At 56.0% G+C, this 57671-nt stretch carries 47 protein-coding genes (2 of these 47 only partly in view); 21 read left to right on the forward strand and 26 right to left on the reverse strand.

The features are described from left to right. From ABD890_RS19025 to ABD890_RS19045, 5 genes are all read left to right on the forward strand, one after another. Positions 1–1510, forward strand: partial view of a hypothetical protein gene (locus tag ABD890_RS19025; RefSeq protein WP_345093499.1) — the 3' portion only. The gene continues 254 nt to the left of window position 1, outside the view; only the last 1510 of its 1764 coding nucleotides appear in the window; its start codon lies off the left edge, out of view; it ends in the stop codon at positions 1508–1510. 89 nt (positions 1511–1599) lie between these two features. Then, the gene (locus tag ABD890_RS19030; protein ID WP_345093502.1) at positions 1600–2214 is read left to right on the forward strand and encodes a class I SAM-dependent methyltransferase; all 615 of its coding nucleotides are present in this window, start codon (positions 1600–1602) and stop codon (positions 2212–2214) included. A 233-nt stretch (positions 2215–2447) separates the two neighbouring features. Beyond that, complete coding sequence (locus ABD890_RS19035; RefSeq protein ID WP_345093505.1) at positions 2448–3692, forward strand: hypothetical protein; 1245 nt, start codon at positions 2448–2450, stop codon at positions 3690–3692. Between the two features lie 172 nt (positions 3693–3864). Further along, entirely contained in the window at positions 3865–4839 is a 975-nt protein-coding gene (locus ABD890_RS19040) for a DUF1559 family PulG-like putative transporter (RefSeq protein ID WP_345093507.1), read from the forward strand. Positions 4840–4847: 8 nt separating this feature from the next. Beyond that, positions 4848–5294 carry a transthyretin-like family protein gene (locus ABD890_RS19045; protein ID WP_345093511.1) on the forward strand — a complete coding sequence of 149 codons (447 nt, stop codon included), beginning with the start codon at positions 4848–4850 and terminating at the stop codon, positions 5292–5294. Between the two features lie 180 nt (positions 5295–5474). On the opposite strand, the gene ABD890_RS19050 is transcribed toward ABD890_RS19045, so the two are convergent. Beyond that, positions 5475–6485: a hypothetical protein gene (locus ABD890_RS19050; protein ID WP_345093514.1), complete on the reverse strand. Its 1011-nt coding sequence runs from the start codon at positions 6483–6485 to the stop codon at positions 5475–5477. A gap of 231 nt (positions 6486–6716) precedes the next feature. Then, positions 6717–9200: a heavy metal translocating P-type ATPase gene (locus ABD890_RS19055; RefSeq protein WP_345093517.1), complete on the reverse strand. Its 2484-nt coding sequence runs from the start codon at positions 9198–9200 to the stop codon at positions 6717–6719. Positions 9201–9695: 495 nt separating this feature from the next. Here ABD890_RS19055 and ABD890_RS19060 point away from each other — a divergent pair, with 495 nt between their 5' ends. Beyond that, the gene (locus ABD890_RS19060) at positions 9696–10064 is read left to right on the forward strand and encodes a hypothetical protein (RefSeq protein WP_345093520.1); all 369 of its coding nucleotides are present in this window, start codon (positions 9696–9698) and stop codon (positions 10062–10064) included. Between the two features lie 97 nt (positions 10065–10161). Here the strand turns inward: ABD890_RS19060 and ABD890_RS19065 are convergent, their stop codons facing one another. Beyond that, positions 10162–11259, reverse strand: coding sequence for an alpha/beta hydrolase family protein (locus tag ABD890_RS19065; RefSeq protein ID WP_345093523.1), 1098 nt, complete (start codon positions 11257–11259; stop codon positions 10162–10164). A 643-nt stretch (positions 11260–11902) separates the two neighbouring features. On the opposite strand from ABD890_RS19065, the gene ABD890_RS19070 reads away from it, so the two are divergent. Both ABD890_RS19070 and ABD890_RS19075 read left to right on the forward strand, forming a co-directional pair. Beyond that, positions 11903–13285, forward strand: coding sequence for a circularly permuted type 2 ATP-grasp protein (locus ABD890_RS19070; RefSeq protein ID WP_345095046.1), 1383 nt, complete (start codon positions 11903–11905; stop codon positions 13283–13285). Between the two features lie 16 nt (positions 13286–13301). Further along, positions 13302–14252 (forward strand): alpha-E domain-containing protein, encoded by a 951-nt coding sequence (locus ABD890_RS19075; RefSeq protein WP_345093526.1) that lies wholly within the window; start codon positions 13302–13304, stop codon positions 14250–14252. A 145-nt stretch (positions 14253–14397) separates the two neighbouring features. Here the strand turns inward: ABD890_RS19075 and ABD890_RS19080 are convergent, their stop codons facing one another. The 6 genes from ABD890_RS19080 to ABD890_RS19105 form a co-directional block, all read right to left on the reverse strand. Further along, the gene (locus tag ABD890_RS19080) at positions 14398–15357 is read right to left on the reverse strand and encodes a transglutaminase family protein (RefSeq protein ID WP_345093529.1); all 960 of its coding nucleotides are present in this window, start codon (positions 15355–15357) and stop codon (positions 14398–14400) included. Positions 15358–15374: 17 nt separating this feature from the next. Then, positions 15375–17924 (reverse strand): circularly permuted type 2 ATP-grasp protein, encoded by a 2550-nt coding sequence (locus ABD890_RS19085; protein ID WP_345093531.1) that lies wholly within the window; start codon positions 17922–17924, stop codon positions 15375–15377. Positions 17925–17975: 51 nt separating this feature from the next. Further along, positions 17976–21389 (reverse strand): transglutaminase family protein, encoded by a 3414-nt coding sequence (locus ABD890_RS19090; protein WP_345093534.1) that lies wholly within the window; start codon positions 21387–21389, stop codon positions 17976–17978. Between the two features lie 273 nt (positions 21390–21662). Further along, positions 21663–23648 carry an alpha-amylase family glycosyl hydrolase gene (locus ABD890_RS19095; protein ID WP_345093536.1) on the reverse strand — a complete coding sequence of 662 codons (1986 nt, stop codon included), beginning with the start codon at positions 23646–23648 and terminating at the stop codon, positions 21663–21665. Then, positions 23632–25764, reverse strand: coding sequence for an HAD-IIB family hydrolase (locus tag ABD890_RS19100; RefSeq protein ID WP_345093540.1), 2133 nt, complete (start codon positions 25762–25764; stop codon positions 23632–23634). The genes ABD890_RS19095 and ABD890_RS19100 overlap by 17 nt, the downstream gene beginning before the upstream one ends. A 60-nt stretch (positions 25765–25824) precedes the next feature. Beyond that, positions 25825–26721 carry a PfkB family carbohydrate kinase gene (locus ABD890_RS19105; protein ID WP_345093543.1) on the reverse strand — a complete coding sequence of 299 codons (897 nt, stop codon included), beginning with the start codon at positions 26719–26721 and terminating at the stop codon, positions 25825–25827. 98 nt (positions 26722–26819) lie between these two features. Between ABD890_RS19105 and ABD890_RS19110 the strand changes: the two genes are divergently transcribed. From ABD890_RS19110 to ABD890_RS19120, 3 genes are all read left to right on the forward strand, one after another. Next, positions 26820–27608 (forward strand): HAD-IIB family hydrolase, encoded by a 789-nt coding sequence (locus tag ABD890_RS19110; protein WP_345093546.1) that lies wholly within the window; start codon positions 26820–26822, stop codon positions 27606–27608. A 119-nt stretch (positions 27609–27727) separates the two neighbouring features. Beyond that, positions 27728–28582 (forward strand): Lnb N-terminal periplasmic domain-containing protein, encoded by an 855-nt coding sequence (locus ABD890_RS19115; RefSeq protein WP_345093549.1) that lies wholly within the window; start codon positions 27728–27730, stop codon positions 28580–28582. 193 nt (positions 28583–28775) lie between these two features. Further along, positions 28776–29195 (forward strand): hypothetical protein, encoded by a 420-nt coding sequence (locus ABD890_RS19120; RefSeq protein WP_345093552.1) that lies wholly within the window; start codon positions 28776–28778, stop codon positions 29193–29195. On the opposite strand, the gene ABD890_RS19125 is transcribed toward ABD890_RS19120, so the two are convergent. Beyond that, positions 29192–29668 (reverse strand): DUF309 domain-containing protein, encoded by a 477-nt coding sequence (locus tag ABD890_RS19125; RefSeq protein WP_345093554.1) that lies wholly within the window; start codon positions 29666–29668, stop codon positions 29192–29194. The two genes, ABD890_RS19120 and ABD890_RS19125, sit on opposite strands and share 4 nt — an antisense overlap. Positions 29669–29744: 76 nt before the next feature. Here ABD890_RS19125 and ABD890_RS19130 point away from each other — a divergent pair, with 76 nt between their 5' ends. The 3 genes from ABD890_RS19130 to ABD890_RS19140 all read left to right on the forward strand — a co-directional run bounded on the left by ABD890_RS19130 (position 29745) and on the right by ABD890_RS19140 (position 33824). Next, positions 29745–30431, forward strand: a complete 687-nt coding sequence (locus ABD890_RS19130) for an SDR family oxidoreductase (protein WP_345093557.1) — start codon at positions 29745–29747, stop codon at positions 30429–30431. A gap of 7 nt (positions 30432–30438) precedes the next feature. Continuing rightward, positions 30439–30954 (forward strand): peptide chain release factor family protein, encoded by a 516-nt coding sequence (locus tag ABD890_RS19135; RefSeq protein ID WP_345093560.1) that lies wholly within the window; start codon positions 30439–30441, stop codon positions 30952–30954. An 80-nt stretch (positions 30955–31034) separates the two neighbouring features. Continuing rightward, positions 31035–33824, forward strand: a complete 2790-nt coding sequence (locus ABD890_RS19140; RefSeq protein ID WP_345093563.1) for a hypothetical protein — start codon at positions 31035–31037, stop codon at positions 33822–33824. A 9-nt stretch (positions 33825–33833) separates the two neighbouring features. Here the strand turns inward: ABD890_RS19140 and nadE are convergent, their stop codons facing one another. Continuing rightward, entirely contained in the window at positions 33834–35834 is a 2001-nt protein-coding gene (gene nadE, locus ABD890_RS19145; RefSeq protein WP_345093566.1) for an NAD(+) synthase, read from the reverse strand. 111 nt (positions 35835–35945) lie between these two features. After that, positions 35946–36341, reverse strand: coding sequence for a metallopeptidase family protein (locus ABD890_RS19150; RefSeq protein WP_345093568.1), 396 nt, complete (start codon positions 36339–36341; stop codon positions 35946–35948). Positions 36342–36524: 183 nt separating this feature from the next. Between ABD890_RS19150 and ABD890_RS19155 the strand changes: the two genes are divergently transcribed. The 5 genes from ABD890_RS19155 to ABD890_RS19175 all read left to right on the forward strand — a co-directional run bounded on the left by ABD890_RS19155 (position 36525) and on the right by ABD890_RS19175 (position 42275). Next, complete coding sequence (locus ABD890_RS19155; protein WP_345093571.1) at positions 36525–36812, forward strand: hypothetical protein; 288 nt, start codon at positions 36525–36527, stop codon at positions 36810–36812. 3 nt (positions 36813–36815) lie between these two features. Continuing rightward, a complete protein-coding gene (locus ABD890_RS19160) occupies positions 36816–39086 on the forward strand; it encodes a hypothetical protein (RefSeq protein WP_345093574.1) in 2271 nt (756 codons plus the stop codon). Positions 39087–39089: 3 nt separating this feature from the next. Beyond that, positions 39090–40037, forward strand: a complete 948-nt coding sequence (locus tag ABD890_RS19165) for an ABC transporter ATP-binding protein (protein ID WP_345093578.1) — start codon at positions 39090–39092, stop codon at positions 40035–40037. A 53-nt stretch (positions 40038–40090) separates the two neighbouring features. Beyond that, complete coding sequence (locus tag ABD890_RS19170; protein ID WP_345093581.1) at positions 40091–41653, forward strand: ABC transporter permease; 1563 nt, start codon at positions 40091–40093, stop codon at positions 41651–41653. A gap of 142 nt (positions 41654–41795) precedes the next feature. Next, positions 41796–42275, forward strand: coding sequence for a hypothetical protein (locus ABD890_RS19175; protein WP_345093583.1), 480 nt, complete (start codon positions 41796–41798; stop codon positions 42273–42275). Here the strand turns inward: ABD890_RS19175 and ABD890_RS19180 are convergent. The 12 genes from ABD890_RS19180 to ABD890_RS19235 all read right to left on the reverse strand — a co-directional run bounded on the left by ABD890_RS19180 (position 42272) and on the right by ABD890_RS19235 (position 53976). Further along, complete coding sequence (locus ABD890_RS19180) at positions 42272–44089, reverse strand: secretin N-terminal domain-containing protein (RefSeq protein WP_345093585.1); 1818 nt, start codon at positions 44087–44089, stop codon at positions 42272–42274. The two genes, ABD890_RS19175 and ABD890_RS19180, sit on opposite strands and share 4 nt — an antisense overlap. A 93-nt stretch (positions 44090–44182) precedes the next feature. Continuing rightward, positions 44183–44827, reverse strand: a complete 645-nt coding sequence (locus tag ABD890_RS19185) for a hypothetical protein (protein WP_345093587.1) — start codon at positions 44825–44827, stop codon at positions 44183–44185. Next, positions 44814–46328 (reverse strand): PilN domain-containing protein, encoded by a 1515-nt coding sequence (locus tag ABD890_RS19190; RefSeq protein WP_345093589.1) that lies wholly within the window; start codon positions 46326–46328, stop codon positions 44814–44816. Before ABD890_RS19190 ends, ABD890_RS19185 begins: the two co-directional genes overlap by 14 nt. A gap of 7 nt (positions 46329–46335) precedes the next feature. Further along, the gene (locus ABD890_RS19195; RefSeq protein WP_345093591.1) at positions 46336–46731 is read right to left on the reverse strand and encodes a hypothetical protein; all 396 of its coding nucleotides are present in this window, start codon (positions 46729–46731) and stop codon (positions 46336–46338) included. A gap of 17 nt (positions 46732–46748) precedes the next feature. Further along, a complete protein-coding gene (locus ABD890_RS19200; protein ID WP_345093593.1) occupies positions 46749–47264 on the reverse strand; it encodes a PilW family protein in 516 nt (171 codons plus the stop codon). Beyond that, positions 47254–47682: a type IV pilus modification PilV family protein gene (locus ABD890_RS19205; protein WP_345093595.1), complete on the reverse strand. Its 429-nt coding sequence runs from the start codon at positions 47680–47682 to the stop codon at positions 47254–47256. The genes ABD890_RS19200 and ABD890_RS19205 overlap by 11 nt, the downstream gene beginning before the upstream one ends. Positions 47683–47830: 148 nt before the next feature. Continuing rightward, complete coding sequence (locus tag ABD890_RS19210; RefSeq protein ID WP_345093597.1) at positions 47831–48337, reverse strand: pilus assembly FimT family protein; 507 nt, start codon at positions 48335–48337, stop codon at positions 47831–47833. Positions 48338–48347: 10 nt separating this feature from the next. Next, the gene (locus ABD890_RS19215; protein WP_345093599.1) at positions 48348–48674 is read right to left on the reverse strand and encodes a competence type IV pilus major pilin ComGC; all 327 of its coding nucleotides are present in this window, start codon (positions 48672–48674) and stop codon (positions 48348–48350) included. Positions 48675–48803: 129 nt separating this feature from the next. Continuing rightward, positions 48804–49946 carry a type II secretion system F family protein gene (locus tag ABD890_RS19220; protein ID WP_345093601.1) on the reverse strand — a complete coding sequence of 381 codons (1143 nt, stop codon included), beginning with the start codon at positions 49944–49946 and terminating at the stop codon, positions 48804–48806. Between the two features lie 9 nt (positions 49947–49955). Continuing rightward, positions 49956–51647, reverse strand: a complete 1692-nt coding sequence (locus tag ABD890_RS19225) for a GspE/PulE family protein (protein WP_345093602.1) — start codon at positions 51645–51647, stop codon at positions 49956–49958. A 27-nt stretch (positions 51648–51674) separates the two neighbouring features. After that, the gene (locus ABD890_RS19230) at positions 51675–52064 is read right to left on the reverse strand and encodes a response regulator (RefSeq protein ID WP_345093604.1); all 390 of its coding nucleotides are present in this window, start codon (positions 52062–52064) and stop codon (positions 51675–51677) included. Between the two features lie 157 nt (positions 52065–52221). Continuing rightward, positions 52222–53976, reverse strand: coding sequence for an ArnT family glycosyltransferase (locus ABD890_RS19235; RefSeq protein WP_345093605.1), 1755 nt, complete (start codon positions 53974–53976; stop codon positions 52222–52224). A 165-nt stretch (positions 53977–54141) separates the two neighbouring features. Here ABD890_RS19235 and ABD890_RS19240 point away from each other — a divergent pair, with 165 nt between their 5' ends. Then, positions 54142–54948 (forward strand): phosphatase PAP2 family protein, encoded by an 807-nt coding sequence (locus ABD890_RS19240; RefSeq protein ID WP_345093607.1) that lies wholly within the window; start codon positions 54142–54144, stop codon positions 54946–54948. A 90-nt stretch (positions 54949–55038) separates the two neighbouring features. Then, positions 55039–55629: a hypothetical protein gene (locus ABD890_RS19245; protein ID WP_345093609.1), complete on the forward strand. Its 591-nt coding sequence runs from the start codon at positions 55039–55041 to the stop codon at positions 55627–55629. A gap of 61 nt (positions 55630–55690) precedes the next feature. Here ABD890_RS19245 and bamJ read toward each other — a convergent pair whose 3' ends face one another. Then, a complete protein-coding gene (bamJ, locus tag ABD890_RS19250; protein WP_373356358.1) occupies positions 55691–56362 on the reverse strand; it encodes a BamJ family beta-barrel-assembly machinery protein in 672 nt (223 codons plus the stop codon). A gap of 123 nt (positions 56363–56485) precedes the next feature. Further along, on the reverse strand, positions 56486–57671 hold the 3' portion of the coding sequence (locus ABD890_RS19255; RefSeq protein WP_345093611.1) for a DUF1570 domain-containing protein. The gene runs 224 nt beyond the window's last position; only the last 1186 of its 1410 coding nucleotides appear in the window; its start codon lies off the right edge, out of view; it ends in the stop codon at positions 56486–56488.

Below are 57671 nucleotides of genomic sequence, written 5' to 3' on the forward strand. Positions count from 1 at the left end.
GCGACTTCGCTGGATCGGCGAGACTCAGGGGATTGCTTTACTGGCGGTCGAGCGAGAACTCGAAGATTGGTCGGGTAAATACATCCGACACAAGTATGCCCGGCTAAATCTTGCGAACATGACTTGGCTGGATCCAATGACACTTCCGGAGCCGAAAGGCAACGACAACTTTTTCGGGCCGGCCGCTGAACAGCCTCTCGAGATTCGCCCCCAAGCCGCGCTGGTTCTTCCCCAGGTTATGGTGGTCTTTTCCAAGGAAGTCATCTCCCGTGAGTCCTCCTTCGGGGAAGCCATTCGCTATTGGCTTTGCGCGTACCGCCCCGATCAATCTGAACCTGCTTGGATAAAAGCGTTCCCAGTGAGCGAATACGCAGAACGTTATCAAACGGTCGACTGGCGCCAGCACGAGGATCGAGTTGTGCATCTCACAAATTTCGGTTCGACGTTAATTGTATGTCCAAGCCCTTTGTCACCGCTGATCCTGATGGATATCGAGACAGGCGAATCGTATGACCAGATACCTGCAATTTGGGAATACAATCGAGCGTTCACGGGACCAACCGCTTCACTCTTTTACTTATCGCGGTTCGGGCTAGATTATGAGGTGGACGAAGTCGTCGACAATCCTATCGTGTGGGAAGACGAAGGCCCCCTTTCCCAGGAAGTCCTCCAAAGACGCATCGATGACCGGCTCGCTGGCGAACGTCGATTGCATCAAGGTCGCGAGCTATTTTATGGCAAGTACGAGGCCTATATTTCGGCCGGGCCGTTTCTCGTAACTTGGCCCGAGTCTGACGAATCCCGGCTGTTGGTTGCCGTTTCGCGTTCCGCTAAATGTGACCCGGGAGGCTATAGCCAGCCTGAGGAATGCCTTCTTTACGAGGTCGATTTAGGCAGCGACCTCTCTCTTTCAAGCATGACACGCTTACCACGCATGGCGAACGGATTGCCCTGCTTCCCAGTTAAAGAGAGTGCCCTCCTCGGCTGTGAGGTAGGTGCTCTGGCCCGAGTTCGACGCTACGAGGACGTCGTTTATGGGGAAGGCTTTGGTACGGCATTAGAAGACCTGGCATTGCCAGTCGAATGGTTTCGAGAATATATCCCCCGTGCGCCCAAGGCGTGGCACCATGCATTGCCGAAACAAGATGTCTTTGCGAAGGATCACAAATTCCTCTTTCGCCCTACGATTGCCTATATGATCGAACGCAACGATCCGCTGTTGCACCTACAGATCAACATCGTGGACCTGCAATCAGGACTCGACCAAGTCCTGACACTCGACTTGCCGCTAACCTTCCCCCTGCCTGAACCAACGCTTGGCAAGAAATATACTGCTGCAGATGGAACTGCCACTTATGTGCGGACGCCGGGGCCTTTTGGTATTTGGATCGATCAACTCGAGGTCACCGACAACATGCTCACGGTGATCCTTGGCAGCGATCGCGAGCGGAATGCGGTATCGTTTGATATTTCCAGCCTCTACCCTCAGGAAAGCCCCCAGGAGGAATGAACTTGCTCGTAACACTTAGTGCTAACGAGCATCGAAGGCTGTGGCGACTTGTCGCTTGGTTACCTTTCGATTGAAACCGCCAGGAATGCATGATGGATACGCAATCTTTTTGGAACGAACGATTCGGCCAGTCGGAATACATCTATGGCAAAGAGCCCAACGCGTTCCTGAAGGCTTCGGCGTTCTATTTTCCGCCAAGCGGGAAGGTGCTTTGCCTTGCGGAAGGGGAAGGTCGCAACGGCTTGTTTCTGGCACAAGAGGGGCATCAGGTCAGCGCTGTCGATCTTTCCACCGAAGGTAAACGCAAGGCGGAGCAACTTGCGGCGGAGAATAACGTGACGATTGATTACACGATCAGCGATCTGAACGACTTTGATTACGGCGTCGAACGTTGGGACGCAATCGTTTCGATCTTTGCTCATATCGATTCCGCTTCCCGCAGAAGTATCTATCCGCGGCTCGTCGAAGCCCTTAAACCAGGCGGGGTCTTTCTGCTCGAGGCTTACCATCCGCGGCAACTTGAATATGGAACCGGCGGGCCGAAAGACGTCGACATGCTGGTCACGCTCGAAAGCCTTCGACTCTGCTTCCAGGGAATGCAAATCCCGCATCAGGCGGAGTTAGAACGAAATGTCATGGAAGGGACATTTCATACCGGCAATGCCTACGTAACGCAGTTTGTTGCGTCAAAACCAGCGAGATAAGCCATTCTGCCCCCCTGCACTGGGCACAACCACGATCAGATTTGTTTTTAAAAATTGGCGTTCTGCGTTCGATTGTGTATTTACAATCTGTTTTTAAAAACACATGCTAGGAGCAAATTAAGGCGTTGCCGATTGGTTTGGTTTGTCATTTCCGTCGTGATATCGCGATGCTGTAGCAAGCAACTCCCCAGCTTTTCGGTAGTGGGTGTCCTTCCCCGAGTCAGGCAGGTATCGTGAGTCCGTCTTCAGGAACAACTCGATCGCGACAGACTACTTCGTCCGACTTTCTGTCGGAGTCGATGGCAGTGCTCGCCGAGCTGCAAACGCGGCTTACCTCGGTCATGCTAGGCCTGGGAGGGGTCAAGAAGTCAGGCGACCTCGAGCGAATGCTCGGGCTTGATCGCACACTGGCCTGGCAGTTGTTGAAGGTGTCGGAATCTTCGCAACCGCTCGAAAACGCAGCCCAGGTCCCGTCGCGGGTCTCGATGAATCGGTTCGTCGAAGGGGCCCAGTCATTAGGTGTCGAAGCCGATACAACCGATGCCCTGCTAACCGCACATGAAGCATTCGAGGATCTTGTTCAACGACATTCAGGCGATCGGGTTTGCTTTAACTCGATGATCTCGGCCGCTGGCCAGGGAGATCAATGGCATGCCAAGGAACTGCAACACCGGCGCAACGTCTTCCGCGGTATGAGCCACATGCTGGGGGTTCAAGCCGGCATGATGTTGCGTTCGTCGATCCTTCGCAAGATGCCAGACAATGCCGACGCCATGGAAGCTTTCAATGTTGGCGGGTTGATCGACTTGCGGCTCTTGTGGGAGATGGAGCGAATCAACGTCTACCAGTCCCGTACGATTCGCAAAGCCGATGATGGTATTACCTACGAGTCAGACATTGCCCGCACAACATTTGATGGGGACGAAGAGTACGACAAGCATCTGTTGAGCTCGTACTGCCAACCATCCGTGCCACAGATTGAAATTGTCGAAGGCCCCAACGGCTGGGTTTACGGGAACTTGTTGAATGGGGCAGTAGGAGCGACCGCCGAATCGACGGTGATGTTCGGTACTCGCTACTACAACATTCCGAATCCTGAAAGCCGCGAACGCCAGTTCGGTACGCGACGCTATATCGATCTTCCCATCAAGGCGTATGTCGTTGATGAGTTGATCGAACCGGGCTTCGCCTCTGACTGGCTTCCCAACGTGCACGTGATGGTCGGTACTTCGCTAACCGACCATCGCGCGCCCGCCGGGATCGAACGAACGTTGCCCAGTCGGCTCGAGATGGAGTTCCTGGGGAAAGGTCCCAAGCCGATCAAAGGCTTTCGTGACTATCCGCAGATGATGACCGAGATCGGCCAGAACGCCGGGATTGATGTCTCGCAATACGAATGCTGGCGATTGCGTGTCGAGTATCCGCTGTACGGATGCACGATCACCAGCGAGCTGATCGCCCCAGATGCGCCTTCCTAGATCGATTCCATTCTGCGGAGCCGGAGGCTTCGGCTGTTTTTGAAAAGGATTTCGCTGACCGTTAAACATCGATTTCGCTTAAGCCCCATTCATGCAACACCCACCACTCCCGATGCTTAAGCCCCTTCATTTCATTTTTTTCGTCCCTGAAATTTGTGGAGACTCTTTCAAGATGAATGAGGTAAATGGATGTTTTTGCCGGAAGCCGAAAGCGTTCACGCTGGTTGAACTACTAGTCGTGATCGCGATTATCGGCGTATTGATCTCGCTGCTGCTGCCAGCCGTGCAACAAGCACGCGAAGCGGCTCGCAAGATGCATTGCACCAACAACATGAAGCAGCTTGGGCTGGCGGTTCACAACTATCACGACAACTTCGGTAGGTTTCCTCCTGGCTATCTGCATCCCGATGATGCTTCGTATCGAGCAAGCCCTTACGACTGGAACAACGCCGAAAACGGCTATGGCTGGGGAACGTTCATTTTGCCCTTCATCGAACAGTCCGCACTGCACGACTCGTTTGATTTCACCACTCCTTGGACCGCCACCGAAGCGCAGCACGAGATCTCGGCCTATGTCTGTCCTTCCGATGCCAGCCCACCGCTGAATCGGTTCTATTACCAGGATCACTATCTGCAAGATACGACCAAGCCTGAAACCGATCGGATGGCGAAGTCGAATTACGTTGCCAACTATGGCACAGCATCTCCGAATGGTGCGATCTTCAGCAAGTCTGGCACGACTGGTGGTGTCTCGGGCTACGGTAGTGACTTGAAGTTCCGCGACTTCACTGACGGAACCAGCCACACGATCTACTTCACCGAACGGGATGGTGTCCGCACGCGTGGGAGCGGACAGTACGAAGCAGGCGGAGCGATCTGGATTGGGGTGCCGAAGGTGTATGGCGTGGGTGGCAGCAATCACATTCATGCTCGCTTTCCAGGCTCGGCGACGGAGAACACGTACTACGGCATCAATCTGCCTACAGGAACCTATGGTCCGGTCTACGGAGCAACCAGCCAACATCCAGGTGGCGTCAACGTGACGATGGCCGATGGTTCGGTTCAGTTCCTGAGCGAATACACGGCCTGGGAAACGGTCGCCGGTCTGGCTCGCCGTTCCGATGGCAAAGTGATTGGAGAATGGTAATGCCTAGAATGAACTCCAAACTCGCGTACCTAAGACATACCGCCGTTGGCTGCGTTGCCACGATGCTCCTCGTGGGGATGAGCGGTTGTGCCAAAGAGCCGTTTCCGTGTGCTCCGGTTTCAGGTGTGGTTACACTCGATGGCAAACCGCTGGGAATGGCTCGCGTGATCTTCTCGCCAAAACAAGTTGGCGAGAGTGCGATCGTCGGGCCGACTTCGTTTTGCCTAACCGACGATCAAGGACACTACGAACTGGCGACCACCACCGGCAAGCCTGGCGCGATGGTCGGTTCGCATACGGTCTACATCTGCGGCGAAGTTCGTGATGAAGAGAACCCCGACGTGATCCTCGTAAAAGAGTATCTACCGAAGCGTTACTACGAAGGGACCGAGCTTTCGTACGACGTCACTTCGTGGGGAACTTCGGAGGCGAACTTCGAGCTCTCCAGCAAGTAGCCTCGATCGAGATCCCAAGAAATAAAAAGAAGCCGTGTCCGGAGCTTGTCAAGCAAGCTTTTGGATCACGGCTTCTTTCGTTTCCTGGTGGCCGTCGATGAAATCTTTCGGCCGGGAGGTTGGCGGCGGTGAGTTTTTCTGCACCGACGTCCGATCGACGCCGGTGAACGGATGCGACGTTTAGAATCGCAAGATCATGTCGGCCGTCAGACGACCTTCGGTCAGATCTTTGTAACCGGTCAGTGGGAATTCGTAAGCGATACCCGTTTCTAAGTGACCGGTTGGCTTGAAGCGGAAACCAACGTTCTGCGTGACCAGGTCCTTACCAGCCACGTCGGTGCTGGAAAGGTTGAACAGGTCAGCACCCGAAACGCCCAGGGGCAGGCCGTTCGAGGCGTCACCGGTCCAATGCCACCAGGCAACTTCGGTGAACATATAGATGCGATCGGTCAGCTTCACGTCGAAGTGATTCGACCATTGAATGGCTTGCGATTGAACGCTGGTATCGGCAGGCAGGCGGTAGCCAACGCTCGACAGAATGTGAGCATTGCCGTCCCACAGTCGCTGACCACCGGTCAGGAAGAAGTAGAACTCGCCGTCGCCTTGAGCCTGCAGTGCCTGGCGACTTCCGACTGGCATTTCGTAGGTGAAACCAGCCGACAAGATGCGACCTTCGCAAGGATCTCGCAGCAGAGTGTATTTCAAACCAGCCGAGACATCTGCCCAACCATCGTCCATCAACGTATCGAGCGTGCCTTCCGTATTGTCGACGATGTAACCATCTTTGGTGGCGATCACGCTCAAGCGATCGGTCAGAGCAACACGGAACTGCAGAGCATACAGCTGAACCGTACCGCCGGCAGAAATATTGTTGCCGATGGTGCTCGGAACCCAATGGTTCACGAAGATCGGACGCAGTTCCGAAACGTTACGAGGATCTTCGAAGAAGACGAAGTTGATCATCGGGCTGATGAAGTCGTCGAAGCAATGATCGCTCGGCTTCACCAGGTTCAACAGGCTCAGGTCGCCACATTCGCAACCGCTGTCGCAGGCACAGCAAGACTCGTAACCATCATAAACGGTCATGTCGCTTGGTTCGTACAATTCGCCTGCATTGACCGTATGCAGACCGACGCTTGTGCCTAGGATGGCTGCTAAGCCTAACACCATCCGTCCAATTGAGACTCGCATGATACTCCGCCTTAAGTGACTTCCCCTGAACGTGAGGCTACCCCTCCGTGGAATACCGCCTCCTGCAATCACTTTCGGACCGTTGTTTCATTCGCGAGAGACATTTTTGTGAGCGACCTCACAGATTAACGCGCGTTCATCCTTTGCTAGTAGATCCAGGGGGCAATCGATACAAACGACACCCCACTTCGTTCGGTTTGCCGTACTTCGCACGCGGCAGTCGAGGTCGGATTACTCAGTCAGGTGCGTGGCACGCAGACGCAATGCGTTGCCAATCACACTCACCGAACTGAAACTCATCGCGGCCGCGGCGAACATCGGATTCAAAAGTGCGTGCATGCCAAATATAGGCACCAACACGCCAGCCGCGACCGGAACGCCGAGACCGTTGTAGATTAACGCGAAGAACAGATTCTGCCGGATATTCCGCATCACGTTGCGACTTAAGCGGAATGCTTTGACCACGCCGTTCAGGTCGCCCCCCATTAATGTGATCGCGGCACTTTCGATTGCGACATCGGTGCCGGTTCCCATCGCAATTCCAACGTCAGCAGCAGCCAACGCCGGAGCATCGTTGATCCCGTCGCCTGCCATTGCAACCACGGCGCCTTCTTTCCGTAGCTTCTCGATGCGGTCGTGCTTGTCCTGGGGAGAAAGGTCAGCTTGAAAATCGTCAATCTTCAATTTCTTCGCAATTGCCTCAGCAACACGAGGATTGTCGCCGGTCATCATGATCACGCGAATCCCCATCTCGTGCAGGGCATCGATCGCCGACTGCGTCGTCGCTTTCAGTGGGTCACTCACGATCAACGCACCGGCGTATTTACCTCCGACAGCGAGATAGACTTTGGTTCCTTCGGCAGATGGCGTCGCGTCGAAGTGGATCCCCTGCTCTTTCAAAAGTGAAGGCTTCCCACAAACAACTTTCAGCCCATCGACTTGAGCAACGACCCCCTGCCCGGTTACCGAGTCGAACTCGTTGGCTGCAGGCAGTGCGATCTCACGCTCCTTCGCCGCTTGAACAATGGCATGTCCAATCGGATGTTCGCTGTTCTGCTCGACGGCGCCGGCGAACTTCAGCAACGCTTCTTCGTCGAAACCCTCTTGTGGTTCCAAACTGGTGAGCGATGGCTTGCCTTCGGTTAAGGTCCCGGTCTTGTCGACGACGACGGTGTCGACCTTCTGCAAGGTCTCGAGTCCCGCGGCCTCTTTAACCAGCACACCTTCCTTCGCTCCACGACCAACGCCGACCATGATCGACATCGGGGTGGCCAATCCCAAGGCACATGGGCAAGCCACAATCAACACCGCCACCGCATTGAGCAAGGCATACGCCAGACGCGGCTCAGCCGGCGACCAGATTGCCCAGACCACGAAGGTGACGATGGCCGACAAGACAATCGCCGGGACAAAGTAACCTGAAACCGTATCGGCTAATCGCTGAATCGGGGCACGACTTCGCTGGGCCTGACCAACCATTTGCACGATCTGCGAGAGGACGGAGTCTTCGCCCACCTTCGTTGCTCGTAGACGCAACGTGCCACCTTGGTTCACGGTGCCACCGATGACCTGGTCTCCCTTCTGCTTCGTGACCGGGTCGGCTTCGCCCGTCAGCATCGATTCGTCGACGGTCGATTTACCATCGATCACTTCGCCATCGACCGGAATCTTTTCGCCTGGGACCACTTTCAGTTCGGCCCCTTCATGAACCTGGCTGAGCGGGACCTCGCGCTCTTTGCCACTCTCGACGATACGAGCTGTCGGAGGTGCGAGATTCATCAGCTCGCGAATCGCACTACCGGTTCGTTTACGGGCTCGCAGTTCAATAACCTGGCCCAAGAGGACAAGCGCCACAATCATGGCGGCCGCTTCGAAATAGACCGGCACTTCGCCCCCATGCTTGAATTCGTCGGGGATTACATCTGGGAAGACGGTTGCCACAAAGCTGAACAGGTACGCCGCTGCCACCCCCAATGAGATCAGCGTGAACATGTTCAGGTTCATCGTCATGATCGACTTCGCCCCGCGAACGAAGAATGGCCAACCACACCAAACCACTACCGGCGTGGCCATGGCCATTTGAATCCAGCGCGAGACATCGGCAGGGATTCCCAGTTCAACACCAACCATCGGCAGCATCGCCATGGCGAAAACAGGAATGGTCAGCGCGGCAGCGACCCAAAAACGGATCGTCATCCAGGTTAGTTCTGGATCTGGCTCGTCCTCGTCACTGGTGACCATCTCTGGCTCGAGATCCATACCACACTTCGGACAACTACCGGGATGGTCCTGGCGAACCTCCGGATGCATTGGACAGGTATAGATAGTCTTGGTCTGCGGACCGACAGGCTGATTGCGTTCCAGCGCCATGCCACATTTGGGGCAATCGCCGGGCTTGTCACTTTCGACACCTTCGCACATGGGACAGATATATTTGGCGGACGAATTGGATCGGCCTTGGTGCCCTGCGTGGTGTCCGTGATGATGCCCACCGCCCCCGCACGAAGCATGTCCTGAATCGCCGCCACAACAACCCTTCTGGGCCGGTGCCTCGCCGAGCGTGACAAGCTCGGCCGGCCCATCCACCTTGCCTCCCTGCGCTTGGAACTTATTCAGACATCCCTCGCAGCAAAAGTAGAACGTTTGCTCATCTTGTGTCGTTGTCCAAGGTGTCGACTCCGCGACCGTCATGCCGCAGATAGGATCGGTTGCCATAATTGTTGCCTTTCCATATCACGAGCGTTTGATTAACCGCGCTCGCCCTTAACCCGCACTCGAATAGGTACGGGTTCAAACCGCAAATTCTATTCCTGCAATACGTTAATTTCGATGCCGCCTGACTGGCGAAAGATTCGTATCGCGGGCGATTCTTCCTTGGCGACGACTTCGGTCACAAACGAGATCGATTTTATGCCCCTTTTTTCAGGGGGAATAAGCGGCCATCCTGGTAGCGAGGAATCCTCTTTCCCGGGGAAATTTCTTTGCCCCGCAATGAAATGCTTTGCTACACTTCCCAATGAGGGCCCCGGAGGGAAACCTTCGTGGAGACAATTGCTAACAACGGGACAGCTCGGGAGGCTTTGCCATCCGCCGGTTCGATCCAGCTTCAGACGATGGCTGGCGACCGGAATTTTCTTTTCCCCATCTCGATCGTCACCCGGCCGTAGTTCGCAATCGACTCGCCATGGGTGGTGCGGAGGAATATGACCCATGTTGAAGCGGTTTGGATTCTTCGAGGAGAGCAGCCCTCGTGTAGCTCTCCAAGATTTGCGTGAATTGCAGATGATGGGACCTCTCGATGAAGAGGACCAGGTACTGCAATATCTAAGCGAGGGCACCATGTTGTTCGAGGCAGGTGGATCGGCTTACGACCGATTTACCGACGGCTCGTTACCGATTGGCCCGCCCGATGTTTACAGTGACGGCGAGTGGTGCTGGTCTGGCGATGTGATCTATTACATTCGCAATTATCACATCGCAGTCGAGTCGCAGTTTTTTGATTGGATGATGAAGCACAATTGGAAATGCCCGCGGATCGTAAGCGCCGAGGCATTAGTCCAATCGAATTGGCAGACTTAACTGCCGGAACGTTGCCCGCCTGAAAACCTTCTCATCCAACATCTCTTCGTGCAGCCAGGCTTCCACCACAGAAGGAAGCCGGGCTTGAACCGGTCCATTATTTTGCCGGACTGGCAATCTCGATCACGCTGCTGATCACACTGCCATCTTCCACTTCAACCGTGACGAACCACACCTTGGCATCTGCGGGTGGAAGTTCCGCAGTCACCGTCCCAGATTCGACTTGGGCAGGTTTTGTGATCCAGTCGTGGGCGTTGATGACCTGGTCGTCCGTCGCCCAATGAATGGCCGCCGACTTCACCCCTTCACCGGCGATGGCGATACGGACCTCTTCTTTGCCTACAACCGGCTTGCCCAGCGTTGGCAACTTCGGCCCATTCTTCAGTTGCTGATCCATAAAGCGGCCGATCACTGGCGGGTTCCAGCCAGCGGGATGACTATGCGGCATCTTCACGGTGACTGCCAACTGCTTGAACACATCGCCGGGGACGGCGTTATAGCTCTTCATATAGCTATCCAGCGGATAGGCGAAGTCGTTGGTACCATTCACAAACAGAATCGGCATCGTCACGGCTGGCAGATAGCGGCTCGGATCCCACAGCGTATGCCAACGCTGCTTTTGTTCAGGCGTCATCCGGGCAAACTGATCGAGCCACTTGCTGTTGTCGGTCAGATAGCCACAGCCATAGACCGGCACCGCTGCATGAAATCGCGAGTCGACGCCCGCGACGATACAGGTCAAATACCCACCCCAGCTAATGCCTGTCACGCCCGTTCGAGTTGGGTCGACTTCCGGAAAGCTGCGAATCAGCGAGTGGGCCAGCAATGCGTTGGCCACGGCATGGTATTGCCACTGGTTTTGTACGTCGTCGCTGATGCGACGAAACTTATGCTCGTCTCCCTGATTCGGTCCCCCGTCGGTCAGTCGCGTTCGGTTCTGTTGCTGATGAGGATTCGTTCCTTCGTTCGGACGTGCCCCAGCCAGGTCCATGGCGATCGCCGCGTAACCTCGCTTGGCCCACAATTCGGCCCATTCACGAAAGGCCGTTCCGCCACCGCCATGCAAACATACGATCGCTGGCAGATCTTTATCTCGGGATTTGTCTCCCGAAACGGTTCCAGGTGTCGCATAATAGGCGAAGACACGGGTCGGATGCCCTTCGAAGTTCTCGCCCTGGTATGTCAACGAACGCACTGCGCTTTCCGAATCGATCCACGCGAACTCTGGAGCTTTGGAGAGTTTAGCTAAATTCCAGGGTTGTGATTCAGGAAGATTGGGCGAAGGTGTGATCGTATCGTTCGCATTCGCGCCACGATGGACGAAGACGAGGGAAAGGATCACGAGAAGCACGAGACAAGATCGATAAAGCATGGCGGGAGCTCGGTGGGAATGAGGTTTTAAGTGGGACCGTCATTCTAACGACCGGCTCGTGCCGAAACGAGCAGTTTTCGTCGCCAGATCGAGATGGCCTAAAGGGAAAACGAATTCCCTTACTGCTGCTCATTTAATAGGCAAGCAAAAATCGTCCGAACGAAGAGATCGCCGATAACAATTCATCGCAAATTGCCGTGGAATCGCGACTTAGGAAGAAAATTCTAGCGGGACAATTTTTGTATTGGCACGACAAATGCTTCTGTTTGGCATCGTTGCCCATGGGAGGACCACAGGCAAAATTCGCATCGTCCAGCCAAGACGATCTTTCCTCCCCGGCGGTAAAATCTGGCCCCACTGGATTTCTCATTAGGAGAAGAATGACGTGCAAGGGCAAACGCAGTCACAAGGGCATTCCGAGCCCAACCTCGTCGCCAATTACGACGTAGGCGAGTTTTATGACGAGATGTTCTCGCCAGGCGGTTCTCCCCGGACCAACTGTCAGTTGCTGTACCAGCATATTCAAGAGCTGACGTCGACCGACCTTCGCAAACGAAAGACCGCCGCCGAACGATCAATGATCCGACTCGGGATCACGTTCAACGTGTATGGCGAGCAGGAAGGGACCGAACGCATTATTCCGTTCGACATCCTTCCCCGCATTATTCAAGGTGAACAATGGTCGTGGATCTCGAAAGGGTTGAAGCAGCGTATCGTCGCGCTCAACATGTTCATCAACGACATCTACCACGATCAAAAGATCCTGAAAGACAAAGTCATTCCGGAACACGTGGTCACCTCGGCCAGTAGCTTCCGCCCGCAGTGTGTCGGGCTCGAGCCGCCGAACGGGATCTGGTGCCATATCACCGGTACCGACCTGGTGCGTGACTCCGATGGCGAGTTCTACGTGCTGGAAGACAACCTACGTTGCCCATCGGGCGTGTCGTATGTGCTTCAAAATCGTCAACTGATGAAGCAGACGTTCCCAGGCCTGTTCGAGGCCCAGTTCGTTCGCCCGGTCGACGACTACTGCAGCCAGTTGCTCGATGCCCTCAATTACTTGGCAACCGATATCGAAAAGCCAACCGTGGCGGTCCTCAGCCCGGGCATCTACAACTCCGCCTACTTTGAACATTCGTTCCTGGCTCAGCAAATGGGTGTCGACCTGGTGGAAGGCCGGGATCTGGTCGTTCGCGATCGCAAGGTTTACTCCAAAACCACCAAGGGCCTGAAGCCGGTCGATGTGATCTACCGTCGAATCGACGACGACTTCCTCGACCCGCACGTCTTCCGTAAGGATTCGATGCTGGGTGTGCCTGGAATCATCGACGCCTACCGCGCCGGCAATGTCGCCTTGGCGAACGCCCCCGGCACCGGGATTGCGGACGACAAGGTGATTTACGCCTACGTTCCGGACATGATCAAGTATTACCTGAGCGAAGACGCGATCTTGCCGAATGTGCCGACGTACGTTTGCTGGGACGATTCTCAGCGGGATCACGTGATCAAGAATATCGCCGACATGGTGGTCAAACCGGCCAACGAGTCAGGCGGTTACGGGATGCTAATCGGCCCCCGTGCGACGAAGGAAGATCACGCCAAGTTCGTGGAACTGATTAAAGCCAATCCACGTAACTACATCGCTCAGCCGACGTTGTCCCTCTCGCGTGCACCGGTCATTATCGACGACCACCTCGAGGGTAGGCACGTCGACCTGCGACCGTTTATCATCTATGGACGAGACATCTACGTATTGCCCGGCGGACTGACTCGCGTGGCCCTGAGAAAGGGTTCGCTCGTGGTCAACTCTTCCCAGGGTGGCGGAAGCAAAGACACCTGGGTCGTGTAGGAGAGAAAGGTTCCTCATGTTAAGTCGCGTAGCCGACTCTATCTATTGGACCAGTCGATATATCGAACGAGCAGAAGCGGTCGCACGCTTCATCGCCGTCAATTTGAATATCAGCATGGACCTGTCGACCGCAGGCAATCAGCAATGGTTGCCGCTGGTTACTACCACGGGCGACGACGAAGATTTCAGCAAAACCTATGGCGAGGCGAGTAAACGGAATGTGATCGAGTTTCTGACTTTCGATCGCAACAACCCGAACTCGATCCTCACCTGTTTGATCAAAGCCCGCGAGAACGCACGAAGCATTCGCGAGCGGATCTCGGCTGAAATGTGGGAGCACATCAACCGCTTCTACCTGATGGTCAAAGACGTCGGCGATGCCGAAGGCATTCTGGATGACTTGCCCGACTTCTATGAAGCGGTTCGTAATTCAGGTCAGCAGTTCGTCGGGGTGACCGATGCCACGATGACGCATGGCGAAGGTTGGCATTTCTGCCAACTGGGACGCTTTCTGGAACGTGCCGACAAGAGTTCGCGTATCCTGGATGTGAAGTACTACATCTTGCTGCCGAGTCCACAGCATGTGGGCAGCGCCTTCGACGACCTTCAGTGGGGAGCGTTGTTGCGATCGGCGAGTGCCTACGAAATGTATCGTCAGCGATTTGGCCGCATCGTTCCGCAGAACGTGGTCGACTTCCTGATGCTCGATAAAGAGTTCCCGCGAGCAGTACTGCACTGCCTGACGCGTGCCAACGAATCGCTGCACGCGATCACCGGCAGCGATATCGAAGGCTTTACGAACTTGCCGGAACAACGACTTGGTCAACTCCGTGCGGAGTTCGCCTTCACCAGTGCTACCGATATCGTCGGACGTGGCCTCCACGAATTTATCGACGATTTCCAGACGCGACTGAATGCCGTCGGTGAATCGATCGGCACGACATTCTTCAGCCTGCAGACGGTTTAATCTTCTGCGGCGAAGAGCCTGGGGTAAAACAGAACGAGCCTCAACGAGGCGGCCGACCGAACGTTGCTAATTTCGGTCGCCTCGTTGAGGCTCTTTCGTTTCTTGAGGCCTGACATCCAATACCAATCTGGCCGATGTTGATTGGCTACGATGCCTGCCCGCGGTTGGGAGTCTGAGACTGCGATTGTGCCTGGGATGGCGGTTGCCCGGTCCCGTTCGACGCCGCTGGAGCTGGTTTGGCTTCCAGTGGCATCACATCGACACCGACCTGCATCGTTCGGGTACCGCCCCCCATGACCACACCCTGGATTGGCGAGACATCTTCAAAGTCGCGACCATTCGCCAGCGTGATATGGTCCGTACCGACCATCACCTTGTTGGTTGGGTCGAAGTCGATCCAGCCGAGCTCGTTGCCACAGAATACCGAAAACCACGCATGCGAAGCATCGGCCCCAATCAGACGCGGCTTTCCGGGTGGCGGTTCAGTCCGGAGATAGCCACTGACGTAACGGGCCGGCAGACCGAGCGCCCTTAGCGCTCCGATTCCGACATGGGCAAAGTCCTGGCAAACACCATGACGTTGCCGGACGACATCTTCCAACGGTGTGTTGATGGTGGTTGCGTTGGAATCGTATTTGTAGTCCGTGAAGATCCGCGTGGTCAGCTCCATTGCCGCTTCTACGATCGGACGATTGCGTGTAAACGCAGCTTTGCCATATTCCACCAGGATCGGCAGCAGTCGGATATGTCGCGAAGGAAACAGGAACTGGCGAACCTCGAGCGGAAACGCTCGATTGCGTCCCTGAGCGGCAAGCTCTTCCCAGTTAGGGGAAGAGGCAATCGGCACGACTGGGCGGATGGCGACGCGACTGGTTGCCGTAATTGTCATCCCGTTGTGTGGTTCGCTCAGCGCGAAGTAGTGGACCTGATTGCCGAAGTAATCGGTACGCGTCACGACCGATCGTGGTTTGGGCTCAACAATGACGCCAAAATCTTCCACGGTCTGACGATGCGTCGTCGGAACCCGCAAGTGCAGCAGGTTGTGGGCTACCGAGGCTGGCTCGGAGTATTGATAGGTCGTCTTGTGCTGAACTTGATATCGCACGATCTACAGCGTTCCAACTAGGGGCGAATCTCGACCAGGTGGGACTGAGGCATCGCGTGAACCAAGTAGCGCTGACTCACGACGTCCGATAGTTTCGGCAGAAGCGACTCGATTTCTTGCAGCAACAAGTGCAACGATTCGCCAGCCACCAAGGCATCAGGAGCCCTTACCCTCGTCACGTCAAACATCCGCACTTCGTGCAGAAGCGACATCGCCAGACGCTGTTCCACCGTATATCCGGCATGATTCGCGACGTTTGGCAAGTCGTTGACGTGATCGAGCAACTGGGCCAATTGCCGAGAGATCGAACGGGGATTCGTTTCGTCGGTCACCAGCAAATCGAGTACTGCCCCGAGGTGCATTTCTTCCAGGTAACGCGAGCGATAGGTAATCAAGCTATCCGAGATCTCTAGCAACGCCTCTAAGATCGCTGTCAGATCACCGCTTGGCAAGACCAGGCAATTCCGCATTAGCTTGGAACTTTGCGTCGCACGTTCCATCCGGCGGCCCATGTCCAGGAAATGATAGATCTGCGTCCGCGTGATACTTTCCGAGATAATACCGCTAAACGCTGCCAAGTCGAGGATCAGGTCGTCCAACAGGGCCAAACAGTCGGACAAATCCCAGTATCCGGTTGATGGCGGCTTGAAGCTCTGATCGACCCGGTGCAGCACTCGCCAGCTATCGGCCGACACACGGTCGCGACTGCGGGAAGTGAGCCGGAAAATCTGCGTCACGATCGAACGCAAACTCATTGGGTTTTGTTCGTCGAAGATATTTGCCGCCAGCGAGCGTTCAATCGGCGGCAACTGCATCCGCATTTCGGCGACCCCATAACCGGTCTCGATGATTCCCATCTCGGCCATGGTTCGCATCAGGATGACCACTTCGGGCATCTCGCTCAGTTGCTCTTCGCTGGTGAGCCGCGAGATGGTGGTTCGCAAGATACGAGCGGTTACGTCTGCTCTCTCCAGATTCCGTCCGAGCCAGTACAAATTCTCAGCGATCCGGCTCGGCAGTTCGCCACCGGTTCGCTTCAGCTCGACCACGTGATCAGGCTGTTTCAGGAGACTAACCCGCGCAATCGGGGCTGACGATAACACCCACGCGTCCTTGCTTCGTTCGCCAACTTGCAGCGAAGCTTCGAGGGGCTCCAGTTCGCCAGTCAAACGGACCAGCCCGCCAGGCATCGCCTCGAATTCGTTTTGCCCCAGCACTGCAAATGACCGCAAGGCAATATGCGCCGGCCGTAGCCCCTTGCGAGAATAGACCGGACTGGTCGAGCGAACGACTTGCTCCTGGGCGATGTACATGTGCGGATCGGCCTGGATCATGCGAATTAGTTTTTCGCGATCGCCATCTTGCCGCACCCGATAGATGGGCGACTTTAATCCACGGCGTCGATAGGCTGGCTTGATCACCAGGTTGTCGATGTGTTCGACCACGTACTTCAGCGCATCCGGATCACCACAACGCCACGTTGCCACGCCCGGCAAAATCAACGGCTCGCCCAGCAAGTGCGTGCACAACTGTGGCATGAAAGTCATGAAGATCGGCGACTCGACGATGCCTGACCCAAGTGGGTTCAGCACGACGACATTTTTCATTCGGCAGACCTGAAGCAGCTCCGGAATGCCGCCGGTCGAATGACTAATCTCCAGTGGGTCGCACTGGTCACTGTTCGGACGCCGCAAAATGACATCGACCGGCAACAGCCCGCCCAATGTCTTCAGCATCACGCGATTGCTGCGGACGGCCAAGTCGGCCGGTTCAACCAGTGTGTAACCAAGGTATCGGGCGAGATAGGCGTCCTCGAAATAATTCGGGCTCTCGGCGCCGTTGCTCAGGATGACGACGCGCGGGTTGGTCACTCGCGAGCAAGCTCGCAGCACGGCTTCTTTCACCATCATGAAATAGCCGGCCAATCGCTGGACGTTCTCTTTGTGGAAGAGACTTGGCGTCAAACGGGATTGAATAATCCGGTTTTCGAGCGCAAAGCCGCTGCCAGAAGGAGACTCGGTCCGATCCCCTTGAACCCACCAATTGCCGTCGGGCGACCGAGACAGATCGGCGGAGTAGAAATACAGATAATTATTCCCAGGGGGATTCTGCCCATGAAAACAGCGATAGAAGCCTGGATGGCGAAACAACACGTCTTCCGGCAAGATGCCGCTACGAATTAGTTCCTGTGGGCCATACAGATCCTGTAGGACCAGCTGAAGCAGCCGTCCACGCTGGCGTAAGCCGCGGGTAATTTGTTCCCATTCAGCGGCCGGCAACAAAACCGGAAGCGGATCGAGTTCCCAGGGTCGGGCACGACGATCTTGTTCCGGGCTGCCGATCCCGGCACCGACATAAGCCATGCCGGTGCGTTCGAGAACTTTCTGCATTTGCTGCCATCGACGCTGGAACTCGCCAGCGCCGATATCTCTCATCCCATCGACAAAGCTCTGCCAATAGGGGCGAATTTTCGATCCGTCATGTAGTTCGTCGTATATGTCAGGAATTGGCTTATACGGCGCAAACAGATCGGCGGACGCATCGTTTTGTGCGGGGATTCTGGTCACCGAAACCTCGGGCTGTCCAAAATGAGGTGTTTACGCATTCCCTGCGTGGGGTTACAGATGCTTGGTTTTACCCCGTCTCAAATCGAGCGTGAAGGGGAATTCGCTCGAGGACTCGTCCGGCGGAAGTTCAACATAACCAGGTGTATGCCCCATTTTCTCGAACCGATTGCCGCGTCGCGACTCGGCCTCGAAGGCATTCACCGGGAAGGCATCTGGGTTATTCCCCCCCGGGTGCCCTACGTGGTAGCGGCAACCACCCAAACTTCGTTGGAACCAAGCATCGTACAGATCAAACGTTAACGGCTCATCCACGGGAATCGTGGGGTGCAGGCAGCTAGGTGGCTGCCAAGCTCGATAACGTACGCCTGCGACAAATTCTTGTTCGGTACCGGTCGGATGCAGCGGAATGCGTCGGCCATTACACATTAAGTAGTGCCGGCCAGGAATTGCTCCCCGAATTTTAACCTGCATTCGCTCTAGCGACGAGTCGACGTACCGTGCCGTAAACCCTTGTCCTGCTTCTTCTCCGAGGACATACCATGGCTCAATCGCTTTTCGCAGTTCAACCTGAACCCCTCGATGAGTGAATTCCCCTACCTTGGGGAATTTGAACTCGAAGTGAGGCAAGAACCAATAGGGTTCGAGGCGGAAACCGGCGTCCTGGGTTTCCTCGATAACCTCAGCAAAGTCCTGATAGTTGAAATGCGGCAGCATGAAGCGGTCGTGCAGACTGGTATCCCAATCGACCAGCGACGCCTTGTAGGGTTGCTCGGCAAAACGAGCCATCAAAGCCCGCAACAGCAACTGCTGGGTCAGGCTCATCTGCGCGTGTGGGGGCATTTCAAAGGCCCGGAACTCCAACAAACCGCGGCGTCCGGCACTGCTATCAGGCGAAAACAACTTGTCGATACAGAACTCGGCCCGGTGGGTGTTGCCGGTGATGTCGGTCAACAAATTGCGGAAAACCCGGTCCACCAACCAAGGCGAAAACTGCCCCTTATCGGGGATCTGCTCGAAGGCGATCTTCAATTCGTAGATTGAATCGCGACGACCTTCATCGACACGTGGTGCCTGACTGGTCGGCCCAATGAAGTTGCCGCTGAACAAGTAGGACAGCGATGGATGATTGTGCCAATAGCCAATCAGGCTTCGCAAAATATCAGGTCGCTTCAGGAAAGGACTTTCCATCGGCGTGGGGCCACCCAGCACCACGTGGTTACCACCACCGGTGCCGGTATGAGTTCCATCGCGATTGAACTTCTCGGTTCCCAAGCGGGTGTGGTGAGCGTCGTCGTACACACCGGTGGTGATGTCGACTAGTTCTTGCCAGTTATTCGCGGGATGAACGTTGACTTCGATCACACCTGGGTCGGGCGTCACGCTTAGATGTTCCACTCGGTCGTCGTGCGGTGGCAAATAACCTTCAATGCAGATCGGCGTTCCCATTTCGGTCGCGACGGCTTCGACTGCGGTGAGCAGTTCGAGGTAACCTTCCATCCGATCGACCGGTGGCATGAAGACATGCAGACAGCCGTTGCGAGGCTCGACACACAAGGCCGTGCGAACGACGTGGTTGATCTGGGCGGTCGAGCCATCGCCCCCCCAGTCGTTTGGCGAGAAGAACTGATCCGAGTCAAGACTCTGACCACTCATTCCTTGCAAACGGGCCGCGGTTCGATATTCTTCACCAGCGGAAGTCTTCATCGACCAAGGCTTGCCGGAGTCGCCTCCTACCATCGCCGGTGAACGACGGGACATGAACTCCGAATAACTTGGAAGTGGAGCCATCTCGCCCATTGGATCGAGCGGGAAGAGAGCCGCCGTTTGCCCTTCTGTCTCATAGATCAGCGAGTGAAGCGGCAAGCGCAGACCCATCGCGGAGTCGCCAGGGATCAAGAACAGTTCGTCGCTACGGACGACCCATTCGCCACTTTCCCAGCAAGGCTGAGCGGCCCACCAAAGGTAACGGACCGGCAACACACAACCAACCGGCGCCGTGAGCCCCTGCTCGAAGACCTTGGCAATCCGGAGTCGCTCTTCTTTGTTTTCTAGCTTGGAATCGTGGACGTCGACGTTGACCGGCAACCGACGTTCCATCCAGGTGTAATAGAAGGCGTCTTCATAGGCGTAGCTGGCATGGTTCGGTTCAACGCCCAACTGCTCGGCCAGGCGACGGGTGAACTGCATTGCCGTATCGGAATCGTGACCATAGTCGACGCCATCTTCGGCGAAGAGCGACGGGTCTTGCCAGATCGCTTCACCATCGCGACGCCAATAACATCGGAACGCCCAGCGTGGCAACGATTCGCCAGGGTACCATTTGCCCTGACCGTAGTGCAAAAACCCACCTTCACCAAATCGCTTGAACAAACGACGCATCAGCTTATCGGCCAGGCCACGCTTGGTGGGCCCGACCGCGGCCGTGTTCCACTCGTCCCCTTCCATGTCGTCGATCGAAACGAAGGTAGGCTCGCCACCCATCGTCATCTTGATGCCAACACGATTGAGGTGTTCGTCCACTTCGTGGCCAAGCGATTGGATGCTGTTCCATTCGTCGTCGGTGTACGGCTTCGTAACGCGAGGATCTTCGTGGAAGCGCGTTACCTTCATGTCGAACTCGAATTCGACTTCACACTTTTCCAGCGTTCCCGAGATCGGCGCGGCGGTGATTGGATTTGGCGTACATGCCAGTGGAATGTGCCCTTCACCGGCAAACAATCCAGAAGTTGGGTCGAGCCCAACCCAACCTGCCCCTGGAAGGAAAACTTCCGTCCAGGCATGCAAGTCGGTGAAGTCTTGCTCAGGCCCGGAGGGCCCGTCCAGTGATTTGATATCAGGCTTCAGTTGACAGATGTAGCCAGACGCAAAGCGCGAAGCCAAACCGAAGTGACGCAAGATCTGCACCATCAGCCAGGCAGAGTCACGGCACGAACCGAGTCGCTTTTCGAGCGTCTCTTCAGGCGTCTGGACGCCATGTTCCATGCGGACCGTGTATTCAATGTCGTTCTGCAGCTTCTGGTTCAGGGCAACGAGGAAGTCGACGATTCGACGCGGAGTGACGTCGATATCCTTCAAGTATTCCGTCAGCAGCGGACCATGCTCTTCTTCCTCCAGGAAGGGAGCCAGGTCAGTCTTCAGCGGCTCTTGATAGGTGATCGGATATTCTTCCGAGTCAGGCTCGAGGAAGAAGTCAAACGGGTTGATCACCGTCATTTCGGCAATCAAGTCGACATCGACCTGAAAATGGTCGACCGTTTCTGGAAAGACAACACGGGCCGCAAAGTTGCCGTGTGGGTCTTGCTGCCAGTTCATGAAGTGAGGCTGAGGACTGATCCGCAGCGAGTAGCTGTGAATCGGCGTCCGGCAATGCGGGGCTGGACGCAAGCGGATGGTCTGAGCCCCCAGACCGATCTTGCGGTCGTAAGTGTATTTGGTCGAGTGATGGAGCGCCGTCAGGATCGCCATAGAAGCCTCAAAGGAAGTCGAATCGCGGGAGAGAAATGCCACGGGGTGCATGAAGGCAATAGTCGACCCGGACGCTCGACAAATTCGAACAAAACAAGGTACCCAGTGCCGCCTTCCTGCATTTGGCACGATCCGCTTAACCGGATTGCAAATGACGGGCCAAATGCGTAGTGACGCCAGAAACCTACCACTTAGAACAGGTTTTGCTGACAGGTGCTAAAATTTTGTGCACATGGGGCCCAATTCCGAGCCAGCACCAGCCTAATTGCCCCGCTAGATCCGTTCTAGCCATAGAAGCCCATAAGGCTGCATGATTAGATCATCATGCGTCGCGATTTCTTCATCCGAGATTAAATCCTGGAAAAATCGGCCCAACCCACCGGTCCGGATGTTATTGGCCGGGACACGCTGCGATTCTTCGGTGAAGTTTGCCAGAATGAGTGTCCGATTTCCCTCGTTGTGTCGCACAAACCCCAGAACGTGAGGATTATCGATCGGAACGAGGTCCATCCCCTGGCCAGCCAGCGACGGAAGCTTTTTTCGTAACGAAATCAGACGCTGAATCTTGCGGAAAATTTTCCCGCGAATTGCCCCACCATTTTGCTCGTCGACATCCTGCTGGAAGTCTTGCAGATACTCCCACTTCATCTTCGGACGATGAATCCAACGGGTGTCCCCCGCCTTGGCCGGATCCTTCACGAAATCATAATCATTCAACATGCCCCACTCTTCACCCAGGTAAAGAAGCGGGATACCGCCGATGCTGAGCGTGATGCCATACAGCAAACACATCCGCCGGACCGACATCTCGATCAGCTTCGGGTCGTGGAATTCGATCGCCTGCTCCAGGCCGGCCAGCGAAGCCAACGTCCCTGAGATCCGCATATCGCCGGTGGTCGGATTGTGCTGGAAAGGCACCCCACGGGCAAACGAGCCAGGGAACTGCCCGGTGTAGAACTGATTGAGGAACTGACGGTGGTCATAGCCGTTAATTCCAAGTTGGCCGGCGTCGTCGTCGTCGAATGTCCAACCAATGTCGTCATGACAACGAAGATAGTTCACCCACGCCGTCCCGATGGGAAGCTTATGGCGATGACTGAGCGACTTCTTCAGCAGTCGCGTATTACGTGTTGCCAGCGACTCCCACAGCAGCGCCATCAAGGTTGGGTTGTACGAAATCTGACACTCATTCGCACCGATGTACTTCACCACCTCGTCCGGATGGACGATTGCTTCTGACTTGAAGACCAGCCCAGGCGCGGCGATGCTGGCCAGGCAGTTGAACGCCTGAATCAGCAGATGCGCTTCTGGCAGGTTCTCGCAGTTGGTTCCCATCTGCTTCCAGATGAAAGCGACCGCGTCGAGACGAAGAATGTCGACACCGGTATTCGCGATGAACAACATCTCTTCCAGCATTGCCCGGAAGACGGCGGGATTATGATAGTTCAGATCCCATTGGAAGCTATTGAAGGTAGTCCAGACCCACTTCTGCATTCCGTCGTGCCACGTGAAGTTGCCACGACGCACCGTCGGAAAGATTTCTCGCAGCGTTCGCTCGTACTGATCGGGCATATGGCGATCGGGGAAGCAGTAATAATACTGCTGATACTCGACATCCCCAGCTTGAGCATGCTGGGCCCAGTAATGATCGTCCGACGTATGATTGAACACGAAATCGAGACACAGACAGATGCCAGCCGCGCGGAGCTCGTCCGCCAGCAGCTGCAGGTCTTCGATTGTCCCTAGCCGAGGGTCGACGCTGCGATAGTTGCTAATCGCGTAGCCACCATCGTTGTCGCCAGGGCGCACGGCGAAAAGCGGCATCAGGTGGACATACGTCAAGCCGAGTTCTTTGAAGTACGGAATGCACTCGCGCAGCTTGCTCAGGTTTTCCGAGAACAGATCAACATAGAGCGCACCACCCACCATCCGTTCCGACTCGAACCAGGTCGGGTCGTTCCGGCGGTGATCGTCTTGCTCGCGCAGCTCGTCGCCACGCTGTTTCCACCCGCGTGCGGCCGTGAACAAGATTTCTTCCAGATGATAGAAGAAGTCGTACCGGCCGTTATAAAGCGTGTAGAGCAACCGGAACAGACGAGGCCACTCGTGGATCAACCGCTGCGTGAAATCACGCGCTAGTCCGTTCTGCGTCTCTTCTTCCGACCAAACCGCTTCCAGTCGCGGAAGAAGCCGCTTGAGCGAGATCTCCGCTTCGGTTTGCAGTGGATCGTGTTGTCCATTCCTACTCGTGACGATCATTGGGTATCGTGATGTTGTCTAGAAACTGGTAATAGTTGATTCCTTCCAGGATACCTCGTGCATGGTGTCCTTCGGCGAAATAGATCCGGGGCCAGTCCCTTAGTCTCTCGAGCTCAGGACTGTAATTCCCTACAACCACTCCAAGCGTTCTTCCCTTCAACATCCCTTCGTCGTTGCCGCTATCCCCCGCAACCAGCACTTTTTCGGGGGAAAATCCCCACTTATACAGCACATGTCGCACGGCCACGCCAGGCCCGCCTCGATTCGGAATGATGTCGAGGTACATGTCCCGCGAAAACACGACGCGAGCACGAATGCCGGCTTCGCGAAGGATTCGCTTCACCTGTGGGATGGATGGCCCAACCGATTTATCGAGATCGAAGCTGATTTTGAACTCGGACTGCTGGAAGTCTTCCTGCACGAAGATCCCTTCAACACCTTCAAACAATTCTCGAATCTTGTCCGGAGTCCAGTGCAGGCCGATCTGTTTTCTCCAGGTCCGGTCGCTGGTGAGACTTTCGCCATAGTACAACTCGGTACCGACACCTGCGCAGATCAAATCGGGACGTGGCAGGTTCATCTCTTCAATCAGCTCCATCGCGCTGTCGAGTCGACGCCCGGTCGAGATGCCGAATCCGATGTAATCGTGCTCGCGGATCACTTCCAGAAATTCCCGCAGCGATTGATCGTCGCCGGTGAGCGTGTTGTCGAGATCGGTGATGATCAAGCGATCGAAGTTCGGCATCCGGCGAATCTTGGAACTGGAAGCCAGGACCGGTTCGGCGGAATGGGCCAGAATGTCGTTGATGTCGCGCCAGTAGCGTTTCGCGTGGTTCGCCCACGAATAATGCTTTTCGGCCCCTGCCTTCCCCTGCTCGCACCATTCGTCCCACTGCTTCGGCTCGGTGAGCATTCGCAGCAAGGCTTTCTCGATCGCTTCGGGATCGAGGGGATCGACCAGCAAACCATTGTGGCAGTTGGCAATAATATCGCGAGGTCCGCCATCGTTCGTGGCGACGATCGGCATCCCGGCAGCTGCCGCTTCCAACAGCGTGAGGCCGAACGGCTCGGTCAACGCTGGATTCACGAACACACCGCGGCGCTGCGTTCCCCAGCGGTAAATATCGGGCACATCGCTGGGCGTGTGCATCTTCGGGTAGGCGACCGATCCATACAGGTCGTAATCGTCGATCTTGCCGAGAATGCTCTCGACAATTCGCCGCTGGGCAGGTGCCAGGTCTTTCAAGTTCTCACGCGTACCCATCACGAGAACCAGGTTCGAGAGTTCTTGCAGACGTTTACTTTCTCCATAAACGCGAACCAGCATTTCCAGGTTCTTACGCTCGTCTGGTCGAGCCATCGCAATCAGCGGCGGCTTGCATGGATCGCGGAGGAAGCGTTCAATCGCTGGGCCAATCCGGTAGGTATCTTCGTCTGCCTTTGGCGGAGCGAAATCGGTGAGATTCACACCTGGCGGGATCACTTCCATCCGATCCGGCACGTAGTTTTCGTACTTCTCGTACTGCTGTTCGACTTCCTGGTTGGTGCTGGCGACCACCATCGAAGCCGTTTCCAACGCGACTTCTTCCGCTTCGATTCGCGCCGCGAGGCGATAACGGCGTTCCAGGTCTTCGAGTGATTTTCCCTTCGCAAGAAGTCGCTCTTGCTTGACGCGACCGAGCGAGTGTCCAGTGAAGACAAAGGGAATGTGTAAGAGGCGCGCCAACTGGGCCCCTGCCAGACCGGCATCGGCATAGTGCCCATGAATCAAGTCTGGTAGGCCAGCGCGACGGAAATGAGCGAGCGTTTGATCGACGAAGAATTCGATATACGGCCAAAGCGATTCTTTGCGGATGTATCGCTTAGGTCCAAAGGGAATACGAACGATCTTCGCGTTTTCGCAGATCGGTTCCTCTACCTGGGCATAATCGTCGGAGACCCGATCGTCGATGATCTGTCGGGTTAACAGCTCGACTTCCGTTACGCCGGGTTGTTTGGCTAATTCGGCGGCCAGTTCCAAGACGTATTTGACTTGGCCCCCAGTGTCGGCATCACGTCCTAATTCTGCGTCGTTGGCGCGGATTAAGCCGTGCAAACTTATCAGAGCGATCTTCATAGAGAGTCATTCTTCGGAGGTTGTTGGTTGTTGGAAGCACGTGTCGCACCTCGGAATCCATTACGCCAAGACGTCGGTGTAGAACGACTTATCGTTGCAGGTCGCTCCGTGGTTTTGACACACTTTTCCGGCGAATCGGGATGCCGCATCGCCAACCTGTCGCAAAGGGCGGCCCGAAATCAGTCCTGCAAGAAGGACCGATGCAAATCCATCCCCAGCACCGACTGTGTCGACGAGAGGATCTGGTTTAGTGACAGCAACTTCAATGCCATCACCATCGTTTGTGGCAAGAAAGGCTCCTTTCGAGCCAGATGTGATACAGAAATTGGCGACTTTGTGCGCCGTACGGACTTTATCGACTGCTCGCCGGACGTTGTCAGTCGAATCGCATGAAATTCCGGTCAGTCGCTGAAGTTCCTCGTGGTTCAATTTCAGCCAATCCGCTTCTTTAACGAGCACCTCGACCCACGATTCGTCGAACCACGGAGGGCGAACGTTCAGGTCCACAAACCTGGGTAGACCGCTTTGTTCAATTAACGTGCGGATCGTTTCCGCCGTCTTCTCGCTGCGATAGGCGAGGCTGCCGTAATAGAGATACGAAAACTCGGAATAGTCTTCGATCACCGGCGGTTCGATGTAATCCCACGCGCGGTCCTGCAAAATATCGTAGGCAGGTTCGCCTCCCTTGAGGGTCACTTCGACCGCTCCGGTTGGCGTGTCGTCGCGGGTCTGCATCTGCGAGGTTCGCATGCCCCACTCGGTCATCGCGTCGAAAACCTTCTGACCGGCATCATCTTTGCCGATGGAAGAAACCATCGTTGGCGCGAATCCCATCCCGTGCAGATTCCAGGCAACATTGAAGGGAGCGCCCCCCAAGACCTGACGACCGTCCGGAAAACAATCGAAAAGGACCTCGCCCAGGATCAGAGGCGAACGAGAAGAATTCAGTTTCGACACGTTGAATCGTCTAGCTGTTAAACTGATTGTTTAGTAATTCCGACATACTGTTGTAACACTCTCATGGGACAAACTCAAATCGACGAAGGCGACCCGACATGAGCAAGGTCTTGGCAACCGATCTGGATGGAACCTTAATCCCACTTTCCAACAAGCCGGAAAACGAACCGGACTTGGACACATTGCGTGCCGAGTTGGAAGCGAAACAAGTCACGCTGACCTTCGTTACCGGTCGGCACCTCGAGTCCGTGCAAGAGGCAATCACGCAGCATCGACTGCCATTGCCGGCCTGGATTATTTGTGATGTTGGAACGTCCGTTTACCGCAGCGACGAATCTGGCTCGATAGAACTGGCAACCGCTTACGTCGAACACCTTCGTTCGCTGATCGGCGACTTCCCTACCAGTCGCGTCCATGAACTGTTCGCTGAAGAGACCGATCTACGGAAGCAGGAAGAAGAGAAGCAAGGCGAGTTCAAACTCAGCTATTACTGCGACGCCAATCAGCTCCGAAAAATTATCAATCTCGTGCGAGACACTATCACCCGACACGAAGCACCCTACCACGTTATTGGAAGCGTCGATCCTTTCAACGGCGACGGGCTGATCGACTTGTTGCCGACCGATGTCTCGAAGGCATACGCCTTGCAGTGGTGGACTGAGCACGCCGGGATGGACAATTCCGAACTGGTTTTCTCCGGCGATTCCGGCAACGACCTCGCCGCGATGACGGCTGGTTACCGGACGATTGTCGTCGGCAACGCAGCCTTAGACCTGATCGAGACCGTTCGAGCCCACTACGACCACGAGCCGGCCTTGCTCTACGTCGCAGAAAAGCCAGCGACCAGCGGGGTGTTAGCTGGATGCCGGCACTTTGGGCTGATTTAGCAGACTAAACAATTTCGCTAGCAATTCTTTCAACTGCCGTTGCGTTGCCAGCACTCGATTTCCTATAAGTTGTCGCGCGAAAGATTGTTTATCGATTTCCCCGTGACGACGCTCCCCCGGTGCCTTTGCCTTCCGCCACAAACCGACCACAACCAATCCTGGCATGGCTGCGACTTTGCCTGGCTGGAGGTCTGTTGTGCCTGGCCTTGGTCTCGACCGGATGCAAAGCGATTAAGCCTTCCAACAATCGCACGTGGGCACCTGATCAATCGAAGCTGCCGATCGGCGACATCGTCGGTGATGAGGTCACGATTCATAACGTTCGTAACTGTCGCTACGCGTCAGCGGACGAATACATCGTGCAGTACTACGACAAGGACGTCCGGCTCTCGGACGTGCAGTCGGTCGACTTCATTGTTGTCCCTTTCAAAGACTCGCCCAGCGTTGCCCACACCATGCTCAGCTTCGGCATGAAGGATGGCCAATACCTGGTTTCCTCGGTTGAAATTCGCAAAGAGTCGAACGAGGAATACTCGGCGTGGAAAGGCTTTTTCAACCAATACGAACTGATGTACGTCATCGGTGATGAACGCGACGTCATCAATCTAAGCTCGAACTATTACAAGAGCGACGTCTATCTCTATCGCACGATCGCCTCGCCAAAACAGGCCCAGGAACTGTTTGTCGACGTGATCAAGCGGGCCAACGAACTGGCGGCCCGACCCGAGTTCTACAACACGTTGACCAACAACTGCACGACGAACATCGTCTCGCACGTCAACAAGATCTCGCCCAAGAGCATTCCTTACGACATCCGCGTGATGCTGCCAGGCTATAGCGACGAGTACGCCTATTCGCTCGGCCTGCTCGACACCAGCATCCCGTTTGAAAAGCTGCGCGACGAATCGAAGATCAATCAACTGGCTGAACGCTATCGGGACGACGCGAATTTTTCGCAATACATTCGCCGTTAACGGTTTGGCAATCTTTACCACGCCACCCGCTCAACTTGTCGCTAGCTAGTCTTCTCTGCTTTTTTCTGCGGTTTTCGGCAGACCTTCATAAATCCTGATCAATCGACATTGTGTCATCCGAAATTCGAATATAGATACACCCTACTCTGCCACAAAACTGCCCTTACACGACGGACCGTTAGGGAGGAACGATATGAGTGGTGTTACTTTTTCGGTAGCTGCCTTGTGGATGATTTTGGGGGCCTCGCCCCATACGCCAGTGGTCCAGGATCAGGTCGACCTGATCGAGGTGAACCACTACTACGATTCCCAAGGCCGATTGATCTTCGACCAAGTCATCTTCTATGAATGGTCGCAAAGCGATGCTCGTTTCAATGTCACGGCATGGCGTCTGTTGAAGAGCTCTTGGCAAGTTCCACGCAAACGTTGGAGCGACGGAGCCTATACCACAACCTGGCGTGATGGCGATGTCATCCGCAGTGTGGTGGGACAGAACATGCGCGAGACTTGGACGCAGCACGATCCGGAACTTGTCGAACGGGATTATCTCCCACGCGAGTACCGGCGCGGCCTTACACCGAAGGTAGACTCGGTAGCGAAATCCGAGAACTAACCACGCGCTAATTCGATACGGATGTCGAACACGACGACCACGTTTTCCTGCGAATCGCAAAGGAAACGCTTGGGTGTCTGACAGACCTTTCGCACCTGCTCGGTGAGCTCACTCAGCGAAGCGAGATCAAGGTCTTCACTCAACTCGCTCCAAGCCAGGCAAGTTTTCTCGGCATGTGTTTGAACTCCATGCTGCGAGCCTTGCCGGGCCTTCACCCCCGACGCCGCCAGGTGGATCAGTCCTCGTAGCAGATCCCCTTTCGCCCCTCTTCTTCCGGCGGCAATCCAGCACGCTTCCCACGCTTCATGGGCCTCCCAATAGAAGCCGTGGTGGAACAAGTCGACGCCGACCCGCAGCAGCCGCGCCGGCGACTCCCCTTCCAGCGAGGTGGTTGGCCGCGTATTGATTCCCGGAACATAGGCATATTCCGGTAGCGGGAAGTCTGGTTCGTAGCGTGCGATTCGATTCACCATGGTTGCGTTGGGCCTCGCCTCCCATTGTAATGACGCACTGCAGCACGTTTCGACAACCATTCAGAGAGGACTTCCCATGACCGCCCGAAAAATCGTCGTCACAGGCGTGACCAAGGGCCTGGGACGCGCCATGGTCGATGGCTTTATTGCCGCTGGCCACCATGTTGCCGGCTGTGGCCGCTCGGCCGATCGAATCGAATCGCTCTGCGAAACGCACGGTGCTCCGCACCGTTTCGATGTCGTCGACGTGACCAATTGGCTCGATGTCCGCGACTGGGGTCAGTCGGTGATCGAATCGTTCGGTACGCCTGACCTGTTGATCAATAACGCGGCGATCGTCAACGAGAGCAATCCGGTCTGGGACGTTCCGATCGACGAGTTCTCGAACATTGTTGATATCAACGTGAAGGGGGTCTTTCACGTCATCAAGGCCTTCGTGCCGACAATGGTGGCGCGCGGCGAAGGGGTGATCGTGAACTTCAGCTCTGGCTGGGGACGCTCGACTTCGCCCAACGTTGGCCCTTACTGCGCGACGAAGTACGCCATCGAAGGACTGACCAAATCGCTGTCGCAGGAACTGCCGGAAACCATGTCGGCGATTCCTCTGGGACCTGGGATGATCCATACCGAAATGCTCGAGAAGTGTTTCGCCGATGGTGCCTCGAGTGCTCCGAAGCCGGAGGCCTGGGCCGCCTATGCGGTGCCATTCATTCTGTCGCTCGGGACGGAAGAATCTGGCCAGTCGATCAGTATCGTGAAGTAAGGTCGTTATGCCTGCTGGAATCGATCATCCCGCTGCCTGGCCGGCGGACGTATTGCTGAAGCAATGCGAGTTGAAACGTCTTCGTCGCGGAGGTCCTGGCGGGCAGCATCGCAACAAAGTCGAGACGGCAGTTGTCATTCAGCACAGGCCTTCCGGAAAATCCGCCGAGGCCAACGAACGGCGGAGCCAGGAAGCCAATCGTCAGGAAGCGATATTTCGCCTGAGGATCGTGCTGGCACTGACTCCGAGCGACGAATTCGATCTGTCCAGTTCCCCCAGCGAACTTTGGCGATCCCGGGTCCGTAGTGGAAAACTTGCCGTGAACCCAACTCACGACGATTTTCCCTCGCTGCTGGCCGAAGCGATCTCGGTCCTGACGCAGCACGACTGGAATGCTGCCGCCGCTGCCAGCCATCTGGGGTGTTCGTCGAGTCAATTGGTGAAATTCTTGAAAAACGAGCCTTCGGCGTTTGCCCTGCTTAACACCAAACGCCAGCAGATGGGACTCAAGCCCCTGAAGTAGGGTGGAAGTTCCCTTGACACATCACGCAGCCAGACAAACGATGGGTTGCAGTGAAATCCTTTGTTTTGGAGTGCCTTTCGATGTTCAGCCTGACTCAACGTATCGTCGTTTGCGGATCCTTGCTGTTGCTCGGCCTTTCCGCTCAAGGCGTTTGTGCCCAGGACGTGAACGCCGTCGCAGGCGATCCGTGGAGCGTCGGCAAGATTACGGTTCCGTTCCAACGAGCCGACTTTGGCGACCCAATCGATAGTGGCGCGTTCTCGATCACCGATCAAGAAGGACGCGTCTTCTATCCGGTCTTCAAAACCAAGCGTACTCTCCCGCTGCTGCAGTCCCTGATGGGGGCTGATCAAGTCACTCCTCCGCAGCAATTGGAAGTTCACTTCCTCTTTCGCGGAACCGCTCCGCTTGACGTGGTTGTCAATTCGCCGACACCGCAGCGGGTTCGCGTGAATCCTCGTCCCTACCGCCAGGGTGCCTACCGCAACGCGATGCGTCAGTGGTGGCGAACCTACAACGAAGTCTTCCGCGAAAGCACCGGGACCAGTGCCCACTCGCCGGTCCTCGAAACTTATTTGTCGATGATGCTCGGCAGCCGCATGGGGCTGGAAGCTCCACCGCTGAGTGAGAAGATCCTCGAAGATCGTTCGGCTCTCGCACCGAGCCAGTCGCTGATGTTGCTGCTGGGAACCGAGAAGGTGCATGACGCCATGCTCCGTTCGATCATGAACAACGAGATCAGCCCGAACCAACAGTTGGGACCGATCGCCGAGCCGATTCCGTTTGCTCCCCTGGCCGTCCCAGAACCTGCCGCCGATGTCGTGATCGAACCGATCGCCAACTATGTGCCGGCACAATGCTTCTATGTTCGTTTCGGTTCGCTGGGCAATTACCTTTGGCTGAACAAGTTGCTCGAACGTAACGGTGGCGATCTATCCAGCATGGTGGCTAGTCGCCGGGTATCGTTCCATTTGAACAAGGTGGTTCAGCGGCAGTTGGCGCTAAAACAATCGGAACTGGCCGAAGTGTTCGGTAGCCAGGTTGTGCAAGACGTCGCTCTGATCGGCCGTGATACATACACCCGGGAAGGTGCCGCGCTGGGTATGCTGTTCCATGCGAAACAAAGCATGCTGCTGGCCAACGACATCGGCAAGAACCGTCAGAACGCCCTGCGAGAGTTTAAAAAAGAAGGCGCCAAGCTCGAGACGATCAAGATCGCAGGCAAAGACGTTTCGTTCCTTTCTACGCCTGACAACACGCTCCGCTCGTTTTATGCCGCTCGGGGTGACTTCCACCTGGTGACCACGTCGCGTTCGATTATCGAGGCGTTTCTCACCCTCGAAGAAACCAACGCCAGTCTCGCGCAAACGCGTGAATTCCAGTATGCCCGAACGCTGATGCCGGTAAGCCGCGACGATACGGTCTTCGCGTTCCTTTCGTCCGAGTTCTTCCGGGGTTTGTACTCGCCGCAGTATCGCGTTGAAATGCGGCGTCGCCTCCAAAGCGTCGTCGAAATGGAACTGCAGCAGATGGCATCGGCGGCGGCAACGCACGAAGGATATCAAGACACCTCGGTCGAAGGTTTGATCGCGGCTGGTTTCTTGCCTCGCAATTTCGGCCAGCGTGCCGACGGCAGTCACACAATTATCACCGGCGACACCCTCGGCGACTCGATCCGTGGTGGACGCGGGCACTTCGTGCCGATTCCCGACATGGACATCGTCGGGATGACGGCTCAAGAGATGGCGGACTACAACGCCTTGCGTCAGTTCCACATGACGCAGTGGCGACAGATGAATCCGATTTTGGTCGGCATCAATCGCTTTAAACTGAATGACGAAGGATTGGAACGAATTGCGATCGATGCCCGTATCTCGCCGTTTCAGAAATCGAACTTCAGCCAGATGCTGTCATTCCTCGGCCCTCCCCTGCCGAACCATATCGCGACCAGCCCTCGCGACGTCGCCGCTTTCCAGGCCGTGCTCAATGGCAAGTGGAGTGGCGGGGTGACGCACTATGCCGTTGCCGTCCAGGACTTGCCGTTCCCGATCGAAGAGTTCGCCAACCAAGGTTTCTTCAACACGCTCAAGATGCTGAAGGCGACTCCAGGTTATTTGACCGCCTGGCCGAAGCCGGGGCTTCTCGATAGTCTTCCTCTGATCAGTCCGCCCCCTGCCGATGCCTATGGTTATTCACAGTTGCCCTTTGGATTGTGGCGACGGGAATGGAACGGGTTCTCGACGCTGTCGTTCTTCCCTGACATCTTGCAGGAAGTTACGCCCAATCTTGCCCTGGTCGAAGACAAACATCCTGCCCAGGTCCGCATGCATGTCGGTGACGTATCCAACGCTCAGATCACTCCGCTGGCCAACGGCTTGGCCCAGGCCCTCTCGAAACGAGGCAGCCTCGCCAATGCGACTTTCTTCCAGGATGTTCACAATCAACTTGGTGTGCCTGCTCCCGAAGCAAAGGCATTCGCCGAACAGCTGCTGAACCTCGAGTTCCTCGATCCGCTCGGTGGCACGTTCGAGTACGTTGCCGAGCCGAACGGCACGCAGCGTTGGGTTTCGACGGCCTGGAATGAGGAAGGGCAAGACTACCAGGCAAACCTGATGACCTGGTTCCGAGGAATGGACGCTCGCTTGAACGTCGACGAATCGCTGGTTGAACTGCATGCCCAGATCGACATGCAGAACGAGAAGCCAGCCCCAGGGCTCAAACTGCCCGGCTTCAACTTGTTTGACCTGGGAGGTGCCTTCGGTGGTTCGTCCAAGGAAGCGAAGCCAAAAGAACTTCCACCTGAAGAACCGAAGGCAGAGGAAATCCCTGCCCCGAAATCGGTTTTGACGCCGCCTGGCAAACAGTTTTAAGCGAAGCGGCTAGTCTGCTTCCAGTTCTGCCACGCGATCCCACATCAGCTTCAATTCACTCCGGAATCCGCCGGAGAGAATCGGGAAGCGGCACCAGGTCTTCGGGTCGAGGTTCTCGTCGTCGAGATGGAAGCCAGGGGCATATCGTTCTCGCTTCCATTGGTTCCGGCTCCATAGCTGGAAGAACCGTTCGACGTAACCGCCAAGTTCCTTCGGCGAGTGCCCTGGGTAGCGATGCAGCAGGTGCGAAAGAACTTCGACTGCCGTCTGCTTGTCACGAATCGCCAGCCGTTCGATCGCATCGAGGATGGTGTACGGCATCAAGTCCGCTTCGTCGGTCTGCTTCTGATCTGCGGGTCGCAGCTCGGCCGTTGGCTGCTGATGGTTGATCTTCTCGAGAGCCGACAAGCAGCCGATTCCTGCGGGACCATGTTCTTGCATCCAGACCAGCCACGTTCGCAGGAATGCCTTATCGATTCCTGAGATCGGGCAGAGACCGCCGCTGGTATCGCCATCCATCGTGGCGTAGCCAACCGCGGCTTCCGATCGATTGCTGGTCGAAAGCAGCAAGGCATTCTTCAGGTTCGCCACCAGCCAAATGCCGGGCGAACGGGTTCGGGCCTGAATGTTCTGCAGAGCAATGTCGTCTTGCTCCCATGTCAGCGGGCGGCCTTCGACTTGCTCTCCCAAGGCAATGTATTTCTGCACCAGGTCATCGACATCGACGCAGTGGAAGCCAGCTCCGACGGTTTCGGCGACCGCCTTGGCTGCATTCAGGGTCACATCGCCGCTATTGCGAGTTGCCTGATAGACACACGTCAGCAGTTTTTGGTTGATCTCGGCGGCATCGGCCATTCCTTCCAGGCCAGCAATGTAGGCAAGCTTCTTGGCAAAGCGGCTGACGCCAAGTTCCTTCAAACCAAATTGAACCATGTAGGCACAAAGCGTTGTCACAGCCGCCGAGTCGGCGCCACCCGATAGCGAAACCACAAATCCCCGCGAGCGGCTTTTGCGGAGGTAATCGAACAACCCCAGCGTGACGGCCCGGGTGAACTCTTCTTCTTTCAAGTGGTCCGAAGCTTCCCATGCCGGTTCTTCAATCGAGACGACATCAGGCTCGCAGTGAGGCAGCGCGAAGTCGGACTCGACGACCTGATCGCGGGCCGCATCGAAGTTCAAGACGAACGCATCGCTCTTGGCTCGATTCATGCGGTTCACGTCGACATCGACTACCGCTGTCGTGACCACGCTATCGAGAAAGCTGAATCGCGGAGCCTCCGCCAGCAAACGCCCTTCCGAGGCGACCATCGCGCCGCCGTCGTAGATCGCTCGACCTGCTTCGTTGCCAAGCAGGTTCGCATAGACGTAGGCGGCATGAAACGCTCGGGAGCCCTCCAGCACAAATCGGCGGCGAACTTCCTGCTTATCGAACGCGAAGTGGCTGGCACTCGGGTTCAAGATGAGGTCAACCCCCAGTTCCGCGAGGCGCCCCCCGGGCCGACTGGCGACCCAGGCATCTTCACAAATTTCAAGACCGAGCATGATGCCATCGAAATCGAAGACCAGGTCACCCAAAGGAATCTTCAGGCCATCCTCTTCATAGAACGACCGTTTGCCGCTCGGCCAGGGCTTGAACCAGCGTGGTTCGTAATGGATGCCATCCCCTGCCAGGTTCTTCTTGGGGACCATGCCCAGCAACTTGCCATTGGCCGCGATTGCCGCGACGTTGAAGACTAAGCCGCGGTACGAAATCGGCAGGCCGAAACAAGCAACCAGGCCTTCGGTTGCTGGTACAAGCTCTTGCAATTTGTCCCAGGCCATCCGCCGCATTCCGGCGGAGAGAAAGGCGTCCTCGCAGCCATAGCCGGTGATGCATAGTTCTGGCAAACAAACGACCGAGGCTCCTGACTGACGTGCTTGATCGAGGGCCTGAAGAATGTTCCGGGCGTTTCCTTCCCAGTCCATAGGAGTCTGGTTCAGGACGGCGGCAGCGACTTTGACGTTCAGCACGATGTTGTTTCCCCGAAGTTGCGAGTTCCATCCATCAAGCTACCCGATGGGTTCCATCGGGTCTATCGGTCAACCAAGGGACACAGCCGCAAGGAAAAAGGCTCGCCAAATTTAGCCATATCCGATTTCGTCGAGGTCTTCTTCGGTCATGCCGAAGTGATGGCCTAGCTCGTGCAGAATGGTGATCCGAATCTGTTCGGCCAGCCCATCCGGCGTGATCGAACCATTGACGTGATGCGTCTGGGCCAGGATCCCCTCCCGGAAGATCTGAATCGCATCGGAAGGAACCGCAGGCCCTTCAATCGAACGATGCGTCAGCGGAATGCCGGTATACAAACCACACAGTTGTCGGCGATGGTGAAGACCCAGCTTTTTAAGCTGTGCGTCGGAAGGATAGTCCTCGACAATCATCGGGACGCGGTCCAAGAGCTGGGCAATATTGGGCGGCAAGTTGGCCAGAACCAACTCGAGGTAGTAATCGAAGTTGTCGCGATGAACTTTTTCCATGATCTCCCCTGCTGCGTGATCGTCCATTATCGGGAATTATTTGCTGGCGACAGTCCCCCGCCAACCCGGAAAACAAATTTCACAAACTTGGATGCCGCCGGCCCGATAAGGTCGCAGTCAAGACGAACTCCCCCATATTGCAAACTGCTTGCAAACCGTTCCCCGGCAGAGACAATGGGGGGCATGAATCAACGCTTTTCGATTACAAAACTATTCGTGTTCGTGGCATTTGCCGCAGTCACCTCGCTTATCATTCGCCAGGCGTTCATCGGGGCGGACTGGGCGAAAGCGGTGGCGATCCTGGTTCTCGGGGTCGGGCTATGGATCGGCACGCATATGGTGCTCGGTTTTCTCGCCCTGCTGACCAGCAGTTACGAAGCGAAGTCGAACCCAGCTCGAGCCCAGTCTCCATTCGCCACAGACCAGCCGGCACCTCAAGTTCTGCCACCTCGTGCCAACGAAAGTGAATAGCCGGTGCCTGCACTTCATTGGATAAGAATCACAGTAATTCTGGCATGGCTGCTTGTCTGCCTTCCGCTTTCCCAAGTTGCCGCTGAAGATGGAACGAACATTCAGTTGCCGATTCCTACCCAAAAGCCGGTGTCGGGACTGACTCTTTCGGTCGACTATCGCTGGATCGATGGCAGCGGTTACCGTCCGGTCCGCGTTACCATTTCCACTGCCGATGGCAAACCGACCCCGGCTGACCGTCGGCTTCGTGTTAACTTGCAGCCGCAATTCACCTATTATCGTGCGGAACAGCCGTTCCCGCTGGTGACGCAAGAGATCAAGCTGCCGCAAGGGGAAAGCTCGGTCACGGAAACGGTTCTTATTCCGCAGCACTTTCGCTGGGAGTCGCTGAGGGTTAATACGTTCGAGTCGGGAGCCATGCTCCCGGAGCTTTCTGGCGGCACCAGCGTTCGCTACGGTAACCAGCGAGATGCCAACTTCACTGAGGCCTTTCCGGCGACGATTGTTTTCCATCGCAATGCACCGGACCGCAGCGACCGCGTAACGTGGGCGACCGAAATTCGCAAGCAAGTCGACGATGGCGATCTGACAGGCGACGTTCCTGATTACCGCGTGATGCTAAACGAACTCGCGTTCATTCAAAGCCAAACACGGCAACTGATGCAACCCTCGAAGTACGGGGCGATTCCGCTCGGGTTTGGCAACATCACGCGGCAAGACTTTCTACCACTGGGCGATGTTCCCAACGACTGGCTCGCCCTCAGTTCGGCTGACCTCATCATCTTCGAGTTGGCCGATCTGCAAACCCTTGCCAGCGAGTTCCCTGAGAAGTTCGCAGCCATCCACCAATGGCTACGGTGCGGTGGCAACTTGCTTCTGTACGACGGTGGCACCGATGGCAAGAGCAAAGTCGATCTACTGCTGGGGCGCGATTCGAGCGACACAGAGGACGCCTGGAAACACATCTCATTCCCTGCCAGCAGTCTGACGTCGGCAGACTACTTCGAGCGACTCAAGAGTCGTGAAGACGATTACCGCGTCAACGATGAAAATCGGTACGTACCGATCGAGGTCGCTGGCGACGCGACGCGCGAAATCAATAACGGGCAAATCCCTTCCACTTCCGGTGCCATACCGCCGCTCGCACTCGATGCCACGACGGAAGAGTTCGGAAAGATCGTGCTTTCGGAACACACCCTTTTCCCTGGCAGTACGGAGACATGGAATCGCGTGCTCCACAGCTTTGGGGAAAATCGGCTGGCCTGGTACCAGCGAAATGGATTCTCGCGATTAAGACAGAACGATACGTTCTGGGAGTTTTTGATTCCTGGCGTCGGCAAGGCGCCTGCGCTGACATTTGCCCTGCTGATCACCATGTTTGTCATTCTGATCGGCCCGGTAAATTACTTCATGCTTCGAATGTCAGGCCGACTGAATTTGTTGCTGTTCACGATTCCCGCAGGGGCACTTTTCGTCACACTGTCGCTGATGGCTTATGCCGTTGTAATGGATGGATTTGGTACGACGGCCCGGGTTCGTACCGTTTCGCATTTGAATCAACGCGATGGAACCGGAGTCAGTTGGAGTCGTCAGGCCTATTACGCCAGCCTCGCTTTGAATTCAGGGCTTAAGTTCCCCAAGGACGCCAAGGTGACTGAGGTGGAGTACTCCCCCTTTGGCGACGGGCGAAGCAATCGTCAGATTCAATGGAACGACGAGCAAACCTTACGCGGGGCCTATTTTCCCACGCGAGTCACGGCCCAGTACGTCGTGATCCATCCATTCCAGACGGTGCAGAAGCTGGACGTTCGTACCACCGGCGATAGCACCACGGTCACCAATCAGCTCGGCACCAAGATTCGCTATTTGCTGCTGGTCGACGAGAAAGGAAAGTTCCTTTACGGAGATAACATCGCAGACGGCGGCGAGAAGCGACTCGAACCTGCCACCGAAGAACTGCGTCAATTCGTGCAGCGTTATATCGAAACCCAGCGTCCTCGCTTGCCCAGCAACTTCGATTCCATCGGCTATTACCAGCCACGTCGCTACACGCTGCCGACCCACGAGATGCCCGAAATCTATCTACGAGATGCTCGTTACGAGGACTCACTTGCCGAGACTGACTTCCGCAATTGGTTTCATGCGTTGAGAGGCCAACCTGACATGCATCAGCGGAAGTATCTTGCGATCGTCGACAACTTCGACCAAACGCCGTTCGGTACCGAGATCAATCGCTCGCACGATTCCCTCGACATTATTCTGGGAGAGTGGTAAGCCATGATCAGCACACGTACCCCAGTGATCGAACTGCGTCGCTTGCATCGTTTCTTCGGTTCCACGAAGGCGGTCAACGATATCTCGTTTGAAGTCTACGCCGGCCAGGTCTTCGGCTACATCGGCCCGAATGGTGCTGGCAAAACGACCAGCATGCGGATTTTGGCCACGCTTGATCTGCCGACCGCTGGTGACGCCCTGGTCGATGGCTATTCGGTGATTAACGATCCCGACCAGGTCCGCCGTCGGCTCGGTTTCATGCCTGATGCCTTCGGCGTTTACTCGAATGTCAATTGCCGCGAGTACCTCGACTTCTTTGCCCGTTCATACGGCCTGAAAGGAGACGATCGCCGCAAAGCCCTGCAAGAGACGATGGCCTTTACCGGGCTCGACGTTCTATCCGAGAAACCGATCAGCGGTCTCTCGAAGGGGATGAAGCAGCGACTGTGCCTTGGCCGAGCCATGATCCATAATCCTTCCGTGCTAATCCTGGATGAACCGGCGGCCGGGCTCGATCCTCGGGCCCGCATTGAACTGCGCGAGATGATTGCCCGGTTGGCCCATGCTGGAAAGACAGTATTAATCAGCTCGCACATTCTGACCGAGTTGGCTGAGATGTGTGACGTGGTTGGCATCATCGAACAAGGCCAACTGCTGGCAACCGGCAGTGTGGCCGATATCCAGCGAGGGCAACGCAGCAACAGCCGCGTTCGGATTCGTGTTCTCGAAAACACGCAGGGGCTGGCCGACTGGCTCACGACCCGCGAAGTATACGACGAGATCGTGATCGATGGCGAGCTTCTTCACTTTTCGCACCTTGGTGAACGAGCCGAAGAAGCCGTTCTACTAAAAGAAATGATCGAGGCAGGCTTTCGCATCGCCGAATTTGGAGCCCGTCACTCGACCCTGGAAGACGTCTTCCTCAACGTAACGAAAGGGCGAGTCCAATGAGCGCGGCAGACACTCCGGCTTCCACTCCCACAACCGATACCGATCCCCGCTTAATGAAGATTGATCGGTGGGTTGAAAATGCCAGCGAGTATTTCAATCCGATCCTGGTCAAAGAGACCCGTCAGGCACTCAAGAGCCGCCAGTTTGCGGTCACGTTTGCCCTGGTGCTGGTGACCAGTTGGTTATGGTCGGTGTTTGCGATCTTTATTAACTATCCGCAGATCCTGTATGCTTCGGCAGGCCCACTGCTGCTGGTTGGCTATCTCGATATCTTGCTGTTTCCCCTGGTGGTAATTATCCCGTTCACCGCTTTTCGATCGCTGGCCGCGGAACGGGAAGATGGCACCTTTGAACTGCTTTCAATCTCGACGCTCAATCCCAGGCAAATCATCTGGGGCAAGCTGATCAGTGCCATCGTGCAGATGATGGTTTACTTCTCCGCGATCGCGCCCTGTATCGCCTTTACGTATCTGCTTCGCGGGATCGACATCATCACAATCGGTTACGCGCTGACGGTCGTGTTTCTGCTGTCGGTGGTGCTGTCCGCATCGGGACTGATGTTGGCTTGCGTTTCTCGGAAACGGCAGTGGCAATCGGCGTTGTCGGTGATTGTGATCATCTTGTACTTGATCGCATTCATTAGCGCTCTGACGGCCTGCTATGGCCTTATCCTGGAATCGACCGAGTGGCGGGCATACAACCACCCCGATTTCTGGATGGCGACGTTGATGCTCTGGAGCTACTCGTTCAGCATGCTTTTCCTGTTGATCGAACTGGCAGCTGCACAAATCACCTTTGAAAGTGAGAATCGAAGTGCTGGCGTTCGGCGAATGCTGTTGATCCAACACTTCGTGATTCTTGGTTGGATGATCTATTGGTGCCTGAGAGCGCCGCAAGAGAGCTTCTTCCTGGAAACCTGCGTCATGCTGCTTTGCTTGACCTGGGGCATCGCGGGCATCTTCATGAACGGAGAGTCGACCGTCCTGTCGCCCCGTATCAAGCGAAGCATTCCGCTTTCGGCGGTTGAAAGAGTCTGGACGAATTGGCTGTTGCCTGGCCCTGGACGTGGCTATCTGTTCATAATGACCTGCCTGTTCAACGTTGGCATCGTGTCGATCTTCGTGCTGTTCATCAACAGCTTTCAGGGCCTAAGCTACTCCGATTTTATCGAGTCGACTCGATACACGTACGGCATGCTGCTTTACCCTGCCTGCTATCTTGGACTGGGACGCGTGATGGTGGCGCTAATCTCGAAGTATTTTCGGGTCGACATTTACCTGTCCGCGTTCTTACACTTCTTCCTGCTGCTGGGCGGCATGATGCTTCCTGTGATCCTTCAGATCATGACGCGCAATGGATACAGCAACTTCCCTCACATTACCAATCCGTTGTGGTTCTACTTTCGAGGGTCGAGCAGAGGCAGCTTCCTGGGCAGCGACGAAGTCACCCTTGTCCTGATTCTTGGCAGCGTGGCGATGGTCTTCTTCTTCCTGGTCAATCTCGGAATTAGTTCGAAGGAACTCGTTCCGCAGCGAGAGACTAACACCAAATACCTGCCCGATCAGGCGGTCGACATTCCGCAGACAATCGAAGACGACGCCGATCCGTTGGCTTAGCTTCCGGTTGTAGCAATTATGCCAGTCGGCGGTTCCGGTTGCCGCACGGTTCATCTGCCGCTTCAACCATTACGCCTTATGCCCGACCTATCTTTGCGAGGACCCTATTTTTCCTTGTGAAGCTGATGCCGGACCCGCTGCTATGAACCGAAGCTTGCTGCCTAATCTCCGATTGCTCGCCACCCTGCCCTTGGCTTGGGCCGTGCTGGGCTGTGGATCGCAGCCAGCGGCCGTGAATCCAGTGGCTCAGCCTGGCGGAAGCCTGCCAGCGACGCCTTCAGAGACAGCTCCGACCGAGACGATCTCGCCGACGGCGGACGCGATCGCAACGTCTTTCGTCACCAAAGATCCCCGCCGCCAGATCGTGCCGCGTAACCCTTTCCGTCCCCCAATGGTGACGACGCGGACCGTGGATAGCCAGCTCGAATCACGGACCTCGGACATTCGCCTGCTGGGAACGGCCCGGCGAGATTCCCAGCAGATCGCCCTCTTTGAAACAGGCGGCAAGGTAAGTCATGCCGTCGTCGGAGAGTTCGTTAACGACTGGGAAGTGACCCTGGTCGGCAAGTCGGAAGCGACGCTTCGCAAGGGCTTGGAACAGATCACGCTCCGGATCGACTAGCGAACCGCTGGGAATCGCTGGATCAAATGCGACTCGCGAATTGGCATCCCGTTGTTGGGCTGCGGAATAGGTTCTTCGTACATCATCTCTTGCGGCGGCATGCCTTCAGGTGACAACCCAGGCTGCGGCTTGCGACGCGGATCAGGACCAAACGACGTCGCTCGCTTGCCCGGTGGTGGTGGGCTCATCTTCGGCCATGGAAACTCCGATGCCAGCGGAATCGCGTCCAGCTTGGTGAAGCTTTCTTCGTAGGCATCGGTATGGCGGCAATCGACGCCAGGGCTCGGGCATGGCAGAATCTCGGTCCGCAGGAAAACGACCAGCTCGCTTTCACGGACCTCGGTACTGCGATAACGGAACAGCTTGCCGACGTACTTGATATCCTTCAAGTAAGGGATGCCGTTTTCGTTGATGATATCGGCTCGCTGCCGGAGCCCACCAATCACCAGCACCTGGCCGTCGGCGACACGAACGGTCGTCATCGTTTCACGACGGTCGATAATCGGCTGCGGATTGGCACCATCGCTATAGCCAGTCAATCGGCTGAACGATGGAGTAACATCCATTTCGATGGTACCGTCGTTCGAGATCCGCGGGGTGACAGTCAACATCACGCCTGCTTCGCGGAAGGCGGTCGTACCGATGTTACCGCCGGCCGAGGTCTGTGTCAGCTGCTGGTAGGGGATTTCGGTAACGATCTGAATCATTGCCTTTTCTCGGTCGACCACCACCACGTTCGGGTCGGCCAACAATCGCGAGTCATCCATCTGACGTACCGCATTCACGACTGCGGTCAGGTCGATGCTACCGTTCAAGGTCTGGAACGTCATCACGCCGCTCGGGTCGCCCGCCGCGACTGGAATCGACAAGGCAGAATCAATGCCAAACACATTCTGCGGCACGCCGTTGGCGTCCGGACGACCTTTAAAGATCGTCGACCAGTCGACACCCAATTGCTCGGTATCGTCGAGGTCGATGTCATAGATCAACGCGGTGATGCGGACTTGCGGTTTGGGCACGTCGACGCGCTGCAGCATCGATTGGATCATTCGCAGGTTCTCTGGTCGATCAATCACGATCACCTGGTTTTCGGTTTCCACGATCGCGGCACGACCATCGGCACTGATCAGCGACTGAACCGCTTCCAGCAGGCTCTTGGCGTTGAGGTATTCGGGACGATAGTTCAACACGTCCGTGATCACTCGATTGCCTGCCGATGCCCCGGAATTCGCGGCGACTTGATCGATTTGCTGAACCGCGGTGCGAATCATATCGAGATGGTTGGGGTAGTCGACCACGGCCAGACTGTTGGCGGACGCGATGGCCTGGATCGATCCGCCGCGCGAGCGAAGCGACTCAAGCGCGGGGATGATTTCAACCGCGTTGGCATGTTTCAACGGAAATGTCTCGGACCGGAACATTGGGTTCGAAGCACCGAGGTCGGCCAGCGGCACAATCACCAGGCTATCGCCAACCGGTCGATAGCCATACCCGTTGAGCAGCAGAATCGAATCGAGAATGTCGTACAACGGTGCATCTCGGAAGGTCCCATTGATGGTTCCTTCTACCTTGCTACCGATGACAACATTGATATTCCAGACCTCGCCAATCGTCCGCAAAGCGTGCGGGAGTGTCGTTTCCCGGAGATTCAAGTCGCCACGCTGCCTGAGTGCGGCTTCGATGCGTGGGCTGATACCTTCGGCCCTGGCGGTGACTGAATTGAAGAGAGAAAGCAGCAACGACAACAACAACATCGTCACGCCCGGCAGAGCCTTCCGAGGGAAGGATCGCCGCTTGGACTTGCGGTTGTTCATTGTGGCGTGTCTTTTGCCATCCTGGCGTTGTGACATTCCGTTGCTTTCGCGTGGTCAGGAACGTGTGACTGTTGTCGGCCCCGGGCAAGCCGGTTACGACTTCAACGATTCCTCATTTGTAGGCCGTCGAATTCCAAACAGTTGGAGTGCAACTTCCAGTTGAATCTGATCTCCATTGGCATCCAGTGCCTTCAGGTTCAACTGCTGTAAGTGCATTTGCACATCCAAGGTCTCGAACTTGTCGAGGAAACTCTCGATCTGCTGCATGGTGCCGGTCAGTGTTAGCCGCATTTCGCGAACTTCCAGCCGGAAGTCAGTCTTCTTGCCACGATTGGAAGTCGAAACCGTCTGGACCGGACTGTCTTCTTCGTACCACTGTCGAACCCGAACCGGTCCAACGTCAACACGACGCAGATGGCATTTCGACGAACGAGCAAATTTGACGAGGGTCTCGCGAACTCGGTGTGCAGAGTCATCATCGATGATCCGCTGATGGTGATTCCTCAACTCCTCCTGAATTTCGGTGAACCGAGCCTGGGCGGCTGCTAGTCCATTTCGATCGGTCGTACCCTGTTGGACCAGGAACTCAACTTCCTCCGATCGTTCTTGTATTGCCGAATATTCATCGGCGGCCGGAATTAGCGTCAGAAGCGCAACGGCGAAAGTTACGATTATGCCGATCATCAACGACGATGGATGGCGGATGAGTCCGATAATTGCCGTCTTAAATGCTATCATCGTTCTGACCCTCCAACTCTTCCCAGGCGTCAATGTCGCAGTGAATGGTAAACTTGATCGCCGGCCCCGCTTTCGTATTACTTGGGATCGCCCCATCTACAGTAGCTCGGTCGGTGAACGAGAGCTGTTTAAGATGTTCCGCATAAGCGAACACACTTGGCTCGGTGACAGCATTGCCTTCGACGGTAATGTCACCATCGCTTCCCAACGTGATCCCGGTTAGCCAGGTATCTTCCGGAACATGCTGGCCAATGTCGCGGACCCAGCTTGCCACGGGCTTTCGAGGTAGCATGGCAGTTAGCTTATTGTGCATTTGCAAAGTCTCTAGCCCGCGAGCCATCACTCCTTGCAGCAAGATTGCCTCGCGATGGACCGGCTCAAGCTCATTCGCCCTGGCTTGCTTCTGCTGAAGTTCCCAACGCTGTTCGAGCAAGTATCCCCAGACGCTCACGGCCAGCACGATTGTCGCGGCCAAAGGAGCGAACACCCTTGCCGCACGCAGCCATAGCTTTTCTTCGTTATCCGATCGCAAACGTTCCATCAGGTTCGGCCCCGGCGTGGCGTATTCTCGAAATGCCAGCAAACCGGCACCGGCCGCGGCGTAATACGCGACCGGCAAAGTCCGAATCAGGTCGGAGACCTCATTCCCCGATATGGCCGTTTCTAAAATCTGAACCGGCATTTCCAGGCGATCGCCAAGCTGCTGATGAATCGCGTCGACACGAAACCTTTCGCCAGACAGATAGACCGATCCGATCGAAGCCCGCAGCACACGAGCATGCCGGCGGCAGTAACGCTGCAGCCGCTCCAAGTGATGGTCCAGAATGTCTGCAATTTCTTCCTGCGTCTTGATGCCGGCCGGACGGTAGTCGAGGTAGAGATGCCCCTGGTACGAGATCGCGATCTCGACGCCTGATTGCCCAGGACAAACCAGCAATGCCGGTGCCTGCTTATCGAGTTCCAAAGCCCCCAGCAGACGGCACAGCGAAATCACCGCCGGTTCGACCGATTTCACCTTGAGGTTGAGCGATCGGGTGACTTCCAGAATTGCTTCGATCGTTTGTCGGTGCACCACCGATACGGTCGCGTGTTGATGTTTCGGATCTTGCTGAACAATGCTCCCGGCAACCAGCTTGGGACCATGCCCCAGCGAAAGATACAAGCTGCTACGCGATTCGATCTCGCGAACTTCGTGCGCGACGATTTCATTCGTATCGCTCACCACGCGTGTCACGCAGAACTCGCCCGACAATGCGATAGTGACTTCGTCAACGGTTCGCGGCAACTTGCTCAGCAAGCGGCGAATGGCTTGTTTGAGCCCGCTCTTCCCTTCTTCGGAGGCGAGTTTCAAAGAACCATCCTGCCAGTTCTCTTCCAACGGCTCGCATTCCAGCACGTTACCACCTTCACAGCGATAGGTAACGGCGCGGATCTTCGTATGCCCGATTTGAAAGGCGAATACAGGTCGCTTGTCGCTCTTCTTTTTCGATGTTGCTGCCATGTTGCTTCTAGCCACTGGTACTGACCGTGCATTCCAAACGTCGTGTCACGTTGCCCGCTTCCCCTTGAGCGGTGACAATCACTTGACCTGCGTTGCCATCGGTCGCGGTAACGCTGTATCGATTGCCACTGCCTAACGGCAGTTCAATATTGCTGATCGTGCCTCGCCAATTGCTATCTTCCTCGAGCATCGCCACCGCATGATGCACTCCGGCGCCGGCCAGGTACTGGGCCTTGTCGTAGTCGGCCGTGTTACGATACGCGGCAAACTGCGTCGTTAATCCATTGCCCATCCCTGCCAGGATGATCGAAGTGACCACCATCACGATCAGCACCAACAACAGCGCGAACCCGCCGCGACGCGGCTTGGATCGTTTACGTTGATGGATCATGATCTGGGACATGGGACGCTTCGTACTTCTTAAAAGGCTCGCACCCACGCATGCGATTTGAGTGATCGAGTGGCCACCGATCGTTGCGGGAGCGCGTACGTGACCGTAATGCGAATGCACTGCACGGCACTCGGGTCGGTCGTTTGGGTGACACCATCTTGTTCGTATCCAACCAGCGACAACGCGGTGATGTGGTTCCCCAACAGTTGGTCAGCGGTTGTTGGCCCGTAATAAACATTCGTCCCGGTATGGTCCCAGATCACCGACGAACCGTTCGGCATGAGTACCGTCAAACTGCCAGAGCTGTCGCCGGCCGCACTGATCGCCGAGACTTCCTGGCATTGGCGAATTTGCCGGACCATATGCCGCAGCACACCGACGGCCGCTTCATGTCGCAAACTGTCGCTCCGATGATCGATCCAGGTGTCGTAGTTCACGCGCATCAGCACCGACACCGCCGTAACAGCCGAGACCAGCAAGGACATCGCCACGAGCAGTTCCAGCAGGCTAAAGCCACGTATTGTTCGAGTTTGACTAGGCACCATCTTGATAGATCTTCATGCTGGCGAGTTTCGTAGCGAAGGTCACTTCAGGCTCTCCGCTATCTTGCCCGCCATTTCCATTTTCATCGTTCCAGACCGTGACAGTCACCACCATCAACTGGTCTGCAATTCCTCCGTATGCCGGCGAAGTCGTTCGCGTGGCCACATACCGCACCGAAGGCAATCCAACATCGGAAAAGGTTCCGGCGTACGTTCCTTCGGTGAAGTCAGGAGCGGCCGCGGCCAACTGCTCTTCCAGCTTGCCCACCGCCAACAGGTTCATGTAGTTCCATGTTTCCAGTTCGTGGCTGGCATGGATCGCGCCGGCCATGAAGTTCATCGCGGGAATGATTGCCAGCGCCATCAGGAACGTGGCAATGACCACTTCCAACAGGCTGTAACCTGGCCGCGATGTTTTCATGATCCGTGACTCCCGGTGTTGTCTGCCCTAGTGGTTTCGGAAACCCGACGCCGTGGCAAGAATGCAACGTGCGCACCAGGACGTGTAAGAATAGGTCACCAGGAAACGTCGTCAAAAAGAGGGAAACCGGAACACAGAAATCATCCGCTTAAAACTGCTCGAGCAGTCCCCAACCGGTGGCAGAAATGACGGTTATCCGCTCCGTGCGATCTGGCCCGGCAAACGTGATTACCGGGGCGACCGTCGCTTCACCCTGAAAATTGAAAGTGGCATCGCCGCCGACCTGGATGATGGTCGTATCGGAAGACAAGGTGTGAGGTCCTTCGACAATCGTCGTCGAACCGCTATCCCGTTCAATCTGAAATCCGGTGATCGTACCGGAAGTGGCCAGCATCCGCACACGATGGTTATCGCCGGTCGCGATCGCCGCTGTTCTGGCTTGGCGAAGGGCCATCAAGATCCGGAACGAATCGCTACCAGCCGCCAAATTCCCTTTCAGCCCCGGAGAGATCCGAGTCGCGCCGATCGCCGCCAGTAAACCAAGAATGGTCACCACTGCCAGCATCTCCAGCAGACTATAACCGTGGCGTCGGAACGCAAATGACCGCGTCACAAGTTGTGCGCGGTCATTACTGGTTTGGGTATCGATCGTCATCGGAACCAATTTAGTTGGCGCTCACGCGATGCGTGGTGCCATCGATCGTGTAGCTGAGCGAGCTATCGGTTGGCACGGTTGGCACGCCATCTGGGAGGTAGTCGGTACCCAGATCACTCAGAGCACTTGGCCACGAACCGGTGTTGACGTAAAAGCGTTCCACTGCCGAATTCAGCGTGGCAATGTTATGCTCGTTCACACGTTGCTTCGCCAGGGCGCTCGAAGTGCTAACGCGCGGCACGACGATCGCGGCGATAATCCCAAGGATCACCACCACGGCCAAAAGTTCCAACAACGAGAAACCACGACGGTTTCGATTTAAACTGGCTCGGTACATTGTTCCACTGCTGCCTAACGGGTTTATCTGAATGAGGTTTCCGGATACCCTGCCCTGATTCTCGATATTTCGTAGTGTTTTTACTTGCTACGATATCAGCCAATCAAATGTAGGTCGCCGTTAACGACGTTATCTCTCGACGAGATCCAACATGCCAAACATCGGCATATAAATCGCAAGCAGAATCCCTCCCACCAGAAAAGCCATCAGAATCGTTGTGACGGGTTCAACCACACGCACGAAACTGTCAGTCTTCCGCTCGATATCCTTCTTCAAGTGATCACGAATTTGACGACTGGCCGGACCTAAGTTGCCGGTCTGCTCGCCCACGATCACCAACTGGCTGACCACCGGAGGAAACAAGTGCTGATGCCGATCCATCTCGCGGCTCAGACGTTCTCCACGACGCACGGCTTTTCCCAAAGAACCGATGGCGTGATCAACCGCCAGGTTCGAAACGACGCCTTGGCATTGCAGCAAGGCATCTGCCAGGTGAAAGCCACTTTGCAGCATCGTTCCCAACGCATCCATGAACTGCAGCATCGCAATATCGACCAACCAGGGACCGATCAGCGGGAGCCGCAGAATATGACTATCCATCGCGATGGCCAGGTTATGATTGCGTCGCACCTGACGAACGGCGATGCCGATGCCGATCAGCCCGAGCAATATGATCCAGCCATACGATGTCAAAAACTGTCCGGTGCTTACCAATACCTGGGTTGGTAATGGAAGTGGAATCTTTGACTTGCGGTACGTTTCTTCAAACACCGGCAAGATGAACAAGATCATGAAAGCACACACGCCGGAACCGGCCAGGGTGACAATCGTTGGATAGCTCAGCTTCTTATAGATGCGCGAGCGTAGATCGTTGTCCGTTTCCATCTGATCGGCGATCCGACGAAGCACTTGGGGGACGTTTCCCGAGCGTTCGCCGATGCGGATCTGCTGAATCACAATCTCTTCGAACACGCCCTCTTCGCGAGCGAGTGCCTTCGAGAAACTATCGCCTCGTTCAATCGCCGAGTGCAGCGACTGCAAAAGCGTCTTGCCCCAACGCATCGACGTTTCATTCGAGATCGTCAGGATCGCTTTAGGCAAGGTCACGCCGTTTTCCAACAGCGTGGCCAGGTGCGAAAAGACTTCGCCCTGACGTCGCTTGGAAACGCCGCGAGTCTTTCGCTGAGGCGTCAATTGAATCGAATGGAGCCAGCGAAATATTCCGCCAATTCCGCCGGAGTTGGTTCGAGTTCGGGCCGCGGTTGCTTTCATGGTGTTCGCTTACCCCATCGTCTTGAAGTAGGCTTCTTCCAGCGTGGTGCGACCTGCGACGGCCATCTGCACGCCACCACTCAGCAGGTCGGTCATCCCTTCCTGAACCGCCAACTCGCGAAGCTTGCCATGCGGCATGCCCTGATCGATCGCTTCCGCCATGCGGTGCGTGTTGACCATGATCTCGAACACCGGAACACGACCTTGGTAGCCACTACCAAGGCACTTGTTGCAGCCGCGACCATGATAGAACATCGCGTCCGCTGGAATCTTGCAACGGCGTGCCACCGTATCGAGCATCGCTTGGTTCGGCTTGGCAGGCTCTTTGCAGTGAGTGCAGATCGTTCGCAACAGACGCTGAGCCACGCTACCCAAGAGCGAACCACCGATTCGGAAGTGGTCGATTCCCAAGTCGTTCAAACGAGCGACCGAACCGACGGCATCATTCGTATGGAGCGTACTGATCAGCAAGTGCCCCGTCAGCGCGGCTTGCACCGCGGTGGTTGCCGTTTCATGGTCACGAATTTCGCCCACCATGATCACGTCGGGGTCTTGTCGCATGATGTATTTCAACGCGTTGGCAAAGCCCAGACCGAACTCGTTATCGGAGTGAATCTGGGTGATGCCTGGCAAGCGATATTCGACGGGGTCTTCGACCGTGACGATGTTGCGGTGCACCTGGTTCAATTCCGAAAGCATCGCGTACAGCGTGGTCGATTTACCCGAACCGGTTGGTCCGGTCACGACCAGCATGCCGTGCGGTTTGTCGATCAGTTCCTGCAATCGCTGGCTATCGACACTGCTAAAGCCCAACTGGTCCATGCGAAAGACCTTCGAGCTTTCGTCGATCAATCGCATCACCACCTTTTCGCCCAAAACCGTCGGAATGATGCTCACACGGAAGTTCACGTGCTTGCCACCATCTTCGATGCTGATGTGACCGTCTTGCGGTCGGCGAGTTTCGGTGGTGTCCATGTCTCCCATCACTTTGATACGGGCAATCACCGCCTCTTCAATGTGATTTGGGATGGTCATCACCTGCTGGAGTTGGCCGTCGACACGGTAACGAACACGCATTTCTGGCTTGTGCGGTTCCAAGTGAACGTCGCTGGAACCGGAGTTGATGGCACCGGAAAGGAGCGACTTCACCAGCCGCACCACAGGAGCCGATTCTTCTTCGTTCAACGCGGCGATCTTTTCCGCCTCGACGTCGACATCTTCGTGCTGTGCGAGTTCCTGCAGCTTCATGTCGACGATCGTCTGACGAGCGACAATCTTGTCGTCAAAGCCACGATCGAGTGTCTCTTGAATTTCGGCCGAGAAGCCGACGATCGGATCGATCGGATATCCGGTGATCAATTCCGCTTCGGAAATCGTTTCGATATCGTCCGGCGCGGCCATCGCCAGTTGCAGGCGACGCTGTCGCAAACCAACGGGAACGGTGGTGCGACTACGGGCGAATTCTTCCGGCAGCAAGCGAACCAACTGTGGGTTGACCGCTTCGGGTACGATCGTTTCGAAAGGAACTTCAAACTGTTCCGAGAGGGCAGAACCAACCTGCTGACGAGTCACCAGGCCTCGACGCAGCAGAATAGCCCCCAACATACCCCGTTCGGAACCTTGACTGCGAAGCGCCGCATCGAGTTGCTCTTGCGAGATATGCCCACGGGCTACCAAGATGTCGCCGAGACGTCCTGCCATTATCGTTCTCTAAATCTTGCTGGTGTGTTAGGTGATGGTTTCCGGCGACAGCAATCGCTCGATCTTGTGTTCGAGGACCGCAGGGTCGTACGGAGTCACCAGGTAGTCTTTTGCCCCAGCCTTGAATGCCTTCTGGACCACGTCGAGACTTGGGTCGGTCGAGAAGACCAGAATCGGAGTCTCGTGGGTCTCTTCGCCCAACTGAAGCTGGTTGATCAGTTCCAGCCCCTTCATGCCGGCCAATTCCAGGTCGACAATCACCACGTCCACGTGGCTCTCTTCGCACAACTCAATGGCATCTTCCGCGGTCTCGACCGTTTGCACGTCAAAACCCAACAGTTCCAACCGAAACGCAGTGATATCGGCCAGCAGCGGATCGTCTTCAACAACCAGAATGCAGGGATTGCTCTCGCGCATGATCAAATCCTTCTGAAGGAAGCCAAAGGTGTCGCTATTCGACGCACAACCTTAGCTTTCACTGGAAGGCAAGCAAATCTGCCAAGATATAAAGGGGACGCGGGCAGTACAGAAGCTGCAATCGATGCAACCGGAACACGTCCCCTCGCGGGTTTCCCTAGCGCGAAGCAGTCTGCTTGCGCGACGCGACTTCGACCAGTTCGGGGGTCGGCCGCAGGGCAATCAAAGGATAGTCCTTCAGGAAGTAGGGCTCACGAGCCACTTCCGTCAGCATGCCACGCAGTTCACTAGGAAGCTCTTCCAGCTTTTCGGGTGTGGTCAACAGAATGGTGTTCGTTCCGTGGGCGAACTCCAGTTCCAGATCGGCCGGGTCCTCAGGAATGAACTTCACCGGTTGCCGGGCATAATAAACCCAACTTGCCTCGCTCACACCGAACGAGCAAAGCTGTGCATCGGGCGAGGCCTGTTCGATCTTGGCCAGCAGGTTGTCGATCGACTGATGATTGGAAACACGCTGGGCAATCACGCCGAACAGTCCCAACACGAACAGCATCGATGTCATCGCGAACAAGCGAAACGCTTGCTGGTAGTTTTGCTGCGACTTCCGCCACCAGGCCAGACCGCCGCCGACAATCAACACCATGCCCAGCAGGGCAACCAGTTCTTCGCCGGGCAGAAACTTTGCCGCCAGGACAGCCAGCCCGGCGACCAGCACAACACCAACGGTTGTCGTAATGCCAAAGGCCAGGTCGAGCCAACGCGAGGAGACTTCACTCCGTTTCTCGACCATGCGAGAAACAAACAAGCCCGCCAGCAGCGCCAGACCTGGGTACATCGGCGTGATATAGCTAGGCAACTTGGTCTGGGCAACCGAAAAGGCACCCAGCCACACAACGACCCAGCAGCAGCAAAAGATGATCGCGGCTTTCTGCTTCGAGTCGCCTCGCAGTTGTTGGCGAACGTCCAGCAGCATCGGCGTGAAAAAGACCGACCAGGGAAAGAACCCAATACAGATCGCCACCAGGTAATAGATCGGCGGCCCCGAGTGTCCTTCAAATGCGGTTACTGCCCGATTCAAGTTGTGCTCGAAGAAGAAGCCTTCGATCCAACGGTAATCTCGCATCGCAACCCAGATGTACCAAGGCAGAGCCACCGCCATGCAAGCGACTACTGCCAGGATCGGTCGCATGAACCAGACCGTCTTGAGGAAGTGCAGCGGGTAAAAGGGCCGCAAAAGCGAGAGCCCCCACTGGAACCAACTGTGGGTCGGTTCGGCAGGTGCCAGTCGCATGATCAACAGAAACATCCCGATGATTGCCGTCGGCAACACCAGGCCGACGGGGCCCTTCGACAACACGGCCAGTCCCAACGCACCATACAACAGGGCGACCTGCCACCACTGGGCTGGGTAATAAGTTCGCGGCGTATTCGACTCTACTTCTTCGTTCGAGAAGCTGAAGGACACGTAGGTCCACAAACCAAGCGTCACGAAGAAGATCAACGGCGCATCCGGGGTCGCCGCGCGCGAAGCTACCGTGAACATCAACGTCGTTGCCAGGCAGATACCTGACCATAACCCAACCGACGGATTAAATAGCCGACGGCCGATGTCATAGGTCAGCAGAACAGTCAGCGTTCCGAGAACGGCCGAAAAGAAACGAGCACTAAACTCGCTGATTCCAAACATCGAGTATGCCGAGATCATCAGCCAATACAGCATGACCGGCTTGTGCGTGCGAAGCTCGTCGTTGAAACGAGGAACAACCCAGTCCGCGGCTTCGATCATTTCAACCGCGCAGCCGGCGTTGCGAGGTTCGTCACGATCCCACAACTTCGGTCCGCCGAGATTGAAAAAGAAAACGATCAAACAGAGACCGATCAGCAGTCCCCAGTTTTGATTCACGCCGAACATGACAGCATTCCTTTGCTTGCACTCGATACAGGCTCAGGAGTTTAGCGGAACAGGGCAGGTTCCTCCAATGGCAGTTCCCAACCCCGTGAATGCCATTGGTCAAACGAGTCGAAAGAGTTAAGTTGGCGATTGCACACTGCTTAACTTCCATCGGACTAACTGGATATGGTGAATACGGACCACGCGGAACGGGAATCTTCCGCTTCCATTTCGGACAGCCCACTCCCCTCCCCGGCGATCAATTCGCCTGCGACGATTGAAGATAAAGAACGTCGCTTCTCGCCTCGCTTCTTTCTGGTACTCTCCGGAATCCTGGCAATTTGCGGCGTGTTGAGCTTCTTCATCGATCATTCGGTCAGCGGTCAACTGGCGGCCCCCCCGCACGAGTTCCGTTTCATTGGCGGCGATTTGAAGAAGCTGATTGCCCTGTCCGAGATCTTCGGGCATGGCACCGGGGTGATCATGGTGGTCCTGGCAGTCTTCGCCCTCGATCTCGAAAACCGCTGGCGAGTCGGCATCCTTCTGGGAACTGCTTTCGGAGCCGGGCTGACAGCCAATGTCTGCAAGTTCTTCGGTGTGGCTCGCTATCGCCCGCATGCTTTCGATTTTTCTCGCCCCATAGGGGACAGTTTTTACCAGTGGTTTCCCTTTCTTGACTGGTTCGACCACGAGGAACTTCGCCAGGCCGCTTATCAAAGCTTCCCTTCGGGGCACTCCGCGACGGCAGCAGGCTTATGCGTAGGGCTTTGCTTTTTGTACCCCCACGCCCGGTGGTACTTCCTGCTGGTCGCTGGACTGGCCTGCTTTCAGCGGATCGTCTTTCGCATGCACTTTCCCAGCGACGTCTGCCTGGGCGCGGCGTTGGGCTTGTTGATCGCGACGTTCCTGCTGACGTACGGAAGGCTGCCGGACCTGGCTGGGTGGCTGGAACGAAAGATCAAAGCGCGTCGATCGAAACAGGCAACCGCCTAGCCTCGATTCGTCTGCCAATCGTTGGCCAAACAACGCGAGATCTGTCAGACTCAGGGGAATCTCTTTTACGGATTGCTCAAGGAGTCTTCGATGTCGGCATGGCTTTGCCTGATCGCAGTGGTAACTGCACCTCCCACGACGCCAGAATCTGCCACCACGAATGTGACCACGTTGGAGTCGCTTGAAGAACAGCCTCCGCTGAAACCTCACGAGATCCGCGGCGCTATCCGAGTGGCTCTTCGCGATGAAGCGACCAGCAAGTCGTTTAACACCCGGCGTGACGCGATCGTGCGGATTTGTGCTCTGTATGCCGAGATGATGCTGAACGAAGAGTTCGCCGAGTTCGAGCAAGAGAAATGGCAAGCCAAGCTGAGTTCTCGCCTGAGATCGGTTCGCGACGACCTCGAAAAATTGCCGAAAACATCGACTCCGTTGCACTCCATCTCGGACAGTTCCGATAGCGAGTCATCCACCGGTGCGGCCGGCGGCGGCGCGATTGACGAGCCAGGGGCGACCGAATTGATCGATCTGATCACCACGACAATCGATCCCGAAACGTGGGACATCCATGGCGGCCAGGGAAGCATCTTTTACTTCAGCAATTACCGAGTGTTGGTCGTTCGACAGACGCAAGATGTGCACCAGAAACTGGGCGGCATCTTGCCGAAGCTGAAGCCATAAAAAAAGCCTGCTGACCAGCAGCAGGCTTTTCGTGTGTTGCGTACGATCGGGTAACGATCGCTTACTTGGCGATGTCCAGCAGTTCGATATCGAACACCAGAACGGCATTCGGCGGAATGCCTGGACGACCCTGGGGGCCGTAAGCCAGTTCGGAAGGAATGACCAGCTTCCACTTGCCGCCAACCTTCATCATCTGCAGCGCTTCGGTCCACCCTTCGATCACGCCGTTAACAGGGAAGGTTGCTGGCTTGCCGCGTTTGTACGAGCTATCGAACTCCGTACCGTCGATCAGCGTGCCTTTGTAATGGCAAACAACCGAGTCGGTCAGCTTCGGCGTCGCACCGGTACCTGGGGTCAGCACTTCGTACTGCAGGCCACTGTCGGTCTTCTTCACGCCTTGCTTCTTGGCGTTCTCAGCCAGAAAGGTCTGACCTTCCTTCGCGGATTCTTCCATCTTCTTCATCATCTTGGCCTGAACCAAGGTCTGGAAGGCCTGCAAAGCTTCGCCGATTTGTTCTTCGGTCAGCTTCGATTCAGCACCGCTCAAACCATCACGGAATCCGGCGACCAAAGCTTCGATATCGAAGGGAACATCGGGATTGGCAACTTCGTTCGCAATATTGCGACCAATCGCGTAGGAAGCCTTCTGTTCGGTCGTCTCCAATTTTGTCTCCTGGGCAAATGCCGCGTGAGCGACCAGCACCATCGCGATGGCACTAAGTGAACGAAACATGAATTTCCTTTCGGGCTATAGGTGGGATCCCGGGACGGGCAGTCTCGATGACCATTTCACCGAGCCATTTGGGCAATTATCGGGGTTTTCCCCAGCTGGGGAAAGAGAGGGGAACGAAAAACGCTAGTTGTTGGCCTTCAACCATTGGGTGGCAAACCGCTCCGCTGCCGAGCGGTTTGGGAAGACTTGAACGGCAGCCTGGGCACTTTGTTGGTGGGCGGCGTCCAGTTTTCGAATCTGTTCCTGCTGCCAGCGACTGGCTAGTTCTTGGTTGTGAAAGACGTTCGCCGTGCCGAAGGTTCGATTATTGATATTCACACGCACCGATGCGACCAAATGCGGGAACTCTTTCAAAGGGTGGTCATACGGCTGCGACTTCAAGTGAGATACCAGGCTCCGTTCGATCTCGGCCAGGTCCTCGCCGAAGAACTCTTTGAATACCTCCGAGTTGCTCGTCACCTTCCCGTTGTTGCCTCGTTCGATCGCCCCTTCCAGCGGCCGTAGCTCGCTGACCTTTTTCATGAACTTATCGAACTCCAGCTTCCGCCGCGTCGCCAGATAATGGGTCAACGCCCACGCCGAAGCGTACCCGGTCGAGGTCAAGCTGCTCGCTCCGACGGTGTCGTCCACCATGGTCCCATCGGCCTGATCGGCGTCTTTCGCCTTCAGGTAAGACTCCAGCTCGAACATCCGCATGTCATTGATGTCGCCGGCCCCTTTCCATCGCATCCGTTTGCCGAAATCGGTCGGGGCGTAATACTCGGCGATTCCTTCCGAGATCCACATCGGCCACCGCGACAATCGCTGCTGCACCCCGATATTGTGCAGGATCTGGTGGGCACCTTCGTGCGAGATCGTCGAGATCGCCTGACGATAGTAAAGCTCCCATTTGAAGGGAGTTTGCATCGGCTTTTCGTACATGACGACATGGTTTTCGAGGATGTCGTAGTATGCGACCACGCCGTCCGGCAGTTGGGCGAAGTCCTTGTATTCGCGTTCGGTCTCGAACATCAGCACCACCAGCGGTACGTCAGGCTCGTGGACGTCGATCTTTTGCCGCTTGGCATGGGCCATCACGCCTGGCAGCATCGACTCCATGATGCGCATGGTTCCCTGGGCGAATTCGTTCGAGGTGTTGTAGACGAAAATGAAGTGCCGCGAGGTGAAGGTCTTGAAGCCTGGGTGCTCGGTTTGCAGCTTCTTCTCGAGCTGCTTTCGATCCATTCCCTCGAAGGTCGCGTCGGTCTTTTTGACTTCGTTAATCGGCCGTGTAACCAGGCGACCGTCGGGCTGCTCGATCACCAGGCTC

The sequence above is a fragment of the Bremerella cremea genome (assembly GCF_039541315.1).
Classification (GTDB): domain Bacteria; phylum Planctomycetota; class Planctomycetia; order Pirellulales; family Pirellulaceae; genus Bremerella; species Bremerella cremea.

What these genes read in the sequence shown, in the direction of transcription:
- ABD890_RS19030 (WP_345093502.1), top strand. Translation starts at nt 1,600, where the DNA reads ATGATGGATACGCAATCTTTTTGGAACGAACGATTCGGCCAGTCGGAA.
- ABD890_RS19040 (WP_345093507.1), top strand. Translation starts at nt 3,865, where the DNA reads ATGAATGAGGTAAATGGATGTTTTTGCCGGAAGCCGAAAGCGTTCACG.
- ABD890_RS19045 (WP_345093511.1), top strand. Translation starts at nt 4,848, where the DNA reads ATGAACTCCAAACTCGCGTACCTAAGACATACCGCCGTTGGCTGCGTT.
- ABD890_RS19050 (WP_345093514.1), bottom strand. Translation starts at nt 6,485, where the DNA reads ATGCGAGTCTCAATTGGACGGATGGTGTTAGGCTTAGCAGCCATCCTA.
- ABD890_RS19055 (WP_345093517.1), bottom strand. Translation starts at nt 9,200, where the DNA reads ATGGCAACCGATCCTATCTGCGGCATGACGGTCGCGGAGTCGACACCT.
- ABD890_RS19060 (WP_345093520.1), top strand. Translation starts at nt 9,696, where the DNA reads ATGTTGAAGCGGTTTGGATTCTTCGAGGAGAGCAGCCCTCGTGTAGCT.
- ABD890_RS19070 (WP_345095046.1), top strand. Translation starts at nt 11,903, where the DNA reads ATGTTCTCGCCAGGCGGTTCTCCCCGGACCAACTGTCAGTTGCTGTAC.
- ABD890_RS19075 (WP_345093526.1), top strand. Translation starts at nt 13,302, where the DNA reads ATGTTAAGTCGCGTAGCCGACTCTATCTATTGGACCAGTCGATATATC.
- ABD890_RS19090 (WP_345093534.1), bottom strand. Translation starts at nt 21,389, where the DNA reads ATGGCGATCCTGACGGCGCTCCATCACTCGACCAAATACACTTACGAC.
- ABD890_RS19095 (WP_345093536.1), bottom strand. Translation starts at nt 23,648, where the DNA reads ATGATCGTCACGAGTAGGAATGGACAACACGATCCACTGCAAACCGAA.
- ABD890_RS19100 (WP_345093540.1), bottom strand. Translation starts at nt 25,764, where the DNA reads ATGAAGATCGCTCTGATAAGTTTGCACGGCTTAATCCGCGCCAACGAC.
- ABD890_RS19110 (WP_345093546.1), top strand. Translation starts at nt 26,820, where the DNA reads ATGAGCAAGGTCTTGGCAACCGATCTGGATGGAACCTTAATCCCACTT.
- ABD890_RS19120 (WP_345093552.1), top strand. Translation starts at nt 28,776, where the DNA reads ATGAGTGGTGTTACTTTTTCGGTAGCTGCCTTGTGGATGATTTTGGGG.
- ABD890_RS19125 (WP_345093554.1), bottom strand. Translation starts at nt 29,668, where the DNA reads ATGGTGAATCGAATCGCACGCTACGAACCAGACTTCCCGCTACCGGAA.
- ABD890_RS19130 (WP_345093557.1), top strand. Translation starts at nt 29,745, where the DNA reads ATGACCGCCCGAAAAATCGTCGTCACAGGCGTGACCAAGGGCCTGGGA.
- ABD890_RS19135 (WP_345093560.1), top strand. Translation starts at nt 30,439, where the DNA reads ATGCCTGCTGGAATCGATCATCCCGCTGCCTGGCCGGCGGACGTATTG.
- ABD890_RS19140 (WP_345093563.1), top strand. Translation starts at nt 31,035, where the DNA reads ATGTTCAGCCTGACTCAACGTATCGTCGTTTGCGGATCCTTGCTGTTG.
- ABD890_RS19150 (WP_345093568.1), bottom strand. Translation starts at nt 36,341, where the DNA reads ATGGAAAAAGTTCATCGCGACAACTTCGATTACTACCTCGAGTTGGTT.
- ABD890_RS19155 (WP_345093571.1), top strand. Translation starts at nt 36,525, where the DNA reads ATGAATCAACGCTTTTCGATTACAAAACTATTCGTGTTCGTGGCATTT.
- ABD890_RS19165 (WP_345093578.1), top strand. Translation starts at nt 39,090, where the DNA reads ATGATCAGCACACGTACCCCAGTGATCGAACTGCGTCGCTTGCATCGT.
- ABD890_RS19170 (WP_345093581.1), top strand. Translation starts at nt 40,091, where the DNA reads ATGAAGATTGATCGGTGGGTTGAAAATGCCAGCGAGTATTTCAATCCG.
- ABD890_RS19175 (WP_345093583.1), top strand. Translation starts at nt 41,796, where the DNA reads ATGAACCGAAGCTTGCTGCCTAATCTCCGATTGCTCGCCACCCTGCCC.
- ABD890_RS19180 (WP_345093585.1), bottom strand. Translation starts at nt 44,089, where the DNA reads ATGAACAACCGCAAGTCCAAGCGGCGATCCTTCCCTCGGAAGGCTCTG.
- ABD890_RS19185 (WP_345093587.1), bottom strand. Translation starts at nt 44,827, where the DNA reads ATGATAGCATTTAAGACGGCAATTATCGGACTCATCCGCCATCCATCG.
- ABD890_RS19190 (WP_345093589.1), bottom strand. Translation starts at nt 46,328, where the DNA reads ATGGCAGCAACATCGAAAAAGAAGAGCGACAAGCGACCTGTATTCGCC.
- ABD890_RS19195 (WP_345093591.1), bottom strand. Translation starts at nt 46,731, where the DNA reads ATGTCCCAGATCATGATCCATCAACGTAAACGATCCAAGCCGCGTCGC.
- ABD890_RS19200 (WP_345093593.1), bottom strand. Translation starts at nt 47,264, where the DNA reads ATGGTGCCTAGTCAAACTCGAACAATACGTGGCTTTAGCCTGCTGGAA.
- ABD890_RS19205 (WP_345093595.1), bottom strand. Translation starts at nt 47,682, where the DNA reads ATGAAAACATCGCGGCCAGGTTACAGCCTGTTGGAAGTGGTCATTGCC.
- ABD890_RS19210 (WP_345093597.1), bottom strand. Translation starts at nt 48,337, where the DNA reads ATGACGATCGATACCCAAACCAGTAATGACCGCGCACAACTTGTGACG.
- ABD890_RS19215 (WP_345093599.1), bottom strand. Translation starts at nt 48,674, where the DNA reads ATGTACCGAGCCAGTTTAAATCGAAACCGTCGTGGTTTCTCGTTGTTG.
- ABD890_RS19220 (WP_345093601.1), bottom strand. Translation starts at nt 49,946, where the DNA reads ATGAAAGCAACCGCGGCCCGAACTCGAACCAACTCCGGCGGAATTGGC.
- ABD890_RS19225 (WP_345093602.1), bottom strand. Translation starts at nt 51,647, where the DNA reads ATGGCAGGACGTCTCGGCGACATCTTGGTAGCCCGTGGGCATATCTCG.
- ABD890_RS19230 (WP_345093604.1), bottom strand. Translation starts at nt 52,064, where the DNA reads ATGCGCGAGAGCAATCCCTGCATTCTGGTTGTTGAAGACGATCCGCTG.
- ABD890_RS19235 (WP_345093605.1), bottom strand. Translation starts at nt 53,976, where the DNA reads ATGTTCGGCGTGAATCAAAACTGGGGACTGCTGATCGGTCTCTGTTTG.
- ABD890_RS19240 (WP_345093607.1), top strand. Translation starts at nt 54,142, where the DNA reads ATGGTGAATACGGACCACGCGGAACGGGAATCTTCCGCTTCCATTTCG.
- ABD890_RS19245 (WP_345093609.1), top strand. Translation starts at nt 55,039, where the DNA reads ATGTCGGCATGGCTTTGCCTGATCGCAGTGGTAACTGCACCTCCCACG.
- bamJ (WP_373356358.1), bottom strand. Translation starts at nt 56,362, where the DNA reads ATGTTTCGTTCACTTAGTGCCATCGCGATGGTGCTGGTCGCTCACGCG.